The sequence below is a fragment of the Lentzea sp. NPDC005914 genome, assembly GCF_040629405.1.
Lineage (GTDB): Bacteria > Actinomycetota > Actinomycetes > Mycobacteriales > Pseudonocardiaceae > Lentzea.
The window spans coordinates 114,090-169,514 of sequence record NZ_JBEXVQ010000017.1 but is presented as its reverse complement, the minus strand read 5'-3'; the positions used below and the strand labels follow the sequence as shown (position 1 = coordinate 169,514).

Sequence of the window (55,425 nt, the reverse complement as noted above, 5' to 3'; positions counted from 1 at the left end):
CCAGGTCCGAGGCTCGTTTGAAGCGCACGCAGGCCTTGCCCATGTCGAGCTTCTTGCCGGTCTCCGCCCACCTGGTGCGGAACGACTCCTCGAACTCCTCCATCACCGTGGTCAGGTAGACGGAGTAGTAGCGCTTCTGGGCGGACAGCGCCACGTAGAGGAGCGGCTTCTTGTTGTACGTCGGACCGCTCACCTCTAGTGGCACGGAATAGGTGATCAGTCCCCAGTCCATGACCTCGACGTAGCCGTCGGGGAGGTTGGCGAGGATGACGTCGCGCACAGCCTCGATCTCGGCACGCTGCTCATCAGGCAGTTCGGCGAGGTACTGGGCGACCGTGGAGGCATTGCTCTTCACCATGCGCGTACGGTAATCGCCCGTGGAGGTCCTGAACCGAGCCGAATGGCACGAATTGCGCTCGGCGCACATCGCGCGCATGCGCCGGTTCACCGGGCCGCACCAGGAGCGGAAGCTTCGCAAGGAGAAGCATCCGGTGATGGACTTCCTCTTCACCTACTACAGCCATCGGCCTGTGAGGCTGGAGCGGTGGCATCCGGGGCCTGGCGTCACGCTGGAGGACGCGGACGAGTACCTGGAGTTTCCGCACTACAAGGCCACTTCGGACGGCGTGACGCTCGACGTCGAGAGCTTTCTCCAGCAACGCGAGAAGACCGTCGAGTTCGTCGAGGCCCTGCTCACGGCCACGCTCAGCAGGCCGGCGCGGCTGGGGTGCTTCGGGTTGCACGAGTGGGCGATGGTCTACCGGCAGGAACCCGACCAGATCAGGCACAACGCGTGGCCGTTGCGGCTGGGCAGTGACGGGACCGACCGGGTGGTCGAGGCGAGCCGGATCCAGTGCGGGCACTTCGACGCGTTCAGGTTCTTCACGCAGCCCGCGCGGCCTCGCAACACCCTCCAGCCCACGCGTGAGGACCAGGTCGCCAACGAGCAGCCGGGGTGCCTGCACGCGAACATGGACCTCTTCAAGTGGGCCTACAAGATGGAGCCCGCCACGCCGTCGGACCTGGTCGCCGACTGCTTCGAACTGGCCGCTGACGTGCGCGAACTCGACATGCAGGCCTCCCCGTACGACCTGGCGGAGCTCGGGTACGAGCCGGTGCCGATCGAGACTCCCGACGGGCGGGCGGAGTACGTGCGCAGGCAGGCGGCGTTCGCTGAGCGGGCACGACTGTTGCGAGAACGGCTCGTGTTCGTTTGCCAGTCGATACATGCAGTGACTTCACTTCGCTGACGAAGTTCACCTGTTAGCGTGATTGGCGGTCGTCGGGGGCCGCTGAGTAGTTGTGAGGGATCGATGTCTCGACACCGCGCGCTGCGGGCGAGGGTGCGGCGCGGGATCGCCAAGTGGCCCGTGCTCATCGTCGTGTTCGTCGTGCTGATCGGACTCGCCTGGCTCGCGTGGTCGTGGGCCGGTGGAGTGCTCGACAGCCGCGCCAGGGCACTGGCTCAGGACTGCAGTGAGGGCCAGTCGGTGCTGCGCGTCGCCGCCACGCCAAGTGTTGCCGAGTCCGTTGCGGATGTCGCGCGCGCATGGAGCGCCACGCGGCCCGTTGTGTACGACCACTGCATTGCTGTCGAGGTCACTTCCGCGGACTCGTCGGCGGTTCTGGACGGCCTGACGACGACGTGGGACGAGACGAAGCTCGGCAAGCGGCCTCACGCGTGGCTGCCTGATTCGACGTTGTGGGCGAACAGGTTGACGGCGCTGAACGCGAAGCTGGTCGGCGCCGCACCCAAGTCCGTCGGCACCTCGCCGATGCTGCTCGCGGCACCCGAAGCGGCCGCGCCCGTGCTGAAGGATTTCCGCTGGTCGGACCTGCCCGAGGTGACGGACTGGAGCAAGTTCGGGCAGTCGTGGGGACGGTTCAGCGTCGCGATGCCCGACCCTGCCGCGAACACGGCGTCCGCCTTGGCGATCCAGTCGGCGCTGGCGGGGGGCAAGGGCCCCGTGACGGCCGAGTCGCTCGGGTCGGAGGGGTCGAAGGCGGCTCTGTCCAAACTGGCCGCGACGGTGCCGCCCGAGGTTCCGCCGACGACGCGGGACGCGTTGCGGCGCCTGGGAGACAGCGCGACGGTCAACGCCGCGGGCTTCAGCGCCACGCCGGTGTCCGAAGTGGACCTCTACAAGCACAACACCGGCAAGGACGCGCCGTCGAAGCCGCTCGTGGGCGTGCTCCCGGTCGGCCCCACGCCGGTGGCGGACTTCCCGTACATCGCACTGGGCGGCTCCGAGGTCGGTGAGGCGGAAGTGCGTGCGGCGCAGGCGTTCCGCGAGTTCATGACCGATCCCCCGCAGCAGAAGATCCTGGCGAAGGGCGGGTTGCGGGTAGAGTCCACACAGGACCGCCCGTCGCCCTCCCCCGGCGTTTCCTGGGCCGCCGTCACGGAGAACCTCGTGGCGGCCGACGCGACCACGACCCAGCAGATCTCGTCGGCGTGGACCAGCGCGGACCGCGGCGGACAGGTCGTGACGGTGCTGGCCGACGTGTCGACGTCGATGAAACCCCGGCTGGACAAGGTGAAGGCCGCGCTGCGCGGCCAGGTGGACAGATCGGTGTCCGGGGCGTTCGGGCTCTGGGAGTTCGCCCGCGACCTGGACGGGCAGAAGCCTTACAAACAGCTCGTCGGGACCGGGCCGCTGGCCGAAAAGCGCGAGGGGCTGCGCAAGGCCATCGACGGGCTCAAGACGGCTGACGGGTCGCAGCTCTACACGTCGCTCGCGGCCTGCTACGAGACGGCGCACAACGGGTTCGTGGCCGGGCGGATCAACCGGGTCGTGGTGATCACCGACGGCACCTCGGACGGCGGGATCGACCTGGCGGCGCTGAAGAGCCGGCTGCACGGCACCGATCTGGCGGTCAGCTTCATCGCGATCGGGGGCGAGGTCGACAAGAACGCGCTGAACGACATCGCGCAGATGACCGGTGGGTCCGTGTCCGTGGTCGAGAACCCGGATGGGGTCGACGCCGCACTCGGACAGGTGCTGTCCACGAAGGCGTGACCGCTGTGGCGTGACCGCAGTGGCCTGACCGCTGTCAGACCCGCTCCCTAGAATTGAAATTGGGGGTACCCGGCCAGGGTCGTGTGTGGTGCGCGGCCTTCAGGGTCGTGGGTGGGTGTATATGACGCGGCCCGAGGGGTCGTGTGGGCGCGGCCCGAGGGATCGTGTGTGGCGGGGCCCGAGGGGTCGTGTGTGTGGGCGCGGCGGCGAGCTCGGGTTCGCTGGCCACCAGAGCCGTGTGTGCGCGCGGCGACCAGAGTCGTGTGTGGGTGTGTGACGCGGCCACGAGGGTCATGTGTGGCCACCAGAGTCCGGTGTGTAGACGCGGCCATCAGCGCCGTGTGTGTGTGTGTGGTGCGTGGCCACCAGGGTCGTGTGGCGGCCACCAGAGCCGTGTACGCGGTGCGCGGCCACTAGAGCCGTGTGTGACCCGCGGCCATTGAGAAACCACGCAGCCATAGGGGAACCACGCGGCCATGCGGCCCGTTGCTCCCTGCATGGGGGAACGCATCTTGGTGGCGTCGCTGCCCTTCGCCGGCCACGTAGGCGCGATGGCCGCGGTGTCGGGCGAACTGGTCAGGCGTGGCCACGACGTCATCGCCTACACAGGCGCCAAGTACCGGCACAAGTTCGAGGGCGCCGAGTGGCTGCCGTGGAACCACGCGCCCGACTTCGACGACGCCGAGCTCAACAAGACGTTCCCGGCGATCGGCGACGGCAAGGGCATGCGGGCGAACTTCGCGAACGTTCGGGACGTGCTGGTCGGAACCGGTACGGCGCAGGCGAAGGACGTCCTGGAGGCCGAGTTCGACCTGGTCGTCACGGACCACCTGGCGTTCGGGGCCGCGATGGCCGCCGAGATCAGGAGCGTGCCGTGGGTGACGGTCGCGGTGACGCCGCTGGTCGTCAGCCGCCCGCTTGCCTGGGTGGTGTCGAGGCTGATCGTCGACGGGATGTTCAACCGCATGCGCGCGGAAGTCGGCCTGAAGCCGAAATCGGGCGCGCTGAGGCGTTCTACTCGCCGGAACTCGTGCTGGCACAAGGAGTCCGGAGCCTGGAGACCGTGCGACCACCAAAACAGGTGGAGTTCGTCGGACGGTTGATCAGCCCCACGACCAGGAACGACCTGCCCGGCTGGTGGCCGGAACTCGACGGGCGGACCGTGGTGCACGTGACGCAGGGAACGCTGGAGACCGGTGCGGACGACCTGCTCAAGCCCGCGATCGAGGCGCTCGCCGGGCACGACGCGCTCGTCATCGCCACGACCGGCGGCGCGCCGGTGGAAGCCTTGGGAGCGCTGCCGGACAACGTGCGTGCGGCGGAGTTCATCCCCCACGACCTGCTGCTGCCGCGGACCAACGTGATGGTCACCAACGGCGGGTGGGGCGGCGTGCTGGCGGCGCTGGAGGCGGGCGTACCGCTCATCGTCGTGCCGGGCGAGCTGGACAAGGCGCAGGTCGCCAAGAGGGTGGCCAGAGCGGGAGCCGGAATCACCCGCAGGAAACCGAAGAACCTGCGAAGAGCGGTCGATCAGGTGCTGGAGGAGCCGCGCCACCGAGAGAGCGCCCAGACGCTGGGGCGGCAGATCAAGGCGGCCGGTGGCGCGGCCAGGGCGGCGGACATGACCGAGGAGCTGGTCAAACGACGTTGAAGCGGTCGGGATCGGGGCCGGTGCGGGTGCCGTTGTCGAGCTCGGCGATCACGGTCATGTCGTCCTGGGCCAGCTCGAAGTCGAAGATGTCGATGTTCTCCTTGATCCGGTACGGCGTGACGGACTTCGGGATCACTACGTTGCCGAGCTGGACGTGCCAGCGCAGCACGATCTGAGCAGGGGTCTTGGCGTACTTCTCGGCGAGGCCGGTGATGTCGGGGTCGCGGAGCAGCGCGCTCTGCGCCTGCGCCAGCGGCGACCACGCCTCGGTGACGATGCGGTGGGTCACGTGGACCTTGCGCATCTCTTCCTGCTGCAGCAACGGGTGCAGCTCGATCTGGTTCACCGCCGGGGTGGTCGGGAACTCGTCGAACAGCCGCTGCAGGTGTCGCGTCTGGAAGTTCGAGACGCCGATCGCACGAACCCGGCCGTCGGCGTAGAGCTGCTCCAACGCACGCCAGGTCTCCGCGTAGAGGTCCCGGGACGGAACCGGCCAGTGGATGAGGTAGAGGTCGAGCACGTCACGACGCAGGCGGGCCATGCTCGCGTCGAACGCGCGCAGCGTCGAGTCGTAGCCCTGGTCGGAGTTCCACAGCTTGGTCGTGATGAACAGGTCGGGGACGCCCGCGGTGGCGTCGCCCACCCCGGACTCGTTGCGGTAGGCGGCCGCCGTGTCGATGCTGCGGTAGCCGGCTTCGATCGCGGTCGTGACCGCACCGGCCACCTGGTCCTCCGGCACCTGGAAGACACCGAAGCCGAGTTGAGGGATCCGTACTCCGTTGTTCAACGAGATCAGCGGAACCATGCGGGTAGCTTGGCATCGTTGTAGACGTCCTGCATCGCCTTGATCGTGGCGATGATTTCGTGTCTCAACTCGTTTGGAGCGATCACCTCGGCGTCGGCGCCGAATTTGAGCAGGTCAGCGACGGCGTGCCGGGTCGACTCGGTGGGGAAACCGAACTCCTGCCCCGGTTCTGGAGCCAGCTGCCTGATCACGCGGGCCTGGTGGCCGCTGAGCAGGTACTGGGACTTGTCGAGGCCTGCTCGCGTCATGCGGACCGTGATGCGCTCGCCGTACATGCGCGCCTCGAACTGCTCGGACCACTCGGACCAGAACCGCGCCAGGTCGAAGTCCGCGGGACGCTCGAACCCCTCATCCAAAGCCTGGAGCGCCAGCACTCGGGAGACGCGGTAGGTACGTCCGCTGCCGACGAAGTACCAGGTGCCCGCCTTCAGGACCAGCCCGTACGGGTCGACCTCGCGCTGCACGGTCTGGTTGCCCCAGCGCTGGTAGGTCATCCGCACGCGGCGCTGCTCCCAGACGGCGTCGGCGATCGTGGCGAGGTGCTCGGTGGGTTCGTCGCCGCGGAACCACGTCGGGGTGTCGAGGTGGAAGCGCTGGCGGATCTGCTCGGCCCGCGACCGCAGCTCGGTCGGGAGCGCGGCCAGAAGCTTGAGCTGGGCCGCGGCGGCGAACTCCTTGAGGCCCAGCTCCTCAGCAGGGCCGGGTAGCCCGGCGAGGAACAGCGACTGGGCCTCGGAGCTGGTCAGGCCGGTCAGGCGGGTGCGGTAGCCGTCGATCAGCTGGTAGCCGCCGGTGGGACCGCGGTCGGCGTAGATCGGGATGCCGGCCGCGCTCAGGGCGTCGATGTCGCGGTAGATGGTGCGAGGCGAGACCTCGAGCTCCGAAGCCAGCTCGTCCGCCGTCATCCGTCCCCTCGACTGGAGGAGCAGGAGGACCTGGATGAGCCGGCTGGACTTCATGCACTAAACCTGACACGAACTGTCAGGATCTGCCAGCAGAGTGGTCGACATGAAGGCAACCGGAACCATCGCAGTGAAGAGCTGGGACGAGAACACCTGGGACGGCCGTCCCTACAAAGAGGTCGAGGGACGCAAGCTGACCGAGGCGCACGTCCAGTTCGCCTACACGGGCGACGTCATCGGCATCGGCAGCTGCCGGTACCTCATGTCGTACGGCGACGACGTGGCGTGGACGACCGCTCTCGAGGAGATCGTGAGCGACGAGGGCACGCTGGTGCTGCGGCACGTCGGCGCGTACCGGACCGCAGTCGAGGGCACGATCGAGATCCTGGACGGCACCGGCGCCTACGCGGGGGCGCGAGGTGCGGCAACGGTCGACTGGGCGGAGGATGGCAGCGGCACCTACACCCTGGAGTACGAGGTCTGAACATGACCAACGCCCCCATTTACGACGCGACCAAGCAGCGGATCACCGAGCTGGTGCAGGACTCCGATCCGCAGACGCCCGTGGCGGCGACCCCGGGCTGGTCGGTCAAGGACGTGGTGGCGCATCTGGCCGGCGGTCTGCGGGATTTCGTGGACCGCCGGTTCGACGGCGTCGAGTCCGGCGAGTGGGGCGAGCGGCAGGTCCGCGACCGCCGCGACAACTCTCTCGAGGACGCGTTCGCCGAGTGGGAGGCGAACCGGTCGCTGGCCGAGCCGCTGTTCGACACCCCGATGGGGTCCGTGCTGATCGCCGAGGTCGTGCAGCACGAGCACGATCTCCGTGCGGCGCTGGGGGTTCCCGGCGACCGCGACGGCCTCGCGGTCCGGGCGGCGTTGACGAAACCGTTGCAGCAGCTGGATCAGCGGATGCGGGACAACGAGGTGCCGGCGCTGAGGATCACGCTGGAGCACGGCGACCGGGTGCTCGGGCACGGCGAGCCGGAGGGGACGTTGCGGACGACGTCGTTCGAGCTGATGCGGGCGATCGGCGGGCGGCGCACGGTGGACCAGATCAAGTCGCTGGACTGGGACGGGGACCCGGACATCTGGATCGCGGCGCTGGCGTTGTTCGGGCGGCACCGGCCGGAGCCGTTCAGAGAGTAGCTTGATCGTCGTGAACGACTGGCTGGCGGACACCCGGGACTCGTACGACACGGTGGCGGTCAGCTACGCCGACCAGACGCGTGACCTGCTGGACGGGCTGCCCCATCTGCGGGCGGCGCTGCGGTTGTTCGCCGAACTGGTCGACGGGCCGGTCGCGGACGTCGGGTGCGGACCTGGCGAGGTCACCGCGGTGCTGCACGACCTCGGGGTGGACGTGTTCGGGATCGACCTCTCCCCCGCGATGATCGAACTGGCGCGGCGCAACCACCCCGGGCCGCGGTTCGAGGTGGGGTCGATGACCGAGCCGCTGCCCACCACGGTCAGTGGGGTGATCGCGTGGTGGTCGTTGATCCACATTCCCGACGACCAGGTGCCCGTGGTGTTCGGGCACTTCCACCGGGCCTTGAAGCCGAACGGGTTGGTGCAGCTGGGGTTCCACGTCGGCGACGAGGCGCGGTTGAAGACGCAGGGGTACGGCGGGCACCCGATGCGGGTGCACGTTCACCTGCGGCCACCTGAGCGGGTGGCGCAGTGGCTGCGGGACGCGGGGTTCGCCGTCGAGGCGCAGTGGTTGCTGGGCACGGACCAGGCTGTCCTGTTCGCCCGGCGGCAGTGAGACGATCTGCGCGTGTCAGATGAGCAGACCTGCCAGCGGTGCGGCGAGGCCGTGGAGCTGGAGCGCGAAGACTACGAGCTGTTCGAGCGCATGCATCCCGAGTGCTTCCACTTCGCGTTCGAGCACGACCTGAACAAGCCCGGCCTCAGCGTGGACGAGGACTGCGGCGACCCCGCCTGCCCTGCCGCGCCCTAGACGCCGATCACCCGGTGCTCGACCAGCGCCGCCATCGCCTCCACGACGGGGCAGCGCTCCAGTTCGGCGAGGTCTTCCAGGCCCCTCGCCGTCCGGAGCCCGAGGCGCAACGTGGACGCGGCCAGCGGGGTCTGGGACTGCCAGCCGTGGAACCGGTCGAGCGGGACCTCCCACAGCCCTGCCGCGTCCTCGATGCGGCCGTCCAGCAACGCTCGTGCGCCCGAGCCGATGGCGGGCCAGCGGTGCAGCTCCACGACCAGCTGGGCCGGGGTCAGCGACTGGAGCTCGTCACACCGGGCGAACGGGTGCTCCGGTGCCGCCGGCAGCAGCTCCCAGTCGACGGACGGCCGCGAGCCCTGGATGAAGTTGGCGGCCAGGTCCGTCGCCTCGAACAGCCCGGTCGCGTAGCTGTTGAACGAGGAACGGTCGTGGAACGGCACCTCCTCCCACAGCACGCCCAGCCTGCTGTTGACCGGCGAGTGCCTGGCACCACGCACGAACAACGACTTCTCGGCGTGGTGCAGCACGGCCACGGCCACGAGCGCACCGAGCGGCACGAGAGACGGCTCGCCTGACTCGTCGTGGTGCTGGGCGGCGAGAACGGCCTGGTACGCGAGGCGGTCGGCAGGGCCTTGCAGGTGGTGTGCCAGCTCGTGGGCGATGACGAACCGCAGGCCGTGCGTCGCGATGAGGCTGGCCGTGTGCTGCTGGAACGGCTCCAGGTCGATCGGCAGCGTCTGCACGCGGCCGGACGAGCGCTCGACCCGGCTGGTGAAGCGCAGCACGGCGGCGAGCAGGGCGGTGTCGAACGACCGGCGCCGCCACCGCAGGCGCTTCAGGAACAGGCTCGGCCGCGCCACGGACAGCGCCAGATGCCTGCTGTAGACCGGGATCAGGGCCAGCACGGCCTCGGAGACCCGGATCAGCGCGGAGCCGTCCGGGTAGCTCGTCGAACCGGCCGACGGGGTGTCGCCCGATGTCAGGGTGACCGACCGGAGCCGTTTGCGGTCGTGGCCTGCCTCGGCCATCGCCTCGACGACCGAGTCCTTGATCTCGTGGGCGGTCTCCGCCATCGTTCGCACGTTCGATCAGTCGGAAGTTGATCAGAGAGCGTTACGAACTTTCGTTGTACCACAACGTTTCCACGTGACCCGGCCCGAAAACGCCGAAGGGGCGCACCCCCGAGTGCGCCCCTTCGGAGTACCGGATCAGCTGCCGTACGCCGAGAGCGGCGGGCAGGAGCAGACCAGGTTGCGGTCGCCCTTGGCGCCGTCGATGCGGCGGACCGGCGGCCAGATCTTCGGAGCACCGGTACCGGCCGGGTAGACGGCCTCCTCGCGGGTGTACGGGTGGTTCCACTCGCCGACGGTCACGCACGCGGCGGTGTGCGGGGCGTTGCGCAGCGGGTTGTCCTCGACGGACCACTCGCCGGCGCCGACGCGGTCGATCTCGCGCTTGATGGCGATCATGGCGTCGATGAACCTGTCGATCTCGGCCAGGTCCTCGGACTCGGTCGGCTCGACCATCAGCGTGCCGGCGACGGGGAACGACATCGTCGGCGCGTGCAGGCCGTAATCCGCGAGGCGCTTGGCCACGTCGTCCACCGTCACGCCGGTCGCCTTGGTGATCGGACGCAGGTCGAGGATGCACTCGTGGGCCACGAAGCCGCCCTCACCCGTGTAGAGCACCGGGTAGTGCTCGTCCAACCGCCGGGCAACGTAGTTCGCGGCGGCCACGGCGGTCAGGGTCGCGCGGCGCAGGCCGTCGCCGCCCATCATGCGCACGTACGCCCACGAGATCGGCAGGATCGACGCGGAACCCCAGGGGGCCGCGCTGATCGGCCCGACACCCGTGGCGGGACCGGCGGTGGGCTGCAGCGGGTGGTTCGGCAGGAACGGCGCGAGGTGCGAGCGGACGCCGATCGGGCCGACGCCGGGGCCGCCACCGCCGTGCGGGATGCAGAACGTCTTGTGCAGGTTCAGGTGCGAGACGTCCGAGCCGAACTTCCCGTAGCGCGCCAAGCCGATCAACGCGTTGAGGTTCGCGCCGTCGACGTACACCTGGCCGCCCGCGTCGTGGACCAGGCCGCAGACCTCGCTGACCGTGTCCTCGTACACGCCGTGCGTGGACGGGTAGGTGATCATGATCGCGGCGAGGTCGTCCGCGTGTTCGGCGACCGTCGAACGCAGGTGGCCCATGTCGATGTTGCCCTTGTCGTCGCACTTCACGACGACGACGCGCATACCGGCCATGACGGCGGACGCGGCGTTCGTGCCGTGCGCGGACGACGGGATCAGGCAGACGTCACGGTCGGCGTTGCCGTTCGCGCGGTGGTACGCGCGGATCGCGAGCAGACCCGCGAACTCGCCCTGCGAACCGGCGTTGGGCTGCAACGACACCGCGTCGTAGCCGGTGACCTCGGCGAGCCACGCCTCCAGGTCGGAGACGATCTTCAGCAGTCCGGCGGCGTCCTCGACGGGCGCGAACGGGTGCAGCGTCGAGAACTCCGGCCACGTGATGGACTCCATCTCCGCGGTCGCGTTCAGCTTCATCGTGCAGGAGCCGAGCGGGATCATGCTGCGGTCCAGCGCGACGTCCTTGTCGGACAACGCACGCAGGTAACGCAGCAGCGCGGTCTCGGAGCGGTGGGCGTGGAAGACCGGGTGGGTCAGGTAGTCCGACGTGCGGCGCAGGTCGGCCGGGATGCCGTCCGCGGTGTCGGCGTCGATGGCGTCCACATCGGATCCAGTGACACCGAAGGCTTCCCACACCGCGACGAGGTGCGCGCGCGTCGTCTTCTCGTCGCAAGCGATTGCCACGACGTCGGCGTCGACCAGACGCAGGTTGATGCCGAACGAACGCGCCTTCTCGACAACAGAAGCGGCCTGGCCCTCGACACGAACCTGGACGGTGTCGAAGAACTCGCCGTGCACGACGTCCAGGCCGGCCTCGCACAGGCCGGTGGCGAGCACGGTGGCCATGCGGTGCACACGGGTCGCGATCGCGCGCAGGCCATCGGGACCGTGGTAGACGGCGTACATGGACGCGATCACGGCCAGCAGCACCTGCGCGGTGCAGATGTTCGACGTGGCCTTCTCGCGGCGGATGTGCTGCTCACGAGTCTGCAGCGCGAGGCGGTAGGCCAGCGAGCCGTCGGAGTCGACCGAGACGCCCACGAGACGGCCGGGCAGCTGACGCTCCAGGCCGGACCGGACCGCCATGTAGCCGGCGTGCGGGCCACCGAACCCGATCGGCACACCGAAGCGCTGCGTGGTGCCGACGACGACGTCCGCGCCGATCTCACCCGGCGCGCGCAGCAACGTGAGGGAGAGCAGGTCCGCGACGACGACGGCCTGCGCGCCCGCGTCGTGGATCTCCTCGATGAGGGCCTTCTGGTCGCGCACCACACCGGACGCGCCGGGGTACGAGAGCAGCACGCCGTAGAAGTCGCCGCCCAGGCCGAGCCCCTCGATGCCCTGCGACAGGTCGGCGACCACGATCTCGATGCCCAGCGGCTCGGCGCGCGTCTCGATGACGGCCAGCGTCTGCGGCAACGTGTCGGCGTCGACGACGAACTTGTTCGACTTGGAGCGACCGGCGCGGCGCACCAGGGTCATCGCCTCGGCGGCGGCGGTCGACTCGTCCAGCATGGACGCGTTCGCCACCGGCAGGCCGGTCAGGTCGCCGACCATGGTCTGGAAGTTCAGCAGCGCCTCGAGACGGCCCTGGGAGATCTCCGGCTGGTACGGCGTGTAGGCCGTGTACCAGGCGGGCGACTCCAGCACGTTGCGCAGGATGACGCCCGGCGTGACGGTGTCGTAGTAGCCGAGACCGATCATCTGCGTCATCGGCCGGTTCTGGGAAGCCAGCTCACGAAGCTCGGCCAGCGCCTCGGTCTCGGTCGCCGGAGCCGGCAGGTCGAGCACGAGGTCGCGCTCGTGAATGGACGACGGCACCGCGTGCTGCGCCAGCTCCTCCAGCGATCCGACGCCGATGACGTCGAGGATGCGCGCGAGCTCCGCCGGGCGCGGGCCGACGTGGCGGTCGGCGAACGGGGTGCCGTGCTCGAGAGCGGCGAGCGGAATGCGGTCCTGCGTCATCAAACGCCTCCGGGGGCTGCGGGCACACGTGTCCTGGTGCCCTCCCCGCTCTGTCCGTACCCGTCACGGGCGCCTGAGAGGTTCACCCCGGTGTGACATGGGGCTTTCACCGTCGGCGGGACCCTTGCGGGTCCACTTTCCAGAGGCGTCTCGCTCACGCGGTCCTGGATGCCTGAGAGGTTCCCGGGGAGGGACTTGCTCCTTCGGCGCCGGGCTCGAAACCCGGTCTCTCCCGCCTGAGTTCAGCGACTACCCGCGAAGAATACCCGCAGGCAGCCCACGTAGTCGCTACGGGCGCGACCAATGTCTCAACCGAACTTCAGCCCGTCGCGCGCTCCCGGCGCCTGCGCGTCAGCTCGTCCTCGGTCATGGGAGCGATCTCCACCCCGTCGGCCCGCTCGGCCGGGAACTCGTGAATCGTCCCCGAGATCTCCCGCATGGCACCGGAAACCGCGATCCCGAACACGCCCTGACCGCCCTGCAGCAGATCCACGACCTCTTCCGGCGAGGTGCACTCGTAGACGGTCGTCCCGTCCGAGAAGAGCGTGATCTTCGCCAGGTCCTGCACGCCGCGGCGCCGCAGGTGGTCGACCGCGACCCGGATGTTCTGCAACGAGACCCCGGTGTCCAGCAACCGCTTCACGACCTTCAGAACCAGGATGTCCTTGAAGGAGTACAACCGCTGACTTCCGGACCCGTGAGCCATCCGTATCGTCGGAGCGACGAGTCCGGTCCTGGCCCAGTAGTCGAGCTGCCGGTATGTGATGCCCGCGATCTGACACGCCGCGGGACCCCGGTAGCCGACGAGTTCGTCCGGCAGCGAGGAGTCCGGGAACAGCTCACCCTGCTGCCCGGATTCGGCCCGCACGGGCGCTTCCTCGACCACGCCTGCCTCCCCTCGGAACGGCCACGAAACTCATGGCCGTCAAGCCGCCGCGTCAGCTCACGCAAACCGGCGACGTCCACTCGAGTTCGACGGTAAGACCGCTCAGAGGGCAGGTCAACGCGACGCGCGGGGAGGATCGACCCTCAACCTGAGGTGGAGAGTCACACCGTCACCCGATGCGGGACGTTCAGGTGACGTTTAGTGATCGTTTAGCGAGCAAATCGAGCGGAAAGTAGCCCAAAAGAGCGACACACCAAGGCGCTACGACGGTTCCAAACGAGACAGACAGCGACACAACGCAAAACTCAGCTGTCGGCGCCCCTGGTGTGCCTACGTGTCCGCTCCGCGGAAGTCCTCCGGCGAGACCGAGTCGAGGAACTCGCGGAACTTCTCGACCTCGTCCTCCTGCTCGTCGGGGATGATCAGGCCGGCCTCGGCCAGCACCGACTCCTCGGCGTGGATCGGCACACCGACGCGCAACGCCAGCGCCACCGAGTCCGAGGGCCGCGCGGAGACCCGCACGTCGCCGTCGAACACGAGCTCGGCGAAGAAGGTGCCCTCCTGCAGGTCCGTGATCCGGACCTGTTCGAGGTTGCGACCCAGCGCCCCGATGACGTCCTTGAGCAGGTCGTGCGTCAACGGACGGGCCGGACGAACACCCTGCTGTTCGAGTGCGATGGCCGTGGCCTCGACGGAGCCGATCCAGATCGGCAGGTACCGCTCGCCCTCGGTTTCGCGCAGAAGAAGGATCGGCTGGTTCTGGGGCAGCTCCACCCGCACGCCGACGACACGCATCTCGCTCATCGGGCCTCGCCTCCCTCTATGTCGTTCGGGAGTACCCGGTTTCACACCCGAGCATCCCCCGGCGTACGTCTTCGACGCTACCCGCCAAGCGGGCCGTGTGCTCAATTGTTGCGGGCAGATCGTGATCAAGACTGCACTGCCGCCGGACAGATCACGATTGCCGCAAGCCCGCTCTTACCAACAACGTGTGCAACGAGGTGAACAGGTCAGCCAATTCCCGGACCGTCTCGGGATCTGAGAACGACTTCAGCGCAACCACCTCGTGGTCCGCCGCAGCGCGAACCGCGCGCAGGTGCTCGCGCTCGACGCCGAGTCCGGTCATCGTCCGGATCGTGCGGAGCGCGGTGATGTCCTCGGCGGTGAAACGGCCGTGGGGACCGGCGCGCAACAGACCGTCGCGCTCCAGCTGGGACAGCTGTTCAGCGCCGATTCCGGTCTGGGTCAGCAGATCCACCCGCGACACCGCGGTGGAGTCCACAGGGGTGGCGTCGAGCTGCTCGCGGATCACCTTGAGCGGCAGGTATCTGTCGCGTTGTGCGGACAGCACGAAACGCAGCCTCTCGACGTCCGCCGCGGAGAACTGGCGGTAGCCGGAGGCCGTGCGTGCCGGGCGGACCAGCCCCTCCGCTTCCAGGAAGCGGATCTTGGAGATGGTGACCTCGGGGAACTCGGGGCGGAGCTGCGAGAGCACCGCCCCGATGCTCAGTCCCCCACGTTGTGGCCGCCCGGCCGTCACGCGTCAGGCTCCCGCGGAGCCAGGACCCGTCAGGAAGACGAGGCGGAACTTGCCGATCTGGACCTCGTCACCGTTCGCGAGAACGGCCTGGTCGACCGGCTCGCGGTTGACGTAGGTGCCGTTGAGGCTGCCGACGTCGATGACGACGAACTCGCCGCTCTCCCGGCGGAACTCGGCGTGGCGGCGCGAGACCGTCACGTCGTCCAGGAAGATGTCGCTGTCGGGGTGGCGCCCCGCGCTCGTCGTGTCGCGGTCCAGCAAGAACCGGGAACCGGCGTTCGGGCCGCGCTTCACCACGAGCAGCGCGGAACCGGCGGGAAGTGCGTCTACACCGGCAACAGCCGGCTCCTGGGCGGGCGCCTCGGCGCCGCCCTCCATCTCCTGGAGGAAGTCCGCCCGGAAGACGGAGGTCCGCTCCGGGGACTGCTCCGGCGGAACGCCTGGGCCGTCGTTCGTGCTCACCTGAGCTCTCCTCCTGCTGCTGGATCCGTCACTTCCGGTAAAACCTATCGCGTTCGGGTCGCCACCCGAGGAGCGGCTCCCCTTCCGGCCGAAGATCCGGCGAAAGATCGACGTCACTCCTTCTCCACCAACGCCTTGTAAGCGTCCGCGTCGAGCAGGCCTTCCAGCGCGTCCGCGTCGTTCAGGCGGATCTCCACCATCCAGCCCTCGCCGTAAGGATCGGTGTTCACCGAGTCCGGCGTCTGCACCAACGCGTCGTTGATGGCGACGATCTCGCCGTCGAGCGGCGAGTAGAGGTCGGACACGCTCTTGGTCGACTCGACCTCGCCGAACGTGTCGCCCGCGGCGACGGTGTGGCCCACCTCGGGCAGCTGGACGAAGACGACGTCACCGAGCTGTTCCTGGGCGTAGTCGGTGATGCCGACGCGCACGGTGTTCTCGCCGGTGCTGGCGACCCACTCGTGCTCCTCGGTGTAGCGAAGCTCCTCGGGAATCAACTGACTGCGCTCCTCGTGCTGAACCTGTATGGGGTGATCTTTTCACGCGGCCTTGCCGGGAGTGACCCGCAGGGCCAGGAAGAACTGGTAGACGTACAACAACGCCGACCACAGGTAGAGCGCCCCGCCCCAGGCCGTGAACGCGTAAGCGAACGGCTGAGCGATCTGCGCCCACGTCGAATCCCCCTGCGCGAGAAGCAGCAGGGGGAACGCGTACAGCAGGTTGAAAGTCGCGGCCTTGCCCAAATAGGTGACATCGAACGGGCCCCAGCCCCGTTGCCTCAGTATCAGCAGGCAGACGCCGACGACGAGCTCCCGGCCCACGAGCACGAGAGCGATCCACAGCGGGACGATGTCCCTGATCACGAACGCCAGCAGCGTGCAGAACACGTAGAGGCGGTCGGCGGCGGGATCGAGCAGCGCGCCCAGGTTGCTCATCTGGTCGAGCCAGCGCGCGAGCTTGCCGTCCAGCCAGTCGGAAAGCCCCGCGAAGACGAGGACGAGCAGCGCCCAGCCGTCCGCGCGGGGTCCGAGCAACAGGTACAGGAAGAGCGGAACACCGGCCAGCCGCAACACGCTGAGCAGGTTCGGAATCGTCAGCAGGCGATCAGCCGGATCACGCACACCCGCACTCTAAACGAGTGACTGCGCAGGGGCTGCCGGATGGCCTCACGGCACGCTGTGCGACTGGTTGCGGGTGGCGGTGAAGTTACCGCGATGTTGCAGAAGCTTTCAGGCTGTCTTGAAGAGCGTCCAGCCTCGGCGCTGCATCTCGGCGCCGGAGATGGCGTGCGGGCGGCCCCGGTCGTCCCGGCCGACCCAGCGAGCGCGAAGACCCTCGAGCACATACGCGTGGCCCCGGCTCCACACAACGCTGCAAGGCGTGGTGGGCAGCCCACAGGACTCAGGCGCAGTTGCCTCGTGTGGCTGGATCTCCATGGCGGTTCTCATTTCAGTCCCTCCGTGACATCAGGGATGTCGCGCACCGGGGCTCCGGCGTTATCCCTGAGAACGAATTCTGGCCGACTGTGGTTCAGAACACGTGTCCTGTTTGGGTCCTTAGCGTTAACTGGATCAATCGGCGCGCCGAGCTGTTCGGGCCCGAAGTGCGACGGATGAACGGGTGCTTGCCTGTGCAACCGTTCGTCGTACGCCGGTGACCGCACGTCGTCCACTTCCGTTCGGCAGGGCATAACCTCATCGGGTGGACCAGGTGAAATTCGGTGGCGAACTCATATCCCGGCTGATGGAGCACCTGTGCGAACGACTGCAGGGATGCCGCGGCGTAGGGCTCAGCGTGTGGCCGGACGGTGCGGTGCTCAGGGCCGTCGGCGTCGCGCGCGAGTTGGACCGGGCACAGGTGGACGGGAGTGAAGGGCCGCTCGTCGAGGCGTCGCGCGACGAACGGCAGGTAACCGGCACCATCGGTGGGCTCCACGTGGTCGCCGTGCCGGGAAGCTGGGGCGACGGCGGTCCAGTCGTGCTGACCGTCTACCTGGACCACTCGCCGCATCCCGACGACCTCAAGGCCATCGAGGAGATCGAGCCGCTCGTCGCGACCGCGGCCGCGGTGGTGGAGTTCTGCGCGGGAGAGGTGCTCAGGGCCGACCAGATGGTGCGGATGGTGCAGCACCGGCGCTACATCGAGCAGGCCAAGGGGCTGCTCATGGGAGCGAGACCCTGCACGCCGGGCGACGCGTTCGAACTGCTCGTGCGGGCCAGCCAGCACGCCAACGTGAAGCTGCGGGACGTCTCGATGGCACTGGTCCTGGTGGCCAGCGGGGAGATCGAGGACGCCGACGACATGACGATGCCTCCACCGATCGCCTACGACACCGCGCGGCGGCTGTGGGCGGCGGTGAACGTGTGAGTCCGCACGTTTGAGATTCCGCCGGTACGGGTAAGAAAGCCTCGACCTGTCCTGGGTCCGGTCTCTCCCGTACGGTGAGGCCGCAGCGGTTGAGCCAGCAGCCGCGTTGGGGCCGCTGCGGTAGCGGCTCCCTGGGTGCGAGAGGGAGAACATCGGTGACTGTGCAGGACCCGCGAGCTGAGCAGACCATCGCACTGTCGGCCAGCCAGCCGGCGGCCGGTGTCACGGTGCTCGCCGTGTCCGGCGAGGTCGACATGGTGTCCGCGCCCGCGTTGCGCGACGCCTTGGTCAACGGCCTGGCCGACGGCGGCACCTTCGTGGTGAACATGACCGGTGTGACGTTCCTCGGCTCCGCCGGTCTGGCGGTGCTGGTGGAGGCCGCCCGGTTGGCGCCACAACATTCCGCGGCCCTCAAGGTCGTGGCCACCGCACGGGCCGTGACGCGGCCTCTCGAGGCCACGGGACTGGGCGAGGTGTTCAGCGTGCACGAGTCCGTGGACGCTGCGGTCAGCGCCTGACGAACGGCTTTCAACGCATCTGGACGGTGAGGCGGTTTCCTGCCGCCTCCAGCGCTTCGTTGACCGCGTGGAGCGCGTGCTGGACCCCGGCCGTCGTCTCACCGAGCTCGGTGAGGTCGACGGTCAACGGCACGGTGCCCCCGCGCGCCGCCGTGATGAGTGTGCGGCGCAGTGACGGTCCGGCCTCCGCGGGCACGTTGCCCCGGACGACGGCGACGACACCGGAGGAGGTCTCGTGGACGTGCACCTCGCAATCGGGCACCGCCTGCGGTCCGAGCGCCACCGGCGTACGGGCGCGGCGCAGTCGCACGGTCGTGCCTCTCGCCGTGCGGTCGATCACGACCTCGTCCACGCTCTCCCGCATGAGCAGAAGACCTCGGCCGCGCGTGGTGAGCGCGGGCGGCGGGACGCGCCACTGGCCGTGGTCGCTGACATCTATGTCGACCGTGCCGTCCTCCTCGATCTGCGCGCGCACCTCGATGGTGCCGCGCGCCGGGGTGGGATAGGCGTGTTCGACCGAGTTGTTGACCGCTTCACTGACTGCGAGAACGACGTCGCTCGCCTCGTCCTCGCCGAAACCGCTGCCCTGCAGCCACTCGCGGAGTTGGTGCCGCACCGGCGCCACCTCGTGTGCGTCTGCGGGGAAGCGGAGGGCTAGGAAGTCTTCGTGCACCAGCACAACGCTCCTCCCCTGGGTTGCCTCTGCCAGGTGATTTCCCAGGGCGCACGACCAATACACGTGTGAAAAGAGATTGATTCGGGTACGGCAAAAACATGCCGGCCTTTAGCAGAACGGACAACGAGGTGGGTGTGACTCAATTGTCAGGGGTCGAACTACTGATGGCCGCGGATCCCACGCAGCTGTCCATCGTCCGCGCCGTCGCGGCGGACATCGCGATGAGGCAGGACTTCGACCTCGACTCCATCGAGGACCTGAAGCTCGCCGTCGACGAGACCTGCTCGACGCTGATCACTCTGGCAGCCGAGGACGCCGTGCTCAGCTGCCACTTCGCGGTGGACGGCGCCGGCGCGGTGAGAGTGTCCGCCCGGGTCGTCGCGAAGTCGGCCTCAGGCGCCGACGAGGGCAGCTTCGGGTGGCGTGTGCTGACCGCGCTCGTCGACTCGGTCGAGACCAGAGTCGAGGAGACCGAAGGGTTCATGGTCCACATCGACCTCGTGAAGTCCTCGGCAGGGGCGGTGGATGCGTGACCGGGTCGGAAGAGGCGACCACGACCACCAAGTCGGGCGGTGACTACGACCACCTGGCCCCGCTGTTCGCCGAGCTCTCTCGCACGCCCGCCGGGCCCGCGAGAGAGACGCTGCGGGACAGACTCGTGACCGAGCACCTCCCGGTCGCCCAGCACATCGCACGCCGGTTCGGCCACCGCGGCGAACCGCACGAGGACCTGGTGCAGGTGGCGACGGTCGGCCTGATCAACGCGGTCGACCGGTTCGACCCCGAACGCGGCTCCGACTTCCTGTCGTTCGCCGTGCCGACGATCATGGGCGAGGTCCGGAAGTACTTCCGCGACTCCAGCTGGTCGGTCCGGATGCCGCGCCGCCTGAAGGAGCTGCACCTCGCGATCAACGCCGGCACGTCCCGGCTGTCGCAGTCGCTCGGCCGCGCGCCGACACCCTCGGAGCTGGCCGAGCACCTCGGCCTGTCGCGGGAGGAGATCCACGAAGGACTGGCGGCCGGAAACGCTTACCAGAGCGCGTCTTTGGACGACATGCTGATGTCCGAGGACTCCTCGATCTCGCTGGGCTCGACCATCGGCGAGGAAGACCCCGAGATCGCGATGATCGAGCAGCGGGAAGCACTGCACCCGTTGCTGCAGAAGCTCCCCGAGCGGGAGCGGAAGATCGTCATCATGCGGTTCTTCGGGAACATGACCCAGACGCAGATCGCGCAGAAGGTCGGGATCTCGCAGATGCACGTCTCGCGGCTGCTCGCGAAGACGTTGCGGCAACTGCGAGACGTGCTCGAAGAGTGATTTCAGGAGGCAACGCGGACACGGCGCCGGGCAGCGGAGATGATCTGGCGCCGTTCGTCCTCCCCCATGCCTCCCCACACGCCGTAGGGCTCCTGGGCGTCGAGGGCGTGCTCGCGGCACTGTGCCAGCACCGGGCAGTGCGCACAGATGGCCTTCGCCTTCTCCTCCCGCGCGGCACGGGCGTAGCCGCGTTCGTTGTCGGGGTGGAAGAAGACGGCGCTGTTCTGGCCGCGGCACAGCCCTTCCATCTGCCAGTCCCACACGTCGGTGACCGGCTTGGGCAGACGGGTCGTGCAGGTCATCGCGACTCCCTATGCTGGGCGGAAGAGTTGCGATCACTGCGTACCCGTGGTCTGACCAGGGGTAAACCTGTTAAAGCCGTTCAGGTGCTCCGATGCCCAGCAACGACAGACCCAGCGTGAGCACGCGGGACGTGAGCGTGAGCAGGTGCAGGCGCGAGTCCTGCAGCTCCTGGCTCTCCGCCGTGGCCACCGGGCAGTGGTTGTAGAAGGTCGAGAACGCCGTGGCCGTCTCGAACAGGTAGTTCGTGAGCTTGTGCGGCGCGAGCTCGTCGATGGCCGCCTGGATGGCCGTGGGCAGCTGCAGCAGCTTCAACGCCAGATCCCGCTCGGCCGGCTCCTGGAGCAGCAGCGGCGCGTCCTCTGGGGCCGTACGACCGACCTTGCGCCCGATCGAGAGGATCCGCGCGTTCGCGTACTGGATGTACACGGACGTGTCGCCGGTGGTGGCGAGCATCTTCTCCCACGTGAAGACGTAGTCCTTCTCCCGGTCGTTCGAGAGGTCCGCGTACTTCACCGCCCCGATTCCGATGGTCCTGGCGAGCACGTCCTTCTCCGCACCCTCCACTTCGGACGTCTCCGGCATGACCTTGTACGAGTTCTCGACGGCCTCGGTGAGCAGCTCGATCAGCTTGATCGTCCCGCCCGCCCGCGTCCGGATCGTCTTCCCGTCCGACCCGAGAATCGTGCCGAAGCCCGTGTGCACCGCCGTGTGCGCGTCGTCCAGCCACCCGGCCTGCTTGGCCGTCGCGAAAATCATCTGGAAGTGCTGCGCCTGCGGCGTGCCGACGACGTAGATCAGCTCGTCGACCTTGCGCTCCCGAACCCAGTACCGGACCGTCGCGAAGTCCGTGGTGGCGTACCCGTACCCACCGTCGCTCTTCCGCACGATCAACGGCAGCCGGTCACCCTCCCGGTTGGAGAACCCCGGCGGGAACACGCACAGCGCCCCGTCGCTGGTCTCGACGAGCCCCTTCTGCTGCAGCTCGGTGATCGTGTCCGCGAGGTACGGGTTGTAGAAGCTCTCCCCGTAGTTGTCCTCCGCCGACAGCCCGATCCCCAGCAGCTGGTAGATCTGGTTGAAGTGCCGCTGCGACTCCCCCACCAGCTCGTGCCACAACTCGAGCGTGGCCTCGTCGCCCCCTTGCAGAAGCACCACCCGCCGCCGCGCACGATCCGCAAAGCCGGGCTCGCTGTCGAACTTCTGCCGCGCCTGCTGGTAGAACGCGTTCAAGTCGCTGATCTCGTGGTCGGCCCCGTGGCCTTCGTCCGTCAGATGCTCGATGAGCATCCCGAACGGCGTTCCCCAGTCACCGAGATGGTTGTGCGGGATGACCTCGTGCCCGGCGAACGTCAGCAACCGGCAGAACGCGTCACCGATGATCGTCGACCGCAGATGCCCGACGTGCATCTCCTTGGCGACGTTGGGGCTGCTGTAGTCGATGGCGATCCGCCGCGGCTCCTCGGTGACCGGCACGCCGAGCCGCTCGTCCCCGAGCAGCACCGCCGCCTGCGCCTGCAGCCACTCCTTCTTCAACCTCAGGTTGATGAAGCCGGGCCCGGCGATCTCCGGAGCCTCGATCGCGTCCGCGGCGTCCAGGTGCTCGACGATCAGCTCGGCGACCTCGCGAGGCTTCCTGCCCACCTTCTTCGCGAGGCTCATGGCGACGTTGCACTGGTAGTCCGCACCGTCTCGGTTGGACGGTCGGATCAGCGCTTCCTCAGCAGTGATGTCCACGTCCAGCGCAGCGCGCAGCGCGAGCGCAACCCGCTGGCCCAGTTCGAGCCCGACATCCCCACGCAGCACTGAACCCACCTTCCACCGCAAGCTTTCCCCCAAGTATTTCACCCAGCACCAAACCCGATTCGACCGCGCCCGGCTCGAACACGCGTTCGGCTGCTGTGACGCGGCTCATAGGCCGTCACATCCAGGCGGTGGGCGCCGTCCTGTGGGCATGAGCAGTGCGAGCAACGAAACGACGTTCGGCCGCCTCCACGACGCCATCGGCACCCGCGACCAGGAGCTACGCCGAGATCTTCATCATCCGCTTCGCCGCTGGGCGGATCGCGGAGATCTGGGAGTCGTCGACGTCTTCGCACAGCTGGAACAACTCGGCATCATCGACCGACGAGAGGACCAACGATCATGATTCTGATCACCGGAGCCAACGGTGTCGTGGGACGCGCGGTGATGACGCGGCTGTCGCGAGAAGGCGTGGCCTTCACCCCGATCGGCCGCGCCCAAGGCGACCTCTTCAGTCCACAGTGGATCGAGCCGGCGCTGGACGGCGTCGACGCGATCCAGATCAGCCCGCGCGCCACCGGTCCCGGCCTCGAGGAGCTGCTGGGGCTGGCGGTGAAGCAGGGCGTGCGGCGCGCGGTGCTGTTGTCGGCCACCACCGTCGAGCACCCGGCGGGAGAAGAGCGCTTCGCCGCTCAGTTCGAACGCGCCGAGGACCTCGTCACCCGCTCAGGCCTGGAGTGGACGGTCCTGCGCCTTTCCGACTTCGCCGCCAACGCACTGGCCTGGGCAGCGCAGCTCAAGGCGGGTGACGTGGTCCGCGGCGCGTACGGGAAGGCCGCCACGTCACCGATCCACGAGACCGACATCGCGGCGGTGGCCGTGCAGGCGCTCGTGAGCGGTGCGCACGCCGGAGCGATCCACACCCTGACGGGACCGCAGTCACTCGACCAGTACGAGAAGGTGCGGCTCATCGGCTCGGCCACGGGCAGGACGCTGTCGTTCCAGGAGCTCCCGCCCGAGCAGGTGCGGCAGGCCATGCTCGCGCAGGGACTGCCGGAGGAGGTGCCCGCGCGCCTGCTCGGTTCGCTGGCGGACTACGCCGAGCGACCCGGCCCCACCACCAGCACCGTGGAGGACCTGCTGGGCCGTCCCGCGCTCACCTTCGCCGACTGGGCCCGCACCAACGCCCAGGCCTTCACCACCGCCCGAGCAGCAACGCCCCGCCACCCACCAGCGAGGCAACGCTGACCACACCGAACAACGTCACCCACCCGAGCGCGGGCACCCCGGTCAGCCAGGCCAGCTGGTCGGCGTCCGACCGGGGTGCCTGCCGCCGCCACCGCTTGACCTGCAGTTCCCACACCGGCCGAACGCCGCCCAGCAGCAGGAACCAGGCGAACACGTACGCGGCCGTGTCCCGGACCTCGGCAGTGGCGTAGAAGGACACGAAGAAGAACGCCCCGCCGGTGACGATGATCGAGAGCACCCCGAACACGTTGCGGATCATGATCAGCATGGCCGCGAGAAACCCGATGCTGATCCACAACATCAGCTGAATCTGCTCGTTGGTGATCAACACAGCCGCCCCGAACCCCAGCAACGACGGCGCGACGTACCCGGCCAGCGCGGTGAAGACCATCCCGGGCCCACGAGGCTTTCCCCGGGACACCGTGAGGCCGCTGGTGTCGGAGTGCAGCTTGATGCCGTTGAGCCGACGGCCGGTGAGCACCGCGACCAGCGCGTGCCCACCCTCGTGGGCGATCGTGATCACGTTGCGGGTGACCCGCCAGATCCCGTGCAAAGCCACAGCCAGGAACGCCGCCAGCGCGGTGCCCCACGTGATCAGCACTTCGTGGGTGAGCAACTCGGAAGGCATCGCGACATCGAAACAGACGCGCCGTGAGAGCCGCATGTGGGCTCTCACGGCGCGCCTGCGCCGGACAGGGGACTGATCCGGCGGGGAGACCTTTGTGCTCTAGTGCTTGATCTTGTCCTTGCTCACCCGGTCGGTCTTCGGGTCGACCACGGCCTGCTCGTTCGTGATCGGCTCCCGGGAACGAACGGTGGGGTCCATCTCCTCGATCCGGTGCTCACGGGTCGTCCCGTCGTGGGAGTCGCGGAACGCCGCCGACCGCTGCTCGGGCAGCACCGGCTCCTCTTCCTCCTCGATCAGCTTCCTGCGCGCCGGCACCACTGCCAGCAGCAGACCGAAGATCGCGAGCCCGAGATGCAACCAGTTGTCGTTGGTGTTGAGCGCCAACGGGTTGCCGAACTGCGACGCCGGGTTCTGGGCCAGCACGCCGGTGATCATCAGGCCCCACACGAAGATCGCGCCGTACCCGAGGAACAGCAGCCACCCGTACAGCCGGGCGAGGCCCGACCCCAGAGCCATGATCAGACCGAGCACGCCGACGGCCACGTGCACCAGGTTGTGCAGCGGGTTCACCGAGAACCCGAGCACGAACGAATGGGTGGACCAGTCGCCCACCCCGGTGCGGGTGAAGCCCACGACGCCGAACACGATGAACGCGATACCGGCCAGCGCGGCCAGCATCTGCACCGGTTGCAGACCGGCGACCTTGACAGTGACGCGGTGGGTCATGACGCCCTCCAGGCTCCGTGCTTGTCGCCGGTCGGCTACCCCGCGTCGACCTCCGTCAAACCGTTCAGCGAAACGTCGGGCATGCCGTTTCGGGGCACGACGACATTGCGCTTGCCGATGTGCACCACGCACGCCTGAGCAGGGTTGACGAGGACGGTGATCTCGGCGTTCTGGTCGTTGTACGCGCGGACCTCGACCTGGGTGCCGCGCGCGGCCGCGTTGCGCAGGGCGGCGGCCAGCGTGTCGAGGTTCCACGGCTTGGCCAGGCGGAACTGGAACTCGTCCACGTTCAGCACGGCCCAGAGTTCGAGGTTGGTAGGTGGATCGTTCGGATTCATGGGCAAACTCCCCCTCATTGGTGGGCTCCGGGACGCCGCGCCCACCGCTCGGCGCCCCGGAAGTCGTTACAGCGGCAGGGTCACGACGTGCGAGACCTTCGCCTGACCTTCGGCGAGGACGCGCGTGCCGGTTCGCCTGCCGGCGGTGATTCCTCCGGCGAGAGACAACACGGCTGCGACGTTCCTCAGGTTCACCCTGTTCCCCCGCTGCAGGTTGTTCTGTTGCCCCTCAAGGAGAACTCATGCGCCACCACCGGCACATCCGGAGCAATACCTAGGTTTGGTCGCGCGCGATCCGAGCCGCCTCCGACCGGTTGCCCGCACCGAGCTTCGCGAGGACGTGCGACACGTGCTGGCCCACCGTCCGCACGCTGAGCACCAGCTCCGCCGCGATCTCCTTGTTGGTGCGTCCCCACCCCAGCAACTCCAGCACGTCGCGTTCACGCGGCGTCAACGTGCCCAGCTGCGGCTTGTCCTTGTGCAGCAACGGGATGCGCTGTCTACGCGCCTGCCGGTCGATCATCTTGACCAACGGCAGCGCGCCGAGCCGATGCGCAACGCGGTCGGCGTGACGCAGCGCTTCCGGTTCGCCACAACGAGTTCGCGCGTAGGCGGCCTGGTACGGCATCTTCAGCCGGTCCCACGCCACGGCGACCTCCTCCCAGGAGTCCCGGCCGGCCTCCGCGAACGCGACCCGCTGCCACGCCTCGTCCTCCGGACCGCGCGGCATCGGCACGCGCGCCAGCAGCTCCCGCACGGTCGCTTCCGGGTCGTCGAGCCTGGTCACCCGGCCACCCGCGGCCTGCAGGTCGCACACCGCACCGAGCCCCGCCGCGCAGAGCCTCAGCACATCGCCACCGGTCAGCGCCTCCGGCAGGTCGGCGACGGTCTCGCGGCACAGCTCGACGGCGGCCCGGTACTGACCTTTCGCCCTGGCCGCAACAACTCTGGTGTACGCGCACTGGGCCAGGAACAACGCGTCCGGACCGTCGATGACCTTCTCGGCCCGCTCGATCAGGTCGTCCGCGTCCTGCCCTCGCAACGCCATCGCTTCCGCCTGGCACAGCAGGATCCGCGCGGCCTTGTTGCCGGGGATGGCGTCCGGGACCTCCACCGCGTCGAGCTCCTGCCACCGTCCGAGCGCGAGCAGGCTGCTCGCGAGGTTGTAGCGGATCACCGCGCTTAACGTCGGCGCCAGTCCCTGGATCCCGAGGCGTGTCAAGGCTTCCTTGCCGATGCGCGCGCTGCGCTCGTGCTGCCCGGAGCTGCCGAGCACGAAGGTCAGGTTGCCCACGGCCCTGACGAGCTCACGGATGCAACCGCTGCGATGCGCGGCCGTGCGCGCGTCCTCCAAAGTGGCGGTGCCCCGTGCCACATCGCCCAGGAACGCCTCGCACACACCTCGCACGCTCAACGCGTAGGCGAGAATCTCGTCGTCGTCGGTGAGGAGATTCTCGATCTTCCGCACCGCCTGGGAGTACTCGCCCTGCGACATGAGCCAGCTGGCCTCGGCGACGGTGACGCGCTGCACCATCGAGCCCGTGGCGAGCCCCTTCGCCTCCAGCAGGGTCTCGTGCGCGGCGGCCCGGTCGCCCATCACGAACTGGCAGTCCCACAACAGGTACAGCAGCTCACACCGGTCGCCCGTGCCGGCGAGTGCCCTGCGCAGCTCCAGAGCCGCGTCCTCCGGCCTCCCCGCCCACCGCAGAGCCTTCGCCCGTTCCAGCGCCTCCCGCACGTTCTTTAGGAGAGGACGCCGAACGTGCTAGATACGGCCCGGCTTGCGTCCGATCCCCGCGTACGCGCCCGGCACCACGCACGGCGCCTCGATCGACAGTCCCTCCAGGAGTTGCTCGACCGGCGCCGGATGGGACACCACGAGGAACCCTCCCGCCGGCATCGCGTGCCGATACCGGCGCACCACCCGCCCCGGCCCCGTGGCGTCGTCGACGTATCTCAGGACGTCGACCATCAACACCGCGTAAGGCTCACGAAGGTCGAGATGCGACACCACGCCCGGATGCCTCAGCACCTGCTCGGGACGGCGCAGGTCGGCCTCGACCGCGCACGTACGAGGCTCACCGCGCAGCAGCCCGCGCGCGAACGTCACCGTCACCGGGTCCGAGTCCACGTAGACGACACGGGCGTCCGGCAACGTCTGGTGCGTCGCACCGCACGTCGGGATGCCCGAGCCGAGGTCGAGGAACTGACGGACACCGGCCGCCCAGCAGTGTTTGACGGCATGCCGGAGGAACGACCGGTGTGCCCGCGTGACGAGCGGCAACTCCGGGTCGATCCGGACCGCCTGCTTGGCGAAGGCCCGGTCGGCGGCGTAGTTGTGCGCGCCGCCCAGATAGAAGTCATGGATCCGCGCGGCGTTCGGCCGACGTACGTCGACCTCGTAGCGTGCGAAGGCGGGGACCGCAGCCATTCGCAGAGCGTAACTGGCGCCTAGACCATTCGGGCGAAGTTTTCGAAGATTCTTTGGGTCCGTCTGACATGGACCCGGTCGAGGGCGGGCCCGGTCCACCCCACACAGACCGGGCCACGTAGCGCGTACGGGGATCGAACCCGTGTTTCCGGATTGAGAGTCCAGCGTCCTGACCACTAGACGAACACGCCAAGAACGAGCATTGATACACAAATGCTCGCAGAGATTAGAAGAAAGAGAATTACCAGGTCACAGCTTCGAGGGCGCTCCGGCCCATTCCTCTGCAGCAATCATGGAACAATGATGACCGAGGAGCCGGTCCGTCCGCAAAGGAATTAATCCAGCCACGTCAGCGCGAGCCACAGCGAGGCCCGCGCGTCAGCCGTCCCAAGATCACGACCGAGCAGCCGTTCGACGTGCGAGATTCGGTGCCGAACGCTGTTGCGATGCACGCCGAGCACCGCCGCGGCGCGATCCCAGCCGCCGTGCTGGGCCAGCCAGGCCCGCAGTGTCTCGATCAGCTCGGGGCGGCCGAGGAGAGGTGCGAGCTCTCGGTGGGCGAAGGCTCGGGCCGCGACGGGGTCCACGAGGGAGGCCAGGTCGGACGCGGGGAAGGCGGGCGCGCCGGTGGCCTGGGCTCGCGGCAGGAGGGCCAGGGCTTCCGCTGCGGCGTCGTCGATCGCGGACCTGGGGGTGGGGGCAGCGGCGGTGGGGGCGGCGCGACTGGAGGCGGACGCGAGAGCGGCGGCGCGACTGGAGGCGGCGGCGGGGGCGGCGGGAGGAGCGGCGCGGCCACGGGCAGGAGCGGCGGCGCGGCTAGAGGTAGAGGCGAGAGCCGAGGCAGAGGCGGGAGCGGCGGCGGGTGCGGGAGCCGCGGCGGGCAGCGGCGCGGCGGCGGGAGCGAGAGCGGCGGGGGCAACGGCTCGGCCAGAGGCGGGAGCGGTCGCGGGCTCGAAGGAGGAGGAGGAGGAGGAGGGCGCGGCAGCGGACGCGGGCTCGGGAGTGGACGCTGGCTCGGGAGTGGACGCTGGCTCGGGCTCGGAGGCAGGGGTGGGAGCAGCGGCGCGGCCAGAGTCGGGAGCTGAGACGGGGGCGGGAACAGAAGCAGCGGCGGGAGCAGGCGCGGGAGCGGAGGCGGGCGCGGCCACAGAGGCGGAGGCGGGCACGGAGGCGGAGGCAACGGCGCGGCCAGGGGCAGCAGCAGAAGCGGGAGCTGCGCCTGCGACCGGCGCAGACACCCCGACCGGTGCAGACACCCCGACCGGTGCAGACACCCCGATCGGCGAGGACAGCCCGACCGGCGTGGCAAGCCCGACCGGCGAGGACACCCCTACCGGCCCTGACACCTCGAACCCGGCCGGCACCAGCGCCAGAAAGCCGTCCTCCGCCTTCGACACCAACGGCCCGTACCGCTGCGCCAGCACCTCGTAGTCCGCCCGCGACTCCCCCGCCACCACCCGGTACGGCCCCGGCCCCAGCACGGTCGCCAGCCCGGACACCCACGACCGCAGCAACGCCGAGGCCGCGAGCCGGGCGATCTGGCCGCGCTCGCTCTCCACGTCTCGCCGCAACAACCCGAGCAGGGCCAACGCGACCGCGACCACGGCTCGTTCCGCCGGCGACAACGGCGAGACGCGGCGCACCACGAGCACCGCGGCCTCCACCGGATCCAGCGTCACGTGGTCTTCACCCACTTGGGCCGAAGCCGAACGAGGCCCGGTACCCGACGCGACACGCGCCACGAGAGAGGCGACGTCCGAAGGCGCCGACGCGGGGTCGACGAGGTCGGCCCGGCAGTCCAGCACGACGGCGAGAGTCGTCAGCACGGACTCCACGGGGCGCACGCGCGTGGCCGCACGGGTCAGGGCGCGCTGGCTGTCGGCGAGCATCCGCTGCTCCCGCACGGCGATCTCCGCCAGCAACGCCCCGAGCGCCTGCGACACGGCGAGGAACGGGGTCGACGGCGGCACCTCCAGCAGCGGCATCCCCTGCGCCGCACAGGCATCTACCAGCGACAACGGCACCGTCGGGAACTCCGGTTCGACGCCGAACCCGATCGCCGAGACACCGGACGACACCAGGCCGCGCACGTACGCGGGCACGTCGGAGGGGAACCGCACACCGGCCGTGAGCAGCAGCTCCTCGCCGACCAGATACGGCGTCGGGTCCTCCAGTTCGGACACGTGCGCCCACCGGATCGGCCGGTCCAGCGAATGAGCTCCGCACAGGACGGTCAGACCCAGGTCGACTCGCGCGACGAGGGCTGAGAGTGGGACGGTTTGCACAACCATGGTTCGACGATTGTGCAGAGCGACCACTTACCAGCGCCAGAGCCTGTTCCTACTGTGACCTGCAACCCAAGGAGGTCCGACAGTGGCTCTCGACTACGCGGTGATCGCCGCCTACGTGCTCGGCATGATCGGCATGGGCTGGTGGGGCATGCGCCGCGCCACCACCAAGAGCGAGTACCTGGTCGCCGGACGCAGGCTCGGTTTCACCATGTACTCCGGCACCATGTCGGCCGTCGTGCTCGGCGGCGCGTCGACCATCGGCGGTGTCGGGCTCGGCTACAAGTACGGCATCTCCGGCGCCTGGATGGTGTTCGCCATCGGCCTCGGAATCCTGTTGCTGAGCGCACTTTTCGCGCGCCGGATCGTCAAGTTGAAGGTCTACACCGTCTCCCAGATGCTCGACCTGCGCTACGGCGGCAACTCCAGCATGATCTCCGGTCTGGTGATGGCCGCGTACACGCTGATGCTGACGGTCACGTCCACGATCGCCTACTCGACCATCTTCAACGTCCTCTTCGGACTGCCGAAGAGCCTCGGCGTGATCATCGGCGGCAGCATCGTGGTGCTGTACAGCGTTCTCGGCGGCATGTGGTCGATCACGCTCACCGACATCGTGCAGTTCGTGGTGAAGACGATCGGCATCCTGTTCCTGCTGCTGCCGATCAGCCTGGCCACCGCGGGCGGGTTCGACGGCATCCAGCAGCGCCTGAACGACCCGGCGATGTTCGACGTCGGCAACATCGGCGTGAGCACGATCATCACGTACCTGCTCATCTACGTCTTCGGCCTGCTGATCGGCCAGGACATCTGGCAGCGCGTGTTCACCGCGAAGTCGCCGAAGGTCGCGACGTGGGGCGGCGTCACCTCCGGCCTGTACTGCCTCGTCTACGCCGTCGCGGGCGCGATCATCGGCCTCGCGGGCAAGGCGCTGTACCCGAACATCGCGAACAAGGACGAGGCGTTCGCGACGATCGTGGAGAACCTGCTGCCGACCGGTGTCCGCGGGGTCGTGCTCGCCGCCGCGCTGGCCGCGATGATGTCCACGTCGTCCGGTGCGCTCATCGCGTGCGCCACTGTGGCGTCCAACGACATCTGGCGTCGTAAGACTGACTCCGACGTGCACAACAACCGGATGTTCACGCTCGTGATCGGTGTCGTGGCGATCGGCATCGCGGTGGCGCTCAACGACGTCGTGGCCGCGTTGACCGTCGCCTACAACATCCTCGTCGGCGGCCTGCTGGTCGCGATCATCGGTGGCCTGGTGTGGAAGCGCGGCACGCGCGCCGGTGCCATGGTGTCGATGGCGCTCGGCTCGCTCACCGCGATCGGGTTCATGGTGTTCGTCGACGTGTACGCCAACGAGGCCATCTACTACAGCCTCGGTGCGTCGCTGGTGACGTACGTGGCGGTCAGTCTGGCCACGCCGGCCACGTCGCCCGAGGTGCTCGCGAACTGGGAGCGCCGCGTCGCGGGCGAGGAGACCGAGGAAGAGGAACTGGTGAACGCATGATCGGCCCCGTCGACTCCTCCCAGGTCCCGCGCTACGCGGGGCCGGCGACCTTCGCGCGGCTGCCCCGCCTCGACCAGGTGGCGCACGCGGACGTCGCGGTGGTGGGCGTCCCGTTCGACACCGGCGTCTCGTACCGGCCGGGAGCGCGGTTCGCGCCCTCGGCGGTGCGGGAGGCGTCCCGGCTGCTGCGGCCCTACAACCCCGGTCTGGACGTGTCGCCGTTCGAGCGCATCCAGGTCGCGGACGGCGGGGACATCGCGGTCAACCCGTTCCACATCGGCGAGGCCATCGAGACGATCGAGGGTGCCGCGTCGGAGCTGCAGGCCGAGGGCACGAAGCTGGTCACGATCGGCGGTGACCACACGATCGCGCTGCCGTTGCTGCGCGCGGTGTCGCGGATCCACGGGCCGGTGGCGTTGCTGCACTTCGACGCGCACCTCGACACGTGGGACACCTACTTCGGCGAGCCCTACACGCACGGGACACCGTTCCGGCGCGCGGTCGAGGACGGGATCCTGGACACCGAGGCGATCTCGCACGTCGGCACGCGAGGACCGTTGTACGGCAAGAAGGATCTCGAGGACGACCGGCGGCTCGGGTTCGGGATCGTCACGTCGTCGGACGTGATGCGGCGGGGCGTCGACGAGACCGTTGACGCTCTGCGGCAACGGATCGGGTCGCGGCCGCTGTACGTGTCGATCGACATCGACGTGCTGGACCCCGCTCACGCTCCCGGCACCGGGACGCCCGAGGCCGGCGGGATGACCTCGCGGGAGCTGCTGGAGATCGTCCGCGGGCTGCGGGGACTGAACCTGGTGGGCGCGGACGTGGTTGAAGTGGCGCCTGCATACGACCACGCTGACATCACGTCCGTGGCGGCCTCGCACGTGGCGTACGACCTGGTGAGTCTGTTGGCGCTCAAGGAGGGGCAGTGACTCGCAACGGCGGTGACGTCGTCGTCGAGACGCTCGAAGCGCTCGGCGCCCACACCGTGTTCGGCATCCCCGGCCAGCACGCCCTCGGCCTCTTCGACGCCCTTCGCCGGTCCGAGCTGCGGTACGTCGGGTCGCGGACCGAGGTCAACGCCGCGTTCGCCGCCGACGGCCACGCTCGGATCACCGGGTCCGTGACACCGCTTCTCGTGTCGACCGGGCCTGGCGCGCTGCAGACCTTGGCCGGATTGCAGGAGTCCGCCGCCGCCTCCGCGCCCGTGCTGGGGATCTCGTCGCAGATCCCCAGTGCCGGGCTGGGTGGCGTGCGGGGCGGGTACCTGCACGAGCTCACCGACCAGCTGGCGTCGTTCCGCGACGTCGTGAAGCACGCTCGGGTGGTGCGGCACGCGTCGCAGATCCCGTCGGCTTTGGCCGAGGCGTGGGAGATCGCGCTGACCGCGCCGTTCGGGCCGGTGTGGGTGGAGATCCCGCAGGACGTGCTGCTCGGGCCGGCTTCCGTGCCGCCCGTGACGTCGGTTTCCTGGTCCGCGCGGGAGATCTACCCGCGGGCGGAGCTGATCGCGGAGGCCGTTCGGTTGCTGGACGGGGCGTCCCGGCCGGTGATCCTGGCCGGCGGCGGAGCTGTTCGCGCGTCGGACGAGCTGCTGGAACTCGCGGAGAAGCTGCGGGCCCCGGTCGTGACGACGTTCGGCGGCAAGGGCAACTTCCCTTGGGAGCACCCGCTTTCCGCGCAGTCGTGGCTCGAGGACTGGCACACCACGGAGTTCCTCGCCTCCGCCGACGTGCTGGTCGTGGTGGGCTCCGGGCTGGGCGAGCTGTCCAGCAACTACCGGACCTTCCGTCCCACCGGCCAGGTCGTTCAGATCGAGGCGGACCTGGGCAAGCTCGAGTCGAACTACCCCGCGCTCGGCATCCACGCCGACGCCCGCCATGCGTTGCGCGCCTTGACCTCCGGTGTTTCCGCACGCCCGGCGGACGGGGTCTCCGAGTCGCTGACGAGCAGGCTCCTGGAACTCGTCCGGGCACGGCTCGTGGAGCAGGAGCTCGACCTGGAGCAGCAGGTGCTGTCCGCGCTGCGGTCCGCGGTTCCGGACGGCACGCCGACCTGCTGGGACATGACGATCCTCGCCTACTGGGCCTGGTCGGCGTGGGACCCGCGGGGTGGCGCGCAGTTCTCGGCCCAGGGTGCCGGTGGGCTCGGCTACGGCTTCCCGGCCGCGCTGGGCGTCGCGGCGGCCGTGGACGGTCCGGTGCTGGCGGTGTCGGGTGACGGCGGCGCGATGTACGGGATCTCGGAGCTGGCCACGGCCGCGCAGCACGGGTCGCGGGTGGTGTGGCTGATCGTCGACGACGGCGGCTACGGCATCCTGCGCGAGTACATGACCGACACGTTCGGCCAGGCCACCGCCACCGAGCTGGCCCGCCCGGACTTCGTGGCGCTCGCCGAGGCGTTCGGGGTGCCCGCCACCCGCAGCACGCCCGAGTCGCTGCGCGAGGATCTCGTCAAGGCGTTCGCCGGGGACGGCCCGCACGTGGTGGTGCTGCCCGCGGTGTTGCGCATGTTCGCCCCCACGCACCTGGAGCACACGTGATCGTCGCGAACTTCATCAACGGCACCGCCGGCTCGTCCGCCTCCGAGACCTCGCCCCTGGTCGACCCCGCCACCGGCGAGGAGTTCGGCGCCGCGGTCCTGTCCCGCGCCGAGGACGTCGAGGCCGCGGTCCGTGCGGCGGAAGCAGCGTTCCCCGCCTGGTCGCGGACGACGCCGGGTGAGCGTCAGCTCGCGTTGCTCAAGCTCGCCGACCTCCTCGAGGCCAACGCCGACGCGGTCGCCGACGCGGAGGTCCGCGAGACCGGCAAGATCCGCGCGGTCGTGCTGGACGAGGAGATTCCCCAGTGCGTGGACCAGATCCGGTTCTTCGCCGGTGCAGCCCGCGCCCTGGGCACCGCCGCCGCGGGCGAGTACGTCCCCGGCACCACCTCGTACCAGCGGCGCGAGGCCGTGGGTGTGATCGCGCAGATCACGCCGTGGAACTACCCGCTGATGATGGCCGTGTGGAAGATCGCGCCCGCCCTCGCCGCGGGCAACACCGTCGTCATCAAGCCCGCCGACACCACGCCGTCGTCCACTGTGCTGCTGGCGTCCCTGGCCGCCGAGGTGCTGCCCGCCGGCGTGTTCAACGTGGTGGTGGGCGACCGTGACACGGGCCGGTTGCTGGTCGAGCACCCCGTGCCCGCCATGGTCTCGCTGACGGGCTCGACGCGTGCCGGGATCGAGGTGGCTCGCAGCGCTGCCGCGACCGTGAAGCGCACGCACCTCGAACTCGGTGGCAACGCGCCGGTTCTGGTGTTCGACGACGTGGACGTGGCTGCCGCCGCCGAGGGAATCGTCGGTGCGGCCTACTACAACGCCGGTCAGGACTGCACGGCCGCCACGCGGGTGCTGGTGCACTCGGGCGTGCACGACGAGTTCGTCGCGGCGCTGGTGAAGGTGGCGTCGGCACAGGTTCCCGGCGCCGACTTCGGCCCGTTGAACAGCAAGGCGCAGCTCGACCGCGTGCTCGGGCTGCTCGGCAGGTCCTCCGCCACGGTCCACTGCGGAGGAAAGCAGCACGGTTCCGCCGGATTCTTCCTCGAGCCCACGGTGATCTCCGGGCTCGCGCAGGACGACGAACTGGTGCAGGAGGAAGCGTTCGCGCCGGTGATCACCGTGCAGTCGTTCGAGAACGACGACGAGGCGGTCGAGCTGGCCAACGGTGTGCCGCAGGGGCTCGCGTCGTCGATCTGGACCCGTGACACGGGTCGAGCCGCGTCGCTGACGACGCGGCTCGACTTCGGAATCGTGTGGGTCAACACCCACGGCCTGGTGGCGTCAGAGATGCCACACGGCGGTTTTGGAGCTTCTGGCTACGGCAAGGACCTCTCGATGCACGGTCTGGAGGACTACACGCGGGTCAAGCACGTCATGATCGCGCACTAGCGGACGGTGGCGCGCAGCTCCGTCCCGGCGCCTGCGGACGCAAGCCGGAGAGCTTCATGCACTCACCAATCTCGGGTCAGGGGTGGCTCACCTTGCGTTTGCTCTTGACCTCCAGCTAAGTGCAGCTCTTAGCGTCAGCCGCATGTTCGCGATTCGGCAGTACGAGTTCGGTCCGGCTTCGAACCTGCTCTTCGAAGAGGTGCCCGACCCCTCGCCCGCACCCGGTCAGGTCCGCGTCACCGTCGCCGCGGCCGGCGTCCACCTCGTCGACACCACGATCCGCAAGGGCGCCTTCGGCCCCGTCGGCTTCCCGATGACGCCGGGCCGCGAGGTCGCCGGTGTCGTCACGGCTCTCGGCGGCGACGTCTCCCCCGACTGGCTCGGCCGCCGCGTGGTCGCGCACCTCGGCATGGCCAACGGCGGCTACGCCGAGCTCGCGGTCGCCGATGTCACGTCGCTGCACGCACTTGCGGACGACGTGTCGTTCGAGGCCGCGGTGGCGATGATCGGCACCGGCCGCACGGTCGTGGGCGTCCTGGACGCCGCGAAGCTGACCTCGGACGACGTCGTGCTGGTGACGTCGGCGGCGGGTGGCATGGGCACGTTGTTCGTGCAGGAGGCGCGCCGGGTCGGGGCGCAGGTCGTGGGGCTGGCGAGCGGCGAGAAGCTCGACCACGTCATGGACAACGGTGCCGACGCCGCCATCGACTACACGCGGCCGGACTGGTCCAACGGCATCAAGGACATGACCGTGGTGCTCGACGGCGTCGGCGGCGAGGTCGGCGAGACCGCGCTGAAGACGCTCGGCGTGGGCGGGCGGCAGATCATCTACGGCTGGGCGTCCGGGAAGCCGACGCCGATCAGCACGGAGGCGTTGTTCGCCAAGAGCCTCACGGCGACCGTCGCGCTCGGGCCCGGGTTGACGCGGCGCGGGTTGCGGGTGCTGGAGGAGGAGTCGATGGCGGGGCTGGCGAGCGGGCGGTTCGTGCCGCTGGTCAACCCGCCGTTCGCGTTGAGGGATGCGGCGAAGGCACACGAGGCGCTGGAATCCCGTGCCACGGTGGGGAAAGTGGTGCTCAAGCCGTAGCGTGCCAGCGCTCCGCCATCTCGACGAGCTCGTCGACCATCCGGTGCAGGCCCTCGTTCCTGGCCGAGGACGAAGGGGACTCCTCCTCGGCCACGGCCTTGAGCTCGGTGCGGATCACGCGAACGATGTCGGCCGCCTGGTCCGGCGTGTAGTAGGTCAACGCGAACCAGGCGTAACCGCCCTTCAGGAACTCGCGCAGCGCAGCGGCCAGTTCCTCGTCCCGGACCCGGTCCGCGATGACGTCGAGGACCCAGAAGAACAGACCGCCCGGGACGTTCCACGTGTCGTAGGCCTGCACGTCTTCCCGGTCGAGCAAGAAAATCGCGGACATGAGCGAAAAGATAACGGGGCCGTCCACAAGGGACGACCCCGTTTCTCTCCAACCCCTCGGTCAGGCTTGGATCGGCACCTCGACGAACTTCTTGCCCGCGAAGTTCTCGACCACCACCGACTTCACGTCGTTGGGGGCCACCAGCGCGGACCCGTCCAGGTTCGTGCCCTCGGCGGCGCCCTTCTTGGACACCACCCAGGAACCCGCCTCCTGACGGCTGCCGTCCTTCGAGACGACGAAGATCCGGCACTTCTCGCCCTCGGGAATGCCGTTGATCGCCATGTTGGTGCGCACCCAGCCCGCGGCCGGCACCACCTTCACGGTCATCGACGCCTTGGTCACCGGGTCGGTGAAGTTGGCGAGCTTGGTGCCCGACGGGTCCGGGGCCGTCGTGGTCGGCGCGGGGGCCGCGCCGATGTCCGGCGAGGTCGCCTTGCCGACGAAGACGCCGGCACCGAGCACCACTGCCGCGACCACTGCCGCCGCGGCTCCGAGCGCGAACTGACGGCGGCGCGCTACGCCACCTCGTTCCGAACGCACCTGCCGAAGCGTGCGCTGCAACAGCAGATCGCCGCCCTCCGGCGGACCGTCGAGCATGGCCTCGGGAGGCACCTCGCCGAGGTAGGCCTCCATCGAGCGGAGGTCCTCGAGCTCACGCGTGCAGTCAGGGCAGGACGCCAAGTGCTCGTCCATCTCGCGCACCTCCTGCTCGTCCATCGCCCCGAGAACGTAGGCACCGAGCAGCTGCGGGTCGTGCTGCGTGGTCATCCGGCCACCCCCTTCAGTGCGACCTGTTGACCGACGAACGTCTCCCTCAGGGCTCGCAACGCGTAATACGATCTTGATTTCACGGTGCCCGGGGGTACCCCGAGCGCCTCTGCCGCCTCCGTCACACTGCGACCGCGGAAGTAGATCTCCATCAGCACGTCGCGGTGGTCCGAGGACAACCTGTCGAGCGCTTCCAGCACCACCACCGAGTCGACGACCTGGTCGGCGTGGTCACGCTCGATCGGTGGCGTCGCCGGAGACTCGGCCACCTCCTGCGGGCGCGCCGCCTTGGCGCGCACCCGGTCCGTGACGATGTTGCGCGCCACGGTCAGCAACCAGCCGCGCACCGATCCCTTGCCGTTGACGAGGGCGTCGGGATGGCGCCACGCTCGGACGAGGGTCTCCTGGACCACGTCCTCGGCAGCCGCCCTGTCGCCGGTCAGCCGCGTCGCGTACGCCAGAAGAGCCCGACCGTGCTCCTCGTAGAGCGATCGGATCAGCGCCTCGTCGGCCGCGGTCTCCCGTTTGCGGGAGAACAAAGCCGCCATCCACCCACTCCTCCCCGCCCGCGAACACCTCTTGCGGGCGTCCTGTTCAAGACCTCAGCCGACACACGAGCAGCGGAGGGCTTTGGTTCAACGAGGTTTCGACTAAAGATTGCTGGCGATGCTAGTAGCGCCGGACTACCTGGACCGGTTGAGGTGTCCCACGAGTTCGTTCATCAACGACTCCGGCATCACGTTGACGAACATGGCGTGGTCGGTCGCCGGGTCCCGCAACTCCTCGGGGAAGCTGTCGATCGCGAACGGGCGCCCGGCCGGGACGTCGTAGCCCACCGTGACGCGCAGCCGCGGGATCGGGAACGTCCTGGGCGGGCACGCGCCGCCCACCAGCGGGAACACCACGTGGGTGCGGTGGGAGGCGCTGTCGGTGTTGTTGCCGTCCCAGCAGCTGGCGAAGTCGTAGCCCCGGAGCGTGGTCGCGCTGCCGCACAACGGGTACTTGGTCGTGTACCGGCCCGGCTGGTTCGAGCAGCCCCACTGGGCCCGGACTTTCGGGCCGTAGTCGTTGGTGAACGCCATCGGATCGCCGGTGATCATCCGCAGGAACCGCGGCATCGGCAGCACGTCGCTCACCGCGCTGCCCTCGTACCGGATCTCCACGCTCTTCGGCTTCAGCACCTCGCCGGTGTTGCCGTGCAGCCCGCCGCCCTCGGCGTGCGCGTCGTGGCCCGTGCCGTCGGTCAGGCGCAGCACCGGCCAGTAGTAGGTCGACTGGTCGTCCTTCTCGCACGTCGTGGGCGCTGCCGCGAGAGAGTCGTTCGTCGACGTCGCGTCAGCTGACTTGTTGCCCACGTACTCGTGTGTGTGATGGGCCCCGAACGGGATTCCAGGCGACACAACGGGGTTGTCGGCGTTGAGGTGGCGTTCCTCGTTGGTGCCGCAGCGGAGGACGACACTGGGCGTCGCCGGCTCGCTCAGCGTCTGGTCGAGTTCGCTCACGTACTGGTCAGCGCTCGAGCGGCCGCACAACAGGACGACGGAGGCCACCAGCACGAGGACCGCGACCGCCGCGACTGCGAGGGTCATCGGTTTGGTCGGGGCCACGGCTACAGCTTGCCAAGCGCGCCATCGAGACGACAGGCCGCTGTCTCACTACGGAAGGTCACTTTCGCTCCACGAGTTTGGCGTAAGAACCACGCAGGTGTTCTTCCGCCGCGTGGGCCGCCTGCTCCACGTCACCCGCGCCGATGATCGCCGCCAGGTGCAGGTGCTCGGCCACGACCTGGTCGCGATAGGTGGTGTCGCCGACGATCCGGGCCAGCAGGAACAGGTGGACCTGGCTGCGGATGGCCTGCCAGGCCTCCATCAGCCGGCGGTGGCCCGACGCCGCGTACACGGCGTCGTGGAACTTCATGTCCAACGCCACCCGTTCGGCGTCCGTGCGCGCGTGCCGCATCTCCTCGACGACGGCCTCCAGGGCGTCCACCGGAGCCTTCTTCGCCGCCGCCGTCTTCATCGCGAGGACGTCCAACGCCGCTCTCAACGAATACAGCTCGTCGATGTCCTCGGGGTCGAGCGGGCGCACCCACGTCCCGCGGTGCCACTGCGAGACGACGAGTCCCTCGCCTTCCAGCACGACGAGTCCTTCGCGCACCGAGCCGCGGCTCACACCGAGCTGAGCTGCCAGTTCGACCTCTTTGAGGGCCACCCCGGCGGCGAGCTCACCGCTGAGAATCGCGTCTCTGATCCGGTCGGCGGCCTCCCCCGCGACGCCTTTGCGGGAGACGGGCCGAACCGGAGGCAGGGACATGTCCGAATGTTGACATTAAGAGAACAGCAGGGTCAACTTCCTCCGTCGAGGAAGGATGTCATCACATGACCCAGACCATCCCCCGCTTCCACCTCGCGGTGCCGGTCACGGATCTGGCCAAGGCCCGCGCGTTCTACGGAGGCGTTCTCGGCTGTCCTGAGGGCCGGTCGGGCGATAGATGGATCGACTGGAACCTCTACGGCCACCAGTTCGTCACGCACCTGGTCGAGGGCCCGCGACCGCAGGCCGCGCACAACCCCGTCGACGGCCACGACGTGCCGGTGCCGCACTTCGGCGTGCTGCTCACCGTCGAGGCCTTCCTCCTGCTCGCGGACAAGCTGCAGGCGGCAGGGACCGAGTTCGCGATCGCGCCCTACCGCCGGTCCGCCGGGCAGCCGGGCGAGCAGTGGACGATGTTCTTCCGCGACCCCTCCGGCAACGCCATCGAGGTCAAGGCCTTCGCCGACGACTCCCAGGTGTTCGCGACGTGACGAAGGTCCGGGCCGCTCTCCCGAAGCTGCCCGGACCTCCTGCTCTGCGTTCCTAGCTCGCGGTCACCAGCGGCTGGTGATCGTGGTTCATGACGCTGACCCCGGTCACGTCCTCGGCCCGCACCATCGCGGACCCGGCCAGCGTCACCTCGCCGTCGTGCGCCCTCCAGGAGCCGGCGGTGAAGGTGCGTCCGTCCTTCGTGTGCACGACCAGCCAGCAGGCTTCCCCGTCCTGCATGCCGTCGACGGTGGCGACCAGTCGCAGGCCGCCCTCGGTGTCGGTGACCTTCACGGCCAGGTGCGCGCCGTCCACCGAGGTCCCCTGCAGGATCCCGGCGGCGTTGTCCGTGCCACCGAGACCGAAGCCCTGGCCCAGCCAGACGCCCCCGGCCAGCACGCCGGCGACCACGAAGGTCGATGTCAGGGCCGTGATTCGCCCTCGGCGGAGCACGGCCTGGTGTCTCTCGTCGCGGACCGTGCCCAGCGTTCGCTGCAACAGGTGGTCCGCATCGCGCGGAGGGCCGTTCAGTGCGGCCTCCGGTGGCAGTTCTTCCATCAGCATGTGTCGATCTCGTTCAACTCGTTGGTGCCCAGGACGTTCGGTGCCATGCGCTGGCGGACGCGGCAATGGACACGGTTTACGCGGAACGACTCACTCATTTTCTCCTTCTCCAGTCCCGCGTAGTTGCGGTGACCGACACCTTCAAAACGAGCGTGCGAGGAAGTTGGTTCAACGCAGATACACGGACGTTGTCCAGCCCACAGAAGACGGTTGACCTGGGGCTCCGACAGCTCCTAGGCTCTCGTATATGATGTATGACCGGGTGGAAGCGCCTCCCGCGTCTCGTACGGACTTCGTTCTGGAATCGATCAAAGAAGCGATTCTCAACGGAAAGCTGAAGCCCGGTCAGGCGCTCGTGGAAACAGATCTCGCGGCCGCGCTCAACGTCTCCAAGACGCCCGTGCGCGAGGCGCTCAAGACGCTCGCCGGGTCGGGACTCGTCGTGATGAGCCCGTACAAGGGGGCCGCGGTCCGCACCGTCGACGCCTCCATGGCCGGCTCCGTCTACGACGTCCGCATGCTGATGGAGCCCGAGGCCCTGCGCCGCGCGATCCTGCTGGAGGCCGACTTCTCCGACGCGGCCCTGGCGCTGCAGGACGTCTCGGACCTGGCCGGGCGATCGCTGGCCAACCGCCGCTTCCACCGCGCCCTGTACGCCGGGTGCGGCAACCCGTTGATGATCCAGATCCTGGACGGCCTGCGCGACCAGGCCGCGCTGATCACCGTCGCCGGGTGGGGCATCTGCCCGACCTGGGACAACGAGGCCGCCGAGCACCGCGCGATCCTCGCCGCCGCCGTCGCGGGCAAGGGCGATCTCGCCTTCGAACTCCTCCGCCGCCACATCCAGACCTTCGCCGACCGAGTAGTTGAGGAGCTTCCCGATGGCGTTCGATGACCTCTCCGAGCGGCTCGCGTCCGTCGTGGCGATCACCGTCACGCCGTTCGACGCGGACGGTGCGATCGACGAGAAGAACTACGCCGCGATCGCGGACCGGATGGTGGAGGGCGGCGTCTCGGTCGTCACGCCGAACGGCAACACGAGCGAGTTCTACACGCTGTCCGCCGCCGAGACCGAGCGCGCTTTGCAGATCACCGTGGACACCGTCGGGGATCGTGCCGCGATCATCGCTGGGGTGGGGCACGACCTCGGTTCCGCTGTGGCCGCAGCTCAGTTCGCTGATCGGACCGGGGCGAACGGGATCATGATCCACCAGCCGGTGCACCCGTACGTGTCGCTGGACGGATGGGTCGACTACCACCGGGCGATCGCTTCCGCGGTTCCCGAGCTGAGCGTGATCCTGTACGTGCGGAACCCGCGGATCGGGGGCGCGCAGATCGCTCAGCTCGCCGACGCCTGCCCGAACGTCGTCGGCGTGAAGTACGCGGTGCCGGACCCGGTTCGGTTCGCCTCGGTGGCGCGGGATGCCGGGTTGGATCGGCTGACGTGGGTCGCCGGGCTCGCCGAGCTGTCGGCGCCGGGCTACTTCGCTGTCGGGGCAACAGGGTTCACGTCGGGGCTCGCGAACGTGGCACCGGAGATGTCGGTGCAGATGTTCAACGCGCTCAAGGCCGGGGAGTTCGGTGCGGCGATGGAGTTCTGGGAGGTCATCCGGAAGTTCGAGGAGCTGCGGGCGTTGAACGAGTCCGCGAACAACGTCTCCGTGGTGAAGGAAGCGTTGGCGCAGCTCGGTTTGTGTCGCCGGGATGTGCGGCCGCCCGCATCGCTGTTGGCTGAGGCTGATCGTTCTGCCGTCGGCGTGCTGCTGAACTCGTGGAGCCTGCTGTGACCCTGCGGAGCGCTGAGTGGTTCGAGGGCGATGGGCTGCGGGCGTACTCGCACAACGCGCGCATGCGTCAGCTCGGCATGAACCCCGAGGAGCACCTCGGCAAGCCCGTCATCGCCATCTTGAACACGTGGAGCGGCATCAACCCGTGTCACATGCACTTGCGCGAACGGGCCAAGCAGGTCGAGCGCGGGGTGTGGGAGGCGGGCGGATATCCGCTGGAGTTCCCGGTTTCCACGCTGTCGGAGACGTACCAGAAGCCGACGCCCATGCTGTACCGCAACATGCTGTCGATGGAGACCGAGGAGATCCTCCGGTCGTATCCGGTCGACGGCGCCGTGCTGATGGGCGGCTGCGACAAGACCACGCCCGCGTTGCTGATGGGCGCTGCCTCCGCCGGCCTGCCCGCGGTCTTCGTGCCCGCCGGGCCGATGCTGCGCGGCAACTGGCGGGGCGAGAAGCTCGCGTCCGGCACCGACATGTGGCGCTACTGGGACGAGAAGCGCGCGGGGACGATCTCCGCTGCCGACTGGACGGAGATCCAGTCCGGGCTGGCTCGCTCCCCCGGTACGTGCATGACGATGGGCACGGCGTCGACGATGACCGCCGCAGCCGAGGCGCTCGGCCTCACTTTGCCCGGGGCGTCGTCGATTCCGGCCGTCGACTCGGCGCACTACCGGATGGCCGCGGCTGCCGGCATGCGCGTTGTCGAGATGGTGCGCGAGGGTTTGACGATCGCTGACGTTCTGTCCGCGGAGGCGTACGAGGACGCGATCCGGACCGTGCTGGCGCTGGGCGGCTCGACGAACTCGTACATCCACCTGATCGCGATGGCCGGGCGGTCACAGATCTCCCTGTCGCTGGACGACTTCGACCGGTTGTCGCGTGAAGTGCCTGTGCTGGCGTCGGTTCAGCCCGCCGGTGAGCACCTGATGGAGGACTTCTACTACGCGGGCGGGCTGCGCGGGTTGCTGTCGCAGTTGCGGGACTCGTTGCACCTCAAGCGAATCACGGTGACGGGACGGACGTTCGGCGAGGACCTGGAGGGCGCCGAGGTGTACGACTCCTCGGTGATCCGGCCCGTGGACTCGCCTGTTTCCGCCGAGGGTGGACTGGCCGTGCTGCGCGGAAACCTGGCGCCGGACGGTGCGGTGATCAAGTACGTGGCGGCTGATCCCGCGTTGTGGAAGCACACCGGGCCCGCCGTGGTCTTCCACGGCTACAAGGACTTGCAGGCACGGATCAACTCGCCCGACCTGGAGGTCACGCGCGACTCGGTGATCGTGCTCGCCGGTGGTGGCCCCAAGGGCGGGCCCGGCATGCCGGAGTACGGGATGCTGCCGATCCCGGACAAGCTGCTCCGGGAAGGCGTACGGGACATGGTGCGCGTGTCGGACGCGCGGATGTCCGGAACTTCTTATGGCGCTTGCGTTCTGCACGTGGCACCGGAGGCGCACGTCGGTGGGCCGCTGGCACTGGTGCGGGACGGTGACCTCGTGACGCTGGACGTCGAGGCGCGCGTGTTGCGGGTGGAGATCTCCGACGAGGAGATGGACCGGCGTCGCGCCGAGTGGACCGCGCCGCCGCCGAAGTTCGAACGCGGGTACGGCGCGCTGTACTACGAGCACATCACGCAGGCCAACGAGGGCTGCGACTTCGAGTTCCTGTCACGGCCGGGAGTCAACCCGGAACCCAACGCCCACTAGCGACTCCTCCTGCCAGTCAGCCGTCTTGTTCAGCTGACTGCGCAGGTAGGCCGTGGTGAGCCGCTGCACGAGCTCGACCCTGGCCGGGCTCTCGTCCGTGGTCTCGGCGACGTCGTACCCGGAGACGCCGCCGAGACCGTGCTCGCCGCCTTCGAGGATCACCAGGTCCTTCGGGCCGGGCGCCAGGCGGAACGGGTCCGTGTGCCACTCGGGCCCGTTGACCGTGAGGTGCTCCGACGCGTCCTGGTCGCCGGCGACCACGAGCGCGGGCGTCGTCATGTCCGAGAAGTCCGACGTGAGCATGAACGAGTAGTTGTCGCGCACGACCTCGGTGAGCCCCTCCCCGCGGCCCGTCGAGCCGAGCAGCACGCCCACCTTGATCCTGTCGTCCTTGAAGCTCTCGTTCTCGGCCTTCATGCCCAGCAGCAGGCTCGCGGTGTGCCCGCCCATCGAGTGGCCCGCGACCGCGATCTTCGTGCGGTCGAGCCTGTTCTGCAGCTGCGGCACGGCCTTCTCGATCTCGTCGAGCCGGTCGATGATGTGCGACATGTCCTCGGCGCGTTCCCGCCAGAACATCGGCGCGCCAGGGGCGTCGGAAAGGTCCAGCGTCCTGCTGCTCAGGTGCGTGGGCTGCAGGACCACGAAGCCCGCCTCCGCCCAGTGGTTGGCCAGCGGCGCGTAGCCGTTCAGTGAGGACAGGTGGTTCGAGTACCCCTGCCCATGCGAGAGCAGGATGATCGGCAAGTCGTGGCCCTCGGTCGGCGCGCTCACCTTCAACTGCAGGTCAACGGGCCTGCCAGGGATGTCGAGCACGACAGGACTCACCGTGAAGACGGTCATCGGTTCCCCTTCGAGTAGTCTGTCGCCGTAAGTGGAGCGACGTTCCGGAACAATACGGAGCGCTGTTCCGTTTTGTCAACGTGCCGGATGGGAGCCGACGTGCCACCTCGCAAGCGGGCCGACGCCGTGCGCAACGAGCAGACGCTGCTCGCGGCCGCGGCCGAGGTGTTCGTCAGGTCCGGCGTCGACGCGCCGATCCGCGAGATCGCGGCCCAGGCGGGCGTCGGCATGGGCACCATCTACCGCCACTTCCCGACCCGCGCGGACCTCGTCGTGGCCGTCTACCGCCACCAGGTCGAGGCGTGCGCGGAAGCGGGCCCGGCACTGCTGTCCACTTCGGACTCACCGGCCGCGGCGCTGCGGGCCTGGGTCGACCTGTTCGTGGATTTCCTGGTGACCAAGCACGGGCTGGCGAACGCGTTGCAGTCGGACAGCAGCGGGTTCGAGCAGCTGCACGCCTACTTCCTCGACCGGCTCGGGCCGGTGTGCGGTGAGCTGCTGAAGGCGAGCGAGGCCGAGAACATCCAGCCGTACGAACTGATGCGCGGGATCGGCAACCTGTGCGTCGGACGGGGCGACGACACGCGCTACGACCCGCGCCGGTTGATCGCGCTGCTCCTCGACGGTCTGCTGGGGACCTGACCTCCGCGAATGCAAGTTGCATAAGGGTTTCCGATGGGCACGTCGGCGCGTTCAGGTGAAACACGAGTCGTCGCCCGAATGGAATCTCATGCACAGTCGCATGTTCGCCGGCGGCGCATTGGTCTGATGGGGCAGACATGATGTCCACGCGGGTGACAGAGCATTGTTGGGATTCCGGCAGATCCCTAGCTTCGGTGGTCAGTTCCCAACCACCGCCGAAGGGACCACCGTGCGAAGACGCCTGCAGGCAATGGTGCTCGCGACCGCGCTCGCCGCCAGCGCACTGTCCTCCGCCGCGCCCGTTGCCGCCCAGCCATCCGCCTCGACGCTCACCAAGTCCGTGCAGGGCGTGTCCGATCCCGCCAGTCACGGCGACACCGCCACCTGGGTGGTGTCCTACCACAACGGCACCCCCGGCGCCGCCACCATCACCGACACCATCGGAGCCGGCCAGGCCTACGTGCCCGGTTCGTTGCAGGTGCCGCCGGGCTGGACCGGCACCGAGCCGACACCGGGCAACCCGGTCGTCAGCGCGACCAACCCGAACGTCCGCAACGGCGGCACCGCGCACGCCAACCTGCTCACCCCTCCCATCCCGGCCAGTGCGAGCTCGACCGGCGGTGACGGGTTCTCGCCGTTGCTGCACCGCACGCCGGACGGGCGGCTCCAGGCGTGGAACGTCTACCACCACCTCCCGGTCGCGAACCGGAAGCTGATGTGCACCGATCTCGCGACCAGCGCACCCTGCCCCGGTGGCCCGTGGCCGAAGCCGCTCAACACGACACCCGGCCCGTTCGGCGCGGGCGACACGGGTGACATCGCCAGTCCCCTGGAGCCGCAGTACGTCCGCGATCCGGGGACTCCGTCGAAGGTCTACTACTCGGCAGTCACCACGACCTCGATCGGCGTCGGCTGTCTCGACCTCGCCGCGCCCGGCAACTGCGGCTACTGGCCGCTGATGAACCGAGCGGGGCAGACCAGCGAGCTCGCCGGACTCGTCGCACTGGGCGGAAACCTCTACGGCGCCGCGACTTCCGGGCACGTGGTGTGCTGGACGATCGCGTCGCAGAGCGCGTGTGGCGGGCAGCCTTACGCCCCGATCGTGCCGTTCACCAGCAACGGCGGCTACTACTTCGGCGCGCTGGCCACGGCCGGGGGCAAGCTGTTCGCGTCGTCGACGCCGTCCGGTGGCGGCACAGCGGTGATGGGCTGCTTCGATCCTGCCACCACGAGCGCGTGCGCGGGCTGGCCGTCCCCGAAGGCCCTCGGGCCGTCCGGCAACGCCACCTACAACGCCTACACCGCTTACGGCACAACGGGTGCGGAGACCGGCGCGTGCTCCACCACGTCCGGCGGCACCAGCGTCACCACCTGCTACGCGATCGACGGTTCGCCGCTTCCCGCACCCTCCAGCCTGGCCGGACTGGGGGCGGGCGTGCTCGCGTTCAATCCGGAGGTCGTCCGCGTCGGCGACCGAGTGCGCAGCTACGTCGCCATCTGGGGCGGCCCCTACCAGGGTGCCGCGGTGTGCCACGACTGGAGCACCGGCACGACCTGCGCGGGCACCCCGGCACGCATCACGCACCCGAACGCCAACAACGGAGTCACCCGTGACTACGGCTACGCCTACGACCCGCCGACCGGCTGCCTGATCGGCCTCGGCGACGCGGGTGTGCTGTTCTCGATGGATCCTGACACGGGGGCGTCGCCGTGCGTGCGCACCGGCGCCTCCGTGTCGCTCACCCCGGCGCAGTTCTACTGCGACGGCAAGCCGCACTCCGCGTCCTACACCAGGGCCTCGCTGGTCGGCGTCACGCCGGCGAACGTGAACTTCGGCGCCTCCACCATCACTGCGACCGACCAGAACGGCGCCGCCGTCGCGGTACCGGGCTTCGCGCCCGACGGCACGGTCGACCTCAGCGGCGTGTCCACCGCGACGCTGAACCTGACCACCACGCTGGTGCTGAACAGCGGAGCGGACTTCGGCGGCGGCAACCAGCCGTCACTGGTCGTCGAGTTCACCGGCGACGCGCCTCAGGTGTGCTTCCGCACGACGATCGCGGCGGAGTGCACCGTCACCTCGGTCAGCAACACCGCCAACGGAACGGACATGACCGGCAGCTTCGCGTCCAACACCGTCACGCGGGCGGTCACGCCCGGCAGTGCGTGCCTGCCGAACGTGGTGGTGAACAAGGAGGTCTGCGCCTCGCACACACCGGCGAACTGCAAGGCCGGTGGCGCCGGGCCGTGGGTGAAACAGGCTCCGGTCGGCGTGCTGGGGCTCCTGTTCGCGACCGCGTACTGGCGGATCACCGTCACCAACAACGGTCCGGTGTCCATTGTGGATTCCTCCGTGGTCGACGACGGTGAGTCGAGCTGCCAGACCGGGCCGTTCACCCTCGCTCCCGGCCAGTCGAAACAGGTCCACTGCTCGACGTACGCGCTGCTCTCGCTGTTCCCGCTGATCAACAACGCGAAGGTCAGGTACACACCGCAGAACTCGCCCGCCGGCACCCCGCCGTTCTACACGGGATGGTCGTCGGCCAAGGCCTGTCCGCTGCTCTGCCAGTTGCAGTGAGAACGGGGAAGGCCCCCGGACGCCACGTCCGGGGGCCTTCCGTTTTCCGGTACCGGTGCGGGCCGGCCTAGCGCCGCCGCATGTCGGACCGCACCGGGCCGTTCCTAGTTCAGCGCCACCTTGAGGATCTTGGTGGAGCTGTTGCCCGGCGTGGAGTCCTTGTCACCGTTGGAGGTGGTGACCCACAGCGAGCCGTCCGGGGCGGGTTCGGGCGTCCGCAGACGACCGTAGGTGCCCTGGAAGTGCGACGTGGTGGTGCCGATGCTGTCGCCGTTGATCGTCATGCGGTACAGCCGCTCACCGCGCAGCGCGGCGAGGAACAGCACGTCGTTGACGATCGCGAGGCCGGACGGAGACGCGGAGCCGACCGGGAAGGTCTTCTTCGGGGCGATGAAGCCGCCGCACGAACCCGAGGTGCCCTCGCACTTGGGCCAGCCGAAGTTGCCGCCCTTCTGGATCAGGTTGATCTCGTCCATGTTGGAGTTGCCGAGCTCGGCCTCCCACAGGCGGTTCTTCGAGTCGAACGTCAGACCCTGCACGTTGCGGTGGCCGTAGCTCCACACGTAGCGCGCGTTGCCGCCCTCGGACACGAACGGGTTGTCGGCGGGAGCGGAGCCGTCCGGGTTGAGGCGGAGGACCTTGCCGCCCAGCGACTGCTTGTTCTGCGCGTTGTCGCCGTTCTGGCCGTCACCGGTCGACGCGTACAGCTTGCCGTCCGGGCCGAAGCGCAGGCGGCCGCCGTTGTGGAACTTGTTGCGCGGGATGCCGGTCAACAGCACCTTGTACTCGCCCAGCGTGTTGCCGTCCAACGTCATCCGCACGACGCGGTTGTCACCGGATGCCGTGTGGTAGATGTACACGTAGTGGTCGCTGCTGAACGACGGCGAGAGCTCGATGCCCAGCAGGCCGCCCTCACCGTTGGTGCCCGAGACGTTCGGGACCTTGCCCAGCGTGGTCTTCTGGCCAGACGGCGTGATCTTGATGATGTCCTGCGCGTCGCGGCGCGAGTAGATGCCGTCGCCGTTGGGCAGGAACGCGAGGCCCCACGGCACGTCGTTGTCGGTCGCGATCTGCGTGACGGCGCCGACCTGGTCGCCACCGGACTTCGTCTTCACGGTCAGCGCGTTCGAGGCGGGGCCGACGTTGCCGACGGCGTCGAAGGCCTTGACGGTGAAGGTGTACTCGGTGTTCGCGGTGCGGCCGCCGATCGTGGCGGTGGTGCCGGTCGCGTCACCGACCTTGGCGCCGCCGGCGTAGATCTCGTAGCGCGTCACGCCGACGTTGTCGGTCGCCGCGTCCCACGCCAGCGACACGGAGTTCGCCGTCACGCCGGTGGACCGCAGGTTCTTCGGCGCGGTCGGCGGCATCGGGTCGTCCTCGGCCGGCGGGGTCTTGAACTCCACCGTGTTGGACGCCTGCGAGATGTTTCCGGCCGCGTCCTTCGCGTTGACGTAGAAGCCGTACGAGGTGTTCGGCTTCAGGCCCGTCATCGTCGTGGAGGTCGGCGTCGCGGGGACGGACTTCACGAACTGGCCGAGGTTGTAGATCTCGTACGAGGTGACCGCGACGTTGTCCGTCGAGGCCGTCCAGGTCAGCTTCGCCGAGTCGTACTTGACGTCCGAGGCGGCGAGGTTCGTCGGCGCCGACGGCGGTTCGGGGTCGACCGTGCCGGTGTTGCCGAAGACCTGGAACTCCTGCAGGGAGTAGCCGTAGGACGTGCCGGTGCGGCAGCGGGTCGTGCCGTAGACGCGGACATAACGGCCCCGCCCGGTGACCGTCAGGTCCTCGACACCTCCCTTGCCGTCGGCGGTGTCGTAGATCGACGTCCAGCTCGAGTCGTTCTCAGAGGTCTCGACCCGGTACGCCTTGGCGCACGAGAGGTCCCACTGCAGCCGGACCCGGCTGATGTTCGCGGACGCGCCGAGATCGACGCGGATCCAGGCCGGATCGGTGTTCGACTTGCTGGCCCAGCGCGTGGCCGTGTTGCCGTCGACGGCGTTCTTCGGCGCGTAGTTCGCGCCGCCGGACGCCGACTCGGTCGTGGGCTTGCCTTGGGACAGCAGGACGTCGGCTGCAACTGCCGCGGGTGCGGCGGAAACGAGCGAGGTCACCGCCACTGCGAGCGCAGTGGCCAGGATGCCGGTTCTTGCGACCAGCAACCGCCGTGAACGGGGTGCCACAGGAGCCTCCCACTTTCGTTGGGGATGGGTTGTGCGGCGGCATTGCGTTCGACCGGGCGGCGGGCCAGTCATCGGAGGAATGCCCTGCTGCACTCTGGCCCAATCTGTTGACGAGCCACAGAGATCAGGTGTAGGCATTCGACCGTTACAGAAAAACCGTAAACGTTTTCGAGCGCCAGGTCCAGAGTCAGTTAGGGAGCCACGAGATGCGCTGGACAAGGAAGTTACAGCTCGTCATCCCCGCCCTGTTGGTGGTCACGGCGTGTGGTGCACCGGAGACCCCGCAGGCGCAGAACGCGCCCAGCACAGTCCCGGACAAGCCGTCCAAACCCGTCGAGCTGAACGTGCTCGACGTGGCCGGCAACCTGCAGCTCACCCAGGGCATGATCGACGAGTTCGTGAAGTCGAACCCCGAGTACGTCAGCAAGGTCAACTACACCAAGGCGACCGCGCCGGACATGCCGGGCAAGCTCAAGGCCGAGCAGAACTCCGGCACCTCCCAGACCCACCTCGTGCTGACCGGTACCGACGGATTGTCGTCGGTGATCGAGCAGAAACTGGTCTTCGAACTGCTCCCCGGATATTCGGCGAAGCTGCCGGACCTGGAGAAGACCTACCTCCCGCCCGCGTGGGAGATGCAGAAGCTCGCCCAGGGCCAGGGCGTCGCCGTCACCTACTACCCCGCGGGTCCGCTGCTGGAGTACGACCCGGCGAAGGTGCCGACCCCTCCGACGTCTCCTGCCGAACTGCTGGAGTGGGCCAAGGCGCACCCCGGCAAGTTCCAGTACGCGCGGCCGGCGAACTCCGGTCCGGGCAGGACGTTCCTCATGGGACTGCCGTACCTGCTCGGTGACACCGATCCCAAGGACCCCGAGAAGGGCTGGGACAAGACCTGGGCGTACCTGAAGGACCTGGGGCAGTACGTGGACAACTACCCCGGCGGCACCACGGACGTCATGAAGAACCTGGCGAACGGCACGTCGTGGATGGTCGCGTCGACCACCGGCTGGGACATCAACCCGCGCGTGCTCGGCTCGGTGCCCGAGGGCATGAAGATCGCGACGTTCAAGGGCTTCCACTGGGTGACCGACGCGCACTACGCGGTGGTGCCCAAGGGCGTGTCGCAGGACGTGCTGTCGGCGAACCTGGCGCTCATCAAGTTCATGCTGGACGCCAAGCAGCAGGCCAAGGCGTACGACAAGGGCTACTTCTACCCCGGCCCGGCGGTCAAGGACGTGACGCTGAAGATGGCGCCGCAGGAGTCGCAGGACGCCATCGCGAAGTTCGGGCGCGCCGAGTACGACAAGCTGATCCAGGAGAACCCCAAGGAGACCTCGCTTCCGGCCGCGCAGCAGGTGAAGGCGTTCCAGCGGTGGGACAGGGAGATCGGCAAGAAATGAGCCCTCACATCTCCGGGCAACGGTTCGCCGAGCTGCACCTGGACCACGTGCAGCGGGCGTTCGGGGACACCGTTGCCCTCAGGGGCATGGACCTGACGATCAAGGGCGGCGAGTTCGTCGCCCTGCTCGGGCCTTCGGGGTGCGGGAAGTCGACGGCCCTGAACTGCCTGGCGGGGCTGCTGCCGTTGACCGGCGGGCGGATCACGCTGGACGGCAAGCGCATCGACGACCTGCCGCCGGAGAAGCGCGGCTTCGGCATGGTGTTCCAGAACTACGCGCTGTTCCCGCACATGTCGGTGCGGCGCAACATCGGGTTCGGCCTGTCCATGCGCAAGACGTCCAAGGCCGAGCTCAACAAACGGGTGGACGAGGCGGTGCGCCTCGTCCAGCTCGAGGAGCACCAGCACAAGTTCCCGGCGCAGCTCAGTGGTGGCCAGCAGCAACGGGTGGCGATCGCGCGCGCGATCGTGCTCGAGCCGCCGCTGGTGCTGATGGACGAACCACTGTCCAACTTGGACGCGGCGTTGCGGCTCGAGATGCGCACCGAGATCCGGCGGCTGCACCAGTCGCTGGACCTCACGACCGTCTACGTCACGCACGACCAGGAGGAGGCGTTGGCCCTGGCCGACCGTCTCGTCGTGCTGCGGCTGGGCGAGGTGCAGCAGGTCGGCTCGCCCGAGGAGGTCTACGCGCACCCGGTCAACCGGTACGTGGCGGGATTCATGGGCTACCGCAACATGATCGGAGTCTCCGTCTCCTCACAGGACGGCGAGCACACGACCGTCCACACCGAGGACGGCGTGAAACTCGTTGGCGTCAAACGGGAAGAGCTCACCGAGAAGGCGGTCGCGGCGGTCCGGCCCGAGGACTTCACGGTCGTCAGCGAGGCTGGTGAGAACACGCTCGAGGCGGTGGTCGAGATCGTCGAGTACCACGGGCGTGAGCAGGCCGTCGAAGCTCGGCTGAGGGACGGCTCGCCGCTGCACGTCCGCACGAACTCTCGACTGGCTCCCGGCGACACCATCATCTTGAAGGTGCCGGTCGAACGCGTGCTGGTGTTCGCATGACCGCCGTTATGGAGCGGGCGTCGCTCAAGCACCGGCTGGCCGAGAAGGGCGTCGACCGCGTCCTCTGGCTGCTGGTGCCGGGCGCGGTGTTCGTGGTGCTGCTGTTCGTCTACCCGTTCCTGTACGGGCTGCAGCTGTCGTTCCAGCCGAAGGGCGGCGGCAGCCCGTTCCAGAACTACATCACGTTCTTCCAGGACGACTACCTGGCCGAGACCGTGTGGATCACCCTGCGGCTCGGGCTGCCGGCGGCGCTGTTCAACGTGCTGGCGTCCATCCCGATCGCGTTCCGGATGCGCGGCCGGTTCCGGGGCAAGAGAGCGCTCACCACGTTGCTGGTCGTCCCGATCACCCTCGGCACCGTGCTGACGGCCGAAGGACTCCTCGCGTTCTTCGGCCCGACCGGGTGGTTCAACCGCGTCCTGCTGGCACTGGGCGCGGACGAACCGGCGAAGCTCACCCACAACTACTGGGGCGTGCTGTTCTCGCTGATCATCACCGGGTTCCCGTTCGCGTTCCTGCTGACGCTGTCGTACCTGTCGGGCATCGACCCGACGCTGGAGCAGGCGGCGGCGACGCTGGGTGCCTCGAAACGGCAACGGTTCCGGACCATCACGATGCCGCTGCTGGCACCGGGTCTCGCGGTGACGTTCTGTCTCAGCTTCGTGCTCGCGTTCTCGGTGTTCCCGAGTGCGGTCATGGTCGGCAACCCGGCCGGTGAGACGCACGTGATGTCGATCGCCGCGTACGAGACGGCGTTGCGGGACAACGACTTCGCGATGGGCTCGGCGATCGCGATGCTGATGGCGCTGGTGATGCTGATCGTGATCGGCGTGGTGCTGATCTGGCGCACGACGCTCTACCGCGGCGCGACGGGAGGCAAGGGATGAGGCTCACCGCACGCCCTGTTGTGTGGCTGACGTGGGGCGCTCTGATCTTTTTCATGCTGAACCTCGTCGGCATCGTCGGCGCCGTCGTCACGAACTCGTTCGCCGAGACCTGGTTCGGCTCGTGGCTGCCGGACGGGTACACGGGCAAGTGGTACGGCGAGGCGTGGCGCGACTACCGGCTGCTGGACGTCCTCGGCGTCACCTTCCAGGTCGCGATCGCGGTCGTCGTCATCTCCGTCCTGATCGGAGTTCCCACGGCCTACGCGCTGGCACGTCGCAACTTCCCCGGCAAGAAGCTGCTCAACGTGCTGTTCCTGCTGCCCATCCTGATGCCGCCGATGACGTACGGCATCCCGCTCGCCACCGTGCTCTACAAGTTCCACCTGGCGGGCAGCATGTTCGGCGTGATCGCGGCGAACCTCGTGCCCGCCGTGCCGTTCGTGGTGCTGACGATGACGCCGTTCATCGAGCAGATCGACACGAAGATCGAGTCGGCGGCGCGGATGTGCGGGGCGAACACGTTCGCCATCTTCACCCGCGTACTGGCCCCGCTGCTCGTACCGGGAATTCTGGCGGCGTCGATCCTGGTGCTCGTGCGGACGGTGGGCATGTTCGAGCTGACGTTCCTCACGGCCGGCCCGACCAGCCAGACGCTCGTGGTCTCGTTGTACGAGGCGATGTCGTCGGCGGGCATCAGACCACAACAGATGGTCGACTCCATGGCCGTGATCTACACGGGGTCGATGCTGCTCCTGTTGGTCATTGCGCTTAGGTTTGTGAACCCGACGCAGCTCGTCACCAGACTCAAAGAACCTTCCTGACGCCTGACCCGTCATGATTGTTTCAACCGGCAGTTGAGGGTGAGGTACAAGTGGCAGTCACCATCCGCGACGTGGCTCGCAGGGCGCACGTATCGGTCGCCACCGTTTCGCGTGCGCTGACATCTCCCGAGCTCGTGCGCCCGGAGACCAGATCACGGGTGCTGGCTGCCGCCTCCGACCTCGGCTACCAGCCCAACCGGGCGGCGCGAGGGCTGATCACCGGCAAGACCGGCAACATCGGCATCGTCGTGCCGGACCTCGACAACCCGTTCTTCACGGGCGTGCTCAAGGCCGTGCAGGCGCGGGCGATGCAGGCCGACTACGCGGTGTTCGTCGCGGACAGCGACGAGGACCCGGTCGCCGAGGCCAAGCTGGTGCACGCGATGGCGAAGCAGGTCGACGGCGTCGTGCTGTGTGCGCCCGGCCTGGAGGACTCGCAGGTCTACGAGGTGGCCGGCGCGACCTCGCTGGTGCTGCTCAACCGGCGCCTCCCCGGCGTGCCCGCCGCGTTGATGGACTCGGCGGGAGGCATGCACGCGATCATCGACCACCTCGTCGCGTTGGGACACCGGCGGATCGCTTACCTGAACGGGCCTCGCACCTCCTGGTCCAACCAGG

57 protein-coding genes, 1 tRNA gene and 1 riboswitch (2 of these 59 running past the window's edge) are annotated in these 55,425 nt (G+C 68.6%); of the genes, 29 read left to right on the top strand and 29 right to left on the bottom strand.

Translation table 11 applies throughout. The features are described from left to right. On the bottom strand, positions 1–358 hold the 5' portion of the coding sequence (locus ABZ345_RS24645; protein WP_359853020.1) for a DUF1801 domain-containing protein. It extends 101 nt beyond the left edge of the window; 358 of the gene's 459 nt are visible here — the first part of the coding sequence; its start codon is at positions 356–358; its stop codon lies off the left edge, out of view. 76 nt (positions 359–434) lie between these two features. Here ABZ345_RS24645 and ABZ345_RS24640 point away from each other — a divergent pair, with 76 nt between their 5' ends. The 4 genes from ABZ345_RS24640 (at position 435) to ABZ345_RS24625 (ending at position 4,671) form a co-directional block, all read left to right on the top strand. Next, complete coding sequence (locus tag ABZ345_RS24640; RefSeq protein ID WP_359853158.1) at positions 435–1,250, top strand: 3-methyladenine DNA glycosylase; 816 nt, start codon at positions 435–437, stop codon at positions 1,248–1,250. A gap of 63 nt (positions 1,251–1,313) precedes the next feature. Then, positions 1,314–3,020, top strand: a complete 1,707-nt coding sequence (locus tag ABZ345_RS24635; protein WP_359853017.1) for a substrate-binding domain-containing protein — start codon at positions 1,314–1,316, stop codon at positions 3,018–3,020. 497 nt (positions 3,021–3,517) lie between these two features. After that, positions 3,518–4,123 (top strand): hypothetical protein, encoded by a 606-nt coding sequence (locus ABZ345_RS24630; protein ID WP_359853014.1) that lies wholly within the window; start codon positions 3,518–3,520, stop codon positions 4,121–4,123. Next, positions 4,084–4,671, top strand: a complete 588-nt coding sequence (locus ABZ345_RS24625) for a nucleotide disphospho-sugar-binding domain-containing protein (protein WP_359853012.1) — start codon at positions 4,084–4,086, stop codon at positions 4,669–4,671. Before ABZ345_RS24630 ends, ABZ345_RS24625 begins: the two co-directional genes overlap by 40 nt. On the opposite strand, the gene ABZ345_RS24620 is transcribed toward ABZ345_RS24625, so the two are convergent. Beyond that, entirely contained in the window at positions 4,658–5,476 is an 819-nt protein-coding gene (locus ABZ345_RS24620) for an aldo/keto reductase (protein ID WP_359853009.1), read from the bottom strand. The two genes, ABZ345_RS24625 and ABZ345_RS24620, sit on opposite strands and share 14 nt — an antisense overlap. Beyond that, positions 5,464–6,435, bottom strand: a complete 972-nt coding sequence (locus tag ABZ345_RS24615; RefSeq protein WP_359853006.1) for a YafY family protein — start codon at positions 6,433–6,435, stop codon at positions 5,464–5,466. Before ABZ345_RS24615 ends, ABZ345_RS24620 begins: the two co-directional genes overlap by 13 nt. A 49-nt stretch (positions 6,436–6,484) precedes the next feature. Between ABZ345_RS24615 and ABZ345_RS24610 the strand changes: the two genes are divergently transcribed. Genes ABZ345_RS24610 through ABZ345_RS24595 form a run of 4 tightly spaced genes read left to right on the top strand, consistent with a single transcriptional unit; the run spans position 6,485 to position 8,335 of the window. Then, positions 6,485–6,862, top strand: a complete 378-nt coding sequence (locus tag ABZ345_RS24610) for a DUF3224 domain-containing protein (protein ID WP_359853003.1) — start codon at positions 6,485–6,487, stop codon at positions 6,860–6,862. A 2-nt stretch (positions 6,863–6,864) separates the two neighbouring features. Beyond that, entirely contained in the window at positions 6,865–7,524 is a 660-nt protein-coding gene (locus ABZ345_RS24605) for a maleylpyruvate isomerase family mycothiol-dependent enzyme (protein WP_359853001.1), read from the top strand. 4 nt (positions 7,525–7,528) lie between these two features. Then, positions 7,529–8,140 carry a class I SAM-dependent methyltransferase gene (locus ABZ345_RS24600; protein ID WP_359853155.1) on the top strand — a complete coding sequence of 204 codons (612 nt, stop codon included), beginning with the start codon at positions 7,529–7,531 and terminating at the stop codon, positions 8,138–8,140. Between the two features lie 12 nt (positions 8,141–8,152). Continuing rightward, the gene (locus ABZ345_RS24595; protein ID WP_359852998.1) at positions 8,153–8,335 is read left to right on the top strand and encodes a hypothetical protein; all 183 of its coding nucleotides are present in this window, start codon (positions 8,153–8,155) and stop codon (positions 8,333–8,335) included. Here ABZ345_RS24595 and ABZ345_RS24590 read toward each other — a convergent pair. The 8 genes from ABZ345_RS24590 to ABZ345_RS24555 form a co-directional block, all read right to left on the bottom strand. Further along, positions 8,332–9,408, bottom strand: coding sequence for a hypothetical protein (locus ABZ345_RS24590; protein ID WP_359852995.1), 1,077 nt, complete (start codon positions 9,406–9,408; stop codon positions 8,332–8,334). The two genes, ABZ345_RS24595 and ABZ345_RS24590, sit on opposite strands and share 4 nt — an antisense overlap. A gap of 135 nt (positions 9,409–9,543) precedes the next feature. Further along, entirely contained in the window at positions 9,544–12,435 is a 2,892-nt protein-coding gene (gene gcvP, locus ABZ345_RS24585) for an aminomethyl-transferring glycine dehydrogenase (protein WP_359852993.1), read from the bottom strand. Between the two features lie 149 nt (positions 12,436–12,584). Beyond that, positions 12,585–12,680: riboswitch (glycine riboswitch) on the bottom strand. 74 nt (positions 12,681–12,754) lie between these two features. Beyond that, on the bottom strand, positions 12,755–13,321 hold the full coding sequence (locus ABZ345_RS24580; protein WP_030468960.1) for a MerR family transcriptional regulator: 567 nt from the start codon (positions 13,319–13,321) through the stop codon (positions 12,755–12,757). A gap of 330 nt (positions 13,322–13,651) precedes the next feature. Continuing rightward, positions 13,652–14,125 carry a bifunctional nuclease family protein gene (locus ABZ345_RS24575; RefSeq protein WP_030468959.1) on the bottom strand — a complete coding sequence of 158 codons (474 nt, stop codon included), beginning with the start codon at positions 14,123–14,125 and terminating at the stop codon, positions 13,652–13,654. Between the two features lie 151 nt (positions 14,126–14,276). After that, complete coding sequence (locus tag ABZ345_RS24570) at positions 14,277–14,831, bottom strand: MerR family transcriptional regulator (RefSeq protein WP_359853152.1); 555 nt, start codon at positions 14,829–14,831, stop codon at positions 14,277–14,279. Between the two features lie 33 nt (positions 14,832–14,864). Next, positions 14,865–15,323 (bottom strand): glycogen accumulation regulator GarA, encoded by a 459-nt coding sequence (gene garA, locus ABZ345_RS24565; RefSeq protein ID WP_030476302.1) that lies wholly within the window; start codon positions 15,321–15,323, stop codon positions 14,865–14,867. A 113-nt stretch (positions 15,324–15,436) separates the two neighbouring features. Next, positions 15,437–15,820 carry a glycine cleavage system protein GcvH gene (gene gcvH / locus ABZ345_RS24560; protein ID WP_359852988.1) on the bottom strand — a complete coding sequence of 128 codons (384 nt, stop codon included), beginning with the start codon at positions 15,818–15,820 and terminating at the stop codon, positions 15,437–15,439. 42 nt (positions 15,821–15,862) lie between these two features. Continuing rightward, on the bottom strand, positions 15,863–16,444 hold the full coding sequence (locus tag ABZ345_RS24555) for a CDP-alcohol phosphatidyltransferase family protein (RefSeq protein WP_359852985.1): 582 nt from the start codon (positions 16,442–16,444) through the stop codon (positions 15,863–15,865). A gap of 580 nt (positions 16,445–17,024) precedes the next feature. Between ABZ345_RS24555 and ABZ345_RS24550 the strand changes: the two genes are divergently transcribed. Together ABZ345_RS24550 and ABZ345_RS24545 are read left to right on the top strand one after the other, a co-directional pair. Continuing rightward, positions 17,025–17,690: an ANTAR domain-containing protein gene (locus tag ABZ345_RS24550; protein WP_359852982.1), complete on the top strand. Its 666-nt coding sequence runs from the start codon at positions 17,025–17,027 to the stop codon at positions 17,688–17,690. Positions 17,691–17,845: 155 nt separating this feature from the next. Next, the gene (locus ABZ345_RS24545) at positions 17,846–18,208 is read left to right on the top strand and encodes an STAS domain-containing protein (RefSeq protein ID WP_359852979.1); all 363 of its coding nucleotides are present in this window, start codon (positions 17,846–17,848) and stop codon (positions 18,206–18,208) included. 10 nt (positions 18,209–18,218) lie between these two features. On the opposite strand, the gene ABZ345_RS24540 is transcribed toward ABZ345_RS24545, so the two are convergent. Further along, the gene (locus ABZ345_RS24540) at positions 18,219–18,887 is read right to left on the bottom strand and encodes an ATP-binding protein (protein WP_359852976.1); all 669 of its coding nucleotides are present in this window, start codon (positions 18,885–18,887) and stop codon (positions 18,219–18,221) included. A gap of 161 nt (positions 18,888–19,048) precedes the next feature. On the opposite strand from ABZ345_RS24540, the gene ABZ345_RS24535 reads away from it, so the two are divergent. Beyond that, a complete protein-coding gene (locus ABZ345_RS24535; protein ID WP_359852973.1) occupies positions 19,049–19,417 on the top strand; it encodes an ATP-binding protein in 369 nt (122 codons plus the stop codon). Beyond that, positions 19,414–20,202, top strand: a complete 789-nt coding sequence (locus tag ABZ345_RS24530) for a SigB/SigF/SigG family RNA polymerase sigma factor (RefSeq protein ID WP_359852970.1) — start codon at positions 19,414–19,416, stop codon at positions 20,200–20,202. Before ABZ345_RS24535 ends, ABZ345_RS24530 begins: the two co-directional genes overlap by 4 nt. 2 nt (positions 20,203–20,204) lie before the next feature. On the opposite strand, the gene ABZ345_RS24525 is transcribed toward ABZ345_RS24530, so the two are convergent. Both ABZ345_RS24525 and argS read right to left on the bottom strand, forming a co-directional pair. Further along, positions 20,205–20,504 carry a WhiB family transcriptional regulator gene (locus tag ABZ345_RS24525; RefSeq protein WP_359852967.1) on the bottom strand — a complete coding sequence of 100 codons (300 nt, stop codon included), beginning with the start codon at positions 20,502–20,504 and terminating at the stop codon, positions 20,205–20,207. Positions 20,505–20,574: 70 nt separating this feature from the next. Then, positions 20,575–22,308 carry an arginine--tRNA ligase gene (gene argS / locus ABZ345_RS24520; protein WP_359852964.1) on the bottom strand — a complete coding sequence of 578 codons (1,734 nt, stop codon included), beginning with the start codon at positions 22,306–22,308 and terminating at the stop codon, positions 20,575–20,577. 339 nt (positions 22,309–22,647) lie between these two features. Here argS and ABZ345_RS24515 point away from each other — a divergent pair, with 339 nt between their 5' ends. After that, positions 22,648–23,493, top strand: a complete 846-nt coding sequence (locus ABZ345_RS24515; RefSeq protein WP_359852956.1) for an NAD(P)H-binding protein — start codon at positions 22,648–22,650, stop codon at positions 23,491–23,493. Here ABZ345_RS24515 and ABZ345_RS24510 read toward each other — a convergent pair. The 7 genes from ABZ345_RS24510 to ABZ345_RS24480 form a co-directional block, all read right to left on the bottom strand. Next, positions 23,441–24,121 carry a M50 family metallopeptidase gene (locus ABZ345_RS24510; protein WP_359852953.1) on the bottom strand — a complete coding sequence of 227 codons (681 nt, stop codon included), beginning with the start codon at positions 24,119–24,121 and terminating at the stop codon, positions 23,441–23,443. The genes ABZ345_RS24515 and ABZ345_RS24510 overlap by 53 nt on opposite strands. 99 nt (positions 24,122–24,220) lie before the next feature. Then, on the bottom strand, positions 24,221–24,847 hold the full coding sequence (locus ABZ345_RS24505) for a DUF4383 domain-containing protein (RefSeq protein WP_359852950.1): 627 nt from the start codon (positions 24,845–24,847) through the stop codon (positions 24,221–24,223). Between the two features lie 35 nt (positions 24,848–24,882). Then, positions 24,883–25,185 (bottom strand): hypothetical protein, encoded by a 303-nt coding sequence (locus tag ABZ345_RS24500; RefSeq protein WP_359852947.1) that lies wholly within the window; start codon positions 25,183–25,185, stop codon positions 24,883–24,885. A gap of 274 nt (positions 25,186–25,459) precedes the next feature. Next, positions 25,460–26,923, bottom strand: a complete 1,464-nt coding sequence (locus ABZ345_RS24495) for a LuxR C-terminal-related transcriptional regulator (protein WP_359852944.1) — start codon at positions 26,921–26,923, stop codon at positions 25,460–25,462. A 27-nt stretch (positions 26,924–26,950) separates the two neighbouring features. After that, complete coding sequence (locus tag ABZ345_RS24490; RefSeq protein ID WP_359852941.1) at positions 26,951–27,616, bottom strand: SAM-dependent methyltransferase; 666 nt, start codon at positions 27,614–27,616, stop codon at positions 26,951–26,953. A 119-nt stretch (positions 27,617–27,735) separates the two neighbouring features. Continuing rightward, positions 27,736–27,807 (bottom strand) — tRNA-Glu (locus ABZ345_RS24485). A gap of 144 nt (positions 27,808–27,951) precedes the next feature. Further along, a complete protein-coding gene (locus ABZ345_RS24480) occupies positions 27,952–29,907 on the bottom strand; it encodes a PucR family transcriptional regulator (protein ID WP_359852939.1) in 1,956 nt (651 codons plus the stop codon). 82 nt (positions 29,908–29,989) lie between these two features. Between ABZ345_RS24480 and ABZ345_RS24475 the strand changes: the two genes are divergently transcribed. The 5 genes from ABZ345_RS24475 to ABZ345_RS24455 all read left to right on the top strand — a co-directional run bounded on the left by ABZ345_RS24475 (position 29,990) and on the right by ABZ345_RS24455 (position 36,437). Next, positions 29,990–31,417: a sodium:solute symporter gene (locus ABZ345_RS24475; protein ID WP_359852936.1), complete on the top strand. Its 1,428-nt coding sequence runs from the start codon at positions 29,990–29,992 to the stop codon at positions 31,415–31,417. Further along, positions 31,414–32,352: an agmatinase gene (gene speB / locus ABZ345_RS24470; protein WP_359852933.1), complete on the top strand. Its 939-nt coding sequence runs from the start codon at positions 31,414–31,416 to the stop codon at positions 32,350–32,352. The genes ABZ345_RS24475 and speB overlap by 4 nt, the downstream gene beginning before the upstream one ends. Next, positions 32,349–33,962 carry a thiamine pyrophosphate-binding protein gene (locus ABZ345_RS24465; RefSeq protein WP_359852931.1) on the top strand — a complete coding sequence of 538 codons (1,614 nt, stop codon included), beginning with the start codon at positions 32,349–32,351 and terminating at the stop codon, positions 33,960–33,962. The genes speB and ABZ345_RS24465 overlap by 4 nt, the downstream gene beginning before the upstream one ends. Then, the gene (locus ABZ345_RS24460) at positions 33,959–35,350 is read left to right on the top strand and encodes an aminobutyraldehyde dehydrogenase (protein WP_359852928.1); all 1,392 of its coding nucleotides are present in this window, start codon (positions 33,959–33,961) and stop codon (positions 35,348–35,350) included. Before ABZ345_RS24465 ends, ABZ345_RS24460 begins: the two co-directional genes overlap by 4 nt. Before the next feature lie 142 nt (positions 35,351–35,492). Beyond that, positions 35,493–36,437, top strand: coding sequence for a zinc-binding dehydrogenase (locus ABZ345_RS24455; RefSeq protein WP_359852926.1), 945 nt, complete (start codon positions 35,493–35,495; stop codon positions 36,435–36,437). On the opposite strand, the gene ABZ345_RS24450 is transcribed toward ABZ345_RS24455, so the two are convergent. The 5 genes from ABZ345_RS24450 to ABZ345_RS24430 all read right to left on the bottom strand — a co-directional run bounded on the left by ABZ345_RS24450 (position 36,427) and on the right by ABZ345_RS24430 (position 39,849). Continuing rightward, positions 36,427–36,768, bottom strand: coding sequence for a hypothetical protein (locus tag ABZ345_RS24450; protein ID WP_359852923.1), 342 nt, complete (start codon positions 36,766–36,768; stop codon positions 36,427–36,429). The two genes, ABZ345_RS24455 and ABZ345_RS24450, sit on opposite strands and share 11 nt — an antisense overlap. Positions 36,769–36,828: 60 nt before the next feature. Next, positions 36,829–37,536, bottom strand: coding sequence for a zf-HC2 domain-containing protein (locus ABZ345_RS24445; RefSeq protein WP_359852920.1), 708 nt, complete (start codon positions 37,534–37,536; stop codon positions 36,829–36,831). Then, complete coding sequence (locus ABZ345_RS24440) at positions 37,533–38,084, bottom strand: sigma-70 family RNA polymerase sigma factor (protein ID WP_109637237.1); 552 nt, start codon at positions 38,082–38,084, stop codon at positions 37,533–37,535. Before ABZ345_RS24440 ends, ABZ345_RS24445 begins: the two co-directional genes overlap by 4 nt. A gap of 135 nt (positions 38,085–38,219) precedes the next feature. Continuing rightward, positions 38,220–39,143 carry a DUF1996 domain-containing protein gene (locus tag ABZ345_RS24435; RefSeq protein WP_359852917.1) on the bottom strand — a complete coding sequence of 308 codons (924 nt, stop codon included), beginning with the start codon at positions 39,141–39,143 and terminating at the stop codon, positions 38,220–38,222. Between the two features lie 58 nt (positions 39,144–39,201). Further along, a complete protein-coding gene (locus ABZ345_RS24430) occupies positions 39,202–39,849 on the bottom strand; it encodes a GntR family transcriptional regulator (RefSeq protein ID WP_359852914.1) in 648 nt (215 codons plus the stop codon). Between the two features lie 65 nt (positions 39,850–39,914). Here ABZ345_RS24430 and ABZ345_RS24425 point away from each other — a divergent pair, with 65 nt between their 5' ends. Further along, positions 39,915–40,340, top strand: a complete 426-nt coding sequence (locus ABZ345_RS24425) for a VOC family protein (RefSeq protein WP_359852912.1) — start codon at positions 39,915–39,917, stop codon at positions 40,338–40,340. Between the two features lie 52 nt (positions 40,341–40,392). On the opposite strand, the gene ABZ345_RS24420 is transcribed toward ABZ345_RS24425, so the two are convergent. Further along, positions 40,393–40,902: a hypothetical protein gene (locus ABZ345_RS24420; protein WP_359852909.1), complete on the bottom strand. Its 510-nt coding sequence runs from the start codon at positions 40,900–40,902 to the stop codon at positions 40,393–40,395. Between the two features lie 247 nt (positions 40,903–41,149). On the opposite strand from ABZ345_RS24420, the gene ABZ345_RS24415 reads away from it, so the two are divergent. Genes ABZ345_RS24415 through araD form a run of 3 tightly spaced genes read left to right on the top strand, consistent with a single transcriptional unit; the run spans position 41,150 to position 44,392 of the window. Beyond that, positions 41,150–41,797 carry a GntR family transcriptional regulator gene (locus ABZ345_RS24415; RefSeq protein ID WP_359852907.1) on the top strand — a complete coding sequence of 216 codons (648 nt, stop codon included), beginning with the start codon at positions 41,150–41,152 and terminating at the stop codon, positions 41,795–41,797. Continuing rightward, positions 41,784–42,689, top strand: a complete 906-nt coding sequence (locus ABZ345_RS24410; RefSeq protein WP_359852904.1) for a dihydrodipicolinate synthase family protein — start codon at positions 41,784–41,786, stop codon at positions 42,687–42,689. The genes ABZ345_RS24415 and ABZ345_RS24410 overlap by 14 nt, the downstream gene beginning before the upstream one ends. Further along, entirely contained in the window at positions 42,686–44,392 is a 1,707-nt protein-coding gene (gene araD, locus ABZ345_RS24405; protein ID WP_359852901.1) for an L-arabinonate dehydratase, read from the top strand. Before ABZ345_RS24410 ends, araD begins: the two co-directional genes overlap by 4 nt. Here araD and ABZ345_RS24400 read toward each other — a convergent pair. After that, positions 44,354–45,232, bottom strand: a complete 879-nt coding sequence (locus ABZ345_RS24400) for an alpha/beta fold hydrolase (protein ID WP_359852898.1) — start codon at positions 45,230–45,232, stop codon at positions 44,354–44,356. The genes araD and ABZ345_RS24400 overlap by 39 nt on opposite strands. Positions 45,233–45,331: 99 nt before the next feature. Between ABZ345_RS24400 and ABZ345_RS24395 the strand changes: the two genes are divergently transcribed. Continuing rightward, a complete protein-coding gene (locus tag ABZ345_RS24395) occupies positions 45,332–45,874 on the top strand; it encodes a TetR/AcrR family transcriptional regulator (protein WP_359852895.1) in 543 nt (180 codons plus the stop codon). Positions 45,875–46,103: 229 nt separating this feature from the next. Then, positions 46,104–48,452 (top strand): hypothetical protein, encoded by a 2,349-nt coding sequence (locus ABZ345_RS24390; RefSeq protein WP_359852892.1) that lies wholly within the window; start codon positions 46,104–46,106, stop codon positions 48,450–48,452. 104 nt (positions 48,453–48,556) lie between these two features. On the opposite strand, the gene ABZ345_RS24385 is transcribed toward ABZ345_RS24390, so the two are convergent. Further along, positions 48,557–50,632, bottom strand: coding sequence for a PQQ-dependent sugar dehydrogenase (locus ABZ345_RS24385; protein ID WP_359852889.1), 2,076 nt, complete (start codon positions 50,630–50,632; stop codon positions 48,557–48,559). A 206-nt stretch (positions 50,633–50,838) separates the two neighbouring features. Here ABZ345_RS24385 and ABZ345_RS24380 point away from each other — a divergent pair, with 206 nt between their 5' ends. The 5 genes in view from ABZ345_RS24380 to ABZ345_RS24360 are tightly spaced (at most 53 nt apart) and all read left to right on the top strand, a layout consistent with a single transcriptional unit that may run on beyond the window. After that, positions 50,839–52,032: an extracellular solute-binding protein gene (locus ABZ345_RS24380; protein ID WP_359852886.1), complete on the top strand. Its 1,194-nt coding sequence runs from the start codon at positions 50,839–50,841 to the stop codon at positions 52,030–52,032. Continuing rightward, positions 52,029–53,099, top strand: coding sequence for an ABC transporter ATP-binding protein (locus ABZ345_RS24375; RefSeq protein WP_359852883.1), 1,071 nt, complete (start codon positions 52,029–52,031; stop codon positions 53,097–53,099). The genes ABZ345_RS24380 and ABZ345_RS24375 overlap by 4 nt, the downstream gene beginning before the upstream one ends. After that, a complete protein-coding gene (locus ABZ345_RS24370; RefSeq protein ID WP_359852880.1) occupies positions 53,096–53,986 on the top strand; it encodes a sugar ABC transporter permease in 891 nt (296 codons plus the stop codon). Before ABZ345_RS24375 ends, ABZ345_RS24370 begins: the two co-directional genes overlap by 4 nt. 53 nt (positions 53,987–54,039) lie before the next feature. Further along, positions 54,040–54,807: an ABC transporter permease gene (locus tag ABZ345_RS24365; protein WP_359852877.1), complete on the top strand. Its 768-nt coding sequence runs from the start codon at positions 54,040–54,042 to the stop codon at positions 54,805–54,807. 50 nt (positions 54,808–54,857) lie between these two features. Then, on the top strand, positions 54,858–55,425 hold the 5' portion of the coding sequence (locus tag ABZ345_RS24360) for a LacI family DNA-binding transcriptional regulator (protein ID WP_045314629.1). It continues 416 nt past the right edge of the window; 568 of the gene's 984 nt are visible here — the first part of the coding sequence; its start codon is at positions 54,858–54,860; its stop codon lies off the right edge, out of view.

Bases quoted from the DNA above. Each gene is read 5' to 3' on its own strand.
- ABZ345_RS24420 (WP_359852909.1), bottom strand. From the start codon at position 40,902: ATGCTGATGGAAGAACTGCCACCGGAGGCCGCACTGAACGGCCCTCCG.
- ABZ345_RS24380 (WP_359852886.1), top strand. From the start codon at position 50,839: ATGCGCTGGACAAGGAAGTTACAGCTCGTCATCCCCGCCCTGTTGGTG.
- ABZ345_RS24490 (WP_359852941.1), bottom strand. From the start codon at position 27,616: ATGGCTGCGGTCCCCGCCTTCGCACGCTACGAGGTCGACGTACGTCGG.
- ABZ345_RS24445 (WP_359852920.1), bottom strand. From the start codon at position 37,536: ATGACCACGCAGCACGACCCGCAGCTGCTCGGTGCCTACGTTCTCGGG.
- ABZ345_RS24400 (WP_359852898.1), bottom strand. From the start codon at position 45,232: ATGACCGTCTTCACGGTGAGTCCTGTCGTGCTCGACATCCCTGGCAGG.
- ABZ345_RS24635 (WP_359853017.1), top strand. From the start codon at position 1,314: ATGTCTCGACACCGCGCGCTGCGGGCGAGGGTGCGGCGCGGGATCGCC.
- ABZ345_RS24610 (WP_359853003.1), top strand. From the start codon at position 6,485: ATGAAGGCAACCGGAACCATCGCAGTGAAGAGCTGGGACGAGAACACC.
- ABZ345_RS24505 (WP_359852950.1), bottom strand. From the start codon at position 24,847: ATGACCCACCGCGTCACTGTCAAGGTCGCCGGTCTGCAACCGGTGCAG.
- gcvP (WP_359852993.1), bottom strand. From the start codon at position 12,435: ATGACGCAGGACCGCATTCCGCTCGCCGCTCTCGAGCACGGCACCCCG.
- ABZ345_RS24590 (WP_359852995.1), bottom strand. From the start codon at position 9,408: ATGGCGGAGACCGCCCACGAGATCAAGGACTCGGTCGTCGAGGCGATG.
- ABZ345_RS24410 (WP_359852904.1), top strand. From the start codon at position 41,784: ATGGCGTTCGATGACCTCTCCGAGCGGCTCGCGTCCGTCGTGGCGATC.
- ABZ345_RS24370 (WP_359852880.1), top strand. From the start codon at position 53,096: ATGACCGCCGTTATGGAGCGGGCGTCGCTCAAGCACCGGCTGGCCGAG.
- ABZ345_RS24605 (WP_359853001.1), top strand. From the start codon at position 6,865: ATGACCAACGCCCCCATTTACGACGCGACCAAGCAGCGGATCACCGAG.
- ABZ345_RS24575 (WP_030468959.1), bottom strand. From the start codon at position 14,125: ATGAGCGAGATGCGTGTCGTCGGCGTGCGGGTGGAGCTGCCCCAGAAC.
- ABZ345_RS24640 (WP_359853158.1), top strand. From the start codon at position 435: ATGCGCCGGTTCACCGGGCCGCACCAGGAGCGGAAGCTTCGCAAGGAG.
- ABZ345_RS24415 (WP_359852907.1), top strand. From the start codon at position 41,150: ATGATGTATGACCGGGTGGAAGCGCCTCCCGCGTCTCGTACGGACTTC.
- ABZ345_RS24535 (WP_359852973.1), top strand. From the start codon at position 19,049: ATGGCCGCGGATCCCACGCAGCTGTCCATCGTCCGCGCCGTCGCGGCG.
- ABZ345_RS24375 (WP_359852883.1), top strand. From the start codon at position 52,029: ATGAGCCCTCACATCTCCGGGCAACGGTTCGCCGAGCTGCACCTGGAC.
- ABZ345_RS24630 (WP_359853014.1), top strand. From the start codon at position 3,518: ATGGGGGAACGCATCTTGGTGGCGTCGCTGCCCTTCGCCGGCCACGTA.
- ABZ345_RS24615 (WP_359853006.1), bottom strand. From the start codon at position 6,435: ATGAAGTCCAGCCGGCTCATCCAGGTCCTCCTGCTCCTCCAGTCGAGG.
- ABZ345_RS24365 (WP_359852877.1), top strand. From the start codon at position 54,040: ATGCTGAACCTCGTCGGCATCGTCGGCGCCGTCGTCACGAACTCGTTC.
- ABZ345_RS24515 (WP_359852956.1), top strand. From the start codon at position 22,648: ATGATTCTGATCACCGGAGCCAACGGTGTCGTGGGACGCGCGGTGATG.
- ABZ345_RS24510 (WP_359852953.1), bottom strand. From the start codon at position 24,121: ATGCCTTCCGAGTTGCTCACCCACGAAGTGCTGATCACGTGGGGCACC.
- ABZ345_RS24500 (WP_359852947.1), bottom strand. From the start codon at position 25,185: ATGAATCCGAACGATCCACCTACCAACCTCGAACTCTGGGCCGTGCTG.
- ABZ345_RS24425 (WP_359852912.1), top strand. From the start codon at position 39,915: ATGACCCAGACCATCCCCCGCTTCCACCTCGCGGTGCCGGTCACGGAT.
- ABZ345_RS24450 (WP_359852923.1), bottom strand. From the start codon at position 36,768: ATGTCCGCGATTTTCTTGCTCGACCGGGAAGACGTGCAGGCCTACGAC.
- ABZ345_RS24480 (WP_359852939.1), bottom strand. From the start codon at position 29,907: ATGGTTGTGCAAACCGTCCCACTCTCAGCCCTCGTCGCGCGAGTCGAC.
- ABZ345_RS24620 (WP_359853009.1), bottom strand. From the start codon at position 5,476: ATGGTTCCGCTGATCTCGTTGAACAACGGAGTACGGATCCCTCAACTC.
- ABZ345_RS24455 (WP_359852926.1), top strand. From the start codon at position 35,493: ATGTTCGCGATTCGGCAGTACGAGTTCGGTCCGGCTTCGAACCTGCTC.
- ABZ345_RS24525 (WP_359852967.1), bottom strand. From the start codon at position 20,504: ATGACCTGCACGACCCGTCTGCCCAAGCCGGTCACCGACGTGTGGGAC.
- ABZ345_RS24430 (WP_359852914.1), bottom strand. From the start codon at position 39,849: ATGTCCCTGCCTCCGGTTCGGCCCGTCTCCCGCAAAGGCGTCGCGGGG.
- speB (WP_359852933.1), top strand. From the start codon at position 31,414: ATGATCGGCCCCGTCGACTCCTCCCAGGTCCCGCGCTACGCGGGGCCG.
- ABZ345_RS24440 (WP_109637237.1), bottom strand. From the start codon at position 38,084: ATGGCGGCTTTGTTCTCCCGCAAACGGGAGACCGCGGCCGACGAGGCG.